Annotated in this window: 54 protein-coding genes, 4 tRNA genes, 1 other RNA gene and 1 other annotated feature (1 of these 60 running past the window's edge); of the genes, 50 read left to right on the top strand and 9 right to left on the bottom strand. The window is 58.1% G+C overall.

The genetic code is table 11. From position 1 onward, the window contains the following. Positions 1–591: the 3' portion of an NADP-dependent isocitrate dehydrogenase gene (locus ACTQY1_RS08455; protein ID WP_441374049.1), read on the top strand. Its footprint begins 609 nt before the window's first position; only the last 591 of its 1200 coding nucleotides appear in the window; the start codon falls outside the window, past its left edge; the stop codon is at positions 589–591. 32 nt (positions 592–623) lie between these two features. On the opposite strand, the gene ACTQY1_RS08450 is transcribed toward ACTQY1_RS08455, so the two are convergent. Further along, entirely contained in the window at positions 624–854 is a 231-nt protein-coding gene (locus ACTQY1_RS08450) for a hypothetical protein (RefSeq protein ID WP_022487728.1), read from the bottom strand. 187 nt (positions 855–1041) lie between these two features. Between ACTQY1_RS08450 and ACTQY1_RS08445 the strand changes: the two genes are divergently transcribed. The 5 genes from ACTQY1_RS08445 (at position 1042) to ACTQY1_RS08425 (ending at position 1912) form a co-directional block, all read left to right on the top strand. Beyond that, complete coding sequence (locus tag ACTQY1_RS08445; protein WP_022487727.1) at positions 1042–1470, top strand: HutP family protein; 429 nt, start codon at positions 1042–1044, stop codon at positions 1468–1470. Between the two features lie 92 nt (positions 1471–1562). Further along, positions 1563–1638 (top strand) — tRNA-His (locus ACTQY1_RS08440). A gap of 18 nt (positions 1639–1656) precedes the next feature. Beyond that, positions 1657–1732: transfer RNA gene (locus ACTQY1_RS08435), tRNA-Gln, on the top strand. A 3-nt stretch (positions 1733–1735) separates the two neighbouring features. After that, positions 1736–1811 (top strand) — tRNA-Lys (locus ACTQY1_RS08430). A gap of 17 nt (positions 1812–1828) precedes the next feature. Next, positions 1829–1912 (top strand) — tRNA-Leu (locus ACTQY1_RS08425). Positions 1913–1960: 48 nt separating this feature from the next. On the opposite strand, the gene ACTQY1_RS08420 is transcribed toward ACTQY1_RS08425, so the two are convergent. Next, positions 1961–2515 carry a hypothetical protein gene (locus ACTQY1_RS08420; protein WP_317424358.1) on the bottom strand — a complete coding sequence of 185 codons (555 nt, stop codon included), beginning with the start codon at positions 2513–2515 and terminating at the stop codon, positions 1961–1963. A gap of 198 nt (positions 2516–2713) precedes the next feature. On the opposite strand from ACTQY1_RS08420, the gene ACTQY1_RS08415 reads away from it, so the two are divergent. From ACTQY1_RS08415 to ftsY, 7 genes are all read left to right on the top strand, one after another. Beyond that, entirely contained in the window at positions 2714–3361 is a 648-nt protein-coding gene (locus ACTQY1_RS08415) for an HAD family hydrolase (protein ID WP_441374048.1), read from the top strand. Positions 3362–3411: 50 nt separating this feature from the next. Then, positions 3412–3594, top strand: a non-coding RNA gene (ssrS, locus tag ACTQY1_RS08410) — 6S RNA. Between the two features lie 38 nt (positions 3595–3632). Next, positions 3633–4112, top strand: coding sequence for a signal peptidase II (gene lspA / locus ACTQY1_RS08405; protein WP_279128048.1), 480 nt, complete (start codon positions 3633–3635; stop codon positions 4110–4112). Then, complete coding sequence (locus ACTQY1_RS08400) at positions 4034–5026, top strand: RluA family pseudouridine synthase (RefSeq protein WP_441374047.1); 993 nt, start codon at positions 4034–4036, stop codon at positions 5024–5026. The genes lspA and ACTQY1_RS08400 overlap by 79 nt, the downstream gene beginning before the upstream one ends. 15 nt (positions 5027–5041) lie before the next feature. After that, on the top strand, positions 5042–5593 hold the full coding sequence (gene pyrR / locus ACTQY1_RS08395) for a bifunctional pyr operon transcriptional regulator/uracil phosphoribosyltransferase PyrR (protein WP_022487722.1): 552 nt from the start codon (positions 5042–5044) through the stop codon (positions 5591–5593). Positions 5594–5605: 12 nt separating this feature from the next. Next, a complete protein-coding gene (smc, locus tag ACTQY1_RS08390; RefSeq protein ID WP_441374046.1) occupies positions 5606–9169 on the top strand; it encodes a chromosome segregation protein SMC in 3564 nt (1187 codons plus the stop codon). After that, positions 9166–10089, top strand: a complete 924-nt coding sequence (gene ftsY, locus ACTQY1_RS08385; RefSeq protein ID WP_022487720.1) for a signal recognition particle-docking protein FtsY — start codon at positions 9166–9168, stop codon at positions 10087–10089. Before smc ends, ftsY begins: the two co-directional genes overlap by 4 nt. Positions 10090–10095: 6 nt before the next feature. Here ftsY and ACTQY1_RS08380 read toward each other — a convergent pair whose 3' ends face one another. The 3 genes from ACTQY1_RS08380 to ACTQY1_RS08370 form a co-directional block, all read right to left on the bottom strand. Further along, on the bottom strand, positions 10096–10869 hold the full coding sequence (locus ACTQY1_RS08380; RefSeq protein ID WP_154487392.1) for an alpha/beta hydrolase family protein: 774 nt from the start codon (positions 10867–10869) through the stop codon (positions 10096–10098). A 456-nt stretch (positions 10870–11325) separates the two neighbouring features. After that, positions 11326–11553, bottom strand: a complete 228-nt coding sequence (locus ACTQY1_RS08375) for a type II toxin-antitoxin system MqsA family antitoxin (protein WP_022486611.1) — start codon at positions 11551–11553, stop codon at positions 11326–11328. Positions 11554–11559: 6 nt separating this feature from the next. Continuing rightward, complete coding sequence (locus tag ACTQY1_RS08370; protein WP_329777577.1) at positions 11560–11871, bottom strand: DUF4258 domain-containing protein; 312 nt, start codon at positions 11869–11871, stop codon at positions 11560–11562. Positions 11872–12774: 903 nt separating this feature from the next. Between ACTQY1_RS08370 and ACTQY1_RS08365 the strand changes: the two genes are divergently transcribed. The 7 genes from ACTQY1_RS08365 to ACTQY1_RS08335 are packed head-to-tail and all read left to right on the top strand — an operon-like array spanning position 12775 to position 18808. Next, complete coding sequence (locus ACTQY1_RS08365; RefSeq protein WP_308664265.1) at positions 12775–13902, top strand: glutathione S-transferase C-terminal domain-containing protein; 1128 nt, start codon at positions 12775–12777, stop codon at positions 13900–13902. A gap of 4 nt (positions 13903–13906) precedes the next feature. After that, positions 13907–15253, top strand: a complete 1347-nt coding sequence (locus ACTQY1_RS08360; protein ID WP_441374045.1) for an MmgE/PrpD family protein — start codon at positions 13907–13909, stop codon at positions 15251–15253. Next, positions 15240–16079: a transporter substrate-binding domain-containing protein gene (locus ACTQY1_RS08355; protein ID WP_374047535.1), complete on the top strand. Its 840-nt coding sequence runs from the start codon at positions 15240–15242 to the stop codon at positions 16077–16079. Before ACTQY1_RS08360 ends, ACTQY1_RS08355 begins: the two co-directional genes overlap by 14 nt. Positions 16080–16100: 21 nt before the next feature. Beyond that, the gene (locus ACTQY1_RS08350; RefSeq protein ID WP_441374044.1) at positions 16101–16826 is read left to right on the top strand and encodes an amino acid ABC transporter permease; all 726 of its coding nucleotides are present in this window, start codon (positions 16101–16103) and stop codon (positions 16824–16826) included. Continuing rightward, positions 16819–17538: an amino acid ABC transporter permease gene (locus ACTQY1_RS08345; protein ID WP_308664261.1), complete on the top strand. Its 720-nt coding sequence runs from the start codon at positions 16819–16821 to the stop codon at positions 17536–17538. The genes ACTQY1_RS08350 and ACTQY1_RS08345 overlap by 8 nt, the downstream gene beginning before the upstream one ends. Then, entirely contained in the window at positions 17535–18344 is an 810-nt protein-coding gene (locus ACTQY1_RS08340) for an amino acid ABC transporter ATP-binding protein (RefSeq protein ID WP_308664260.1), read from the top strand. Before ACTQY1_RS08345 ends, ACTQY1_RS08340 begins: the two co-directional genes overlap by 4 nt. Further along, complete coding sequence (locus ACTQY1_RS08335; RefSeq protein ID WP_308664259.1) at positions 18323–18808, top strand: GNAT family N-acetyltransferase; 486 nt, start codon at positions 18323–18325, stop codon at positions 18806–18808. The genes ACTQY1_RS08340 and ACTQY1_RS08335 overlap by 22 nt, the downstream gene beginning before the upstream one ends. A gap of 90 nt (positions 18809–18898) precedes the next feature. Here ACTQY1_RS08335 and ACTQY1_RS08330 read toward each other — a convergent pair whose 3' ends face one another. Both ACTQY1_RS08330 and ACTQY1_RS08325 read right to left on the bottom strand, forming a co-directional pair. Then, on the bottom strand, positions 18899–19021 hold the full coding sequence (locus ACTQY1_RS08330) for a hypothetical protein (protein WP_268234256.1): 123 nt from the start codon (positions 19019–19021) through the stop codon (positions 18899–18901). A gap of 13 nt (positions 19022–19034) precedes the next feature. Then, positions 19035–20186 carry a sodium ion-translocating decarboxylase subunit beta gene (locus tag ACTQY1_RS08325; RefSeq protein ID WP_308664258.1) on the bottom strand — a complete coding sequence of 384 codons (1152 nt, stop codon included), beginning with the start codon at positions 20184–20186 and terminating at the stop codon, positions 19035–19037. A 611-nt stretch (positions 20187–20797) separates the two neighbouring features. Here ACTQY1_RS08325 and ACTQY1_RS08320 point away from each other — a divergent pair. The 14 genes from ACTQY1_RS08320 to ACTQY1_RS08255 all read left to right on the top strand — a co-directional run bounded on the left by ACTQY1_RS08320 (position 20798) and on the right by ACTQY1_RS08255 (position 34475). Then, positions 20798–21811: an alpha-hydroxy-acid oxidizing protein gene (locus ACTQY1_RS08320; protein ID WP_154487388.1), complete on the top strand. Its 1014-nt coding sequence runs from the start codon at positions 20798–20800 to the stop codon at positions 21809–21811. Positions 21812–21823: 12 nt separating this feature from the next. Next, the gene (locus ACTQY1_RS08315; protein WP_022487263.1) at positions 21824–23152 is read left to right on the top strand and encodes a TrkH family potassium uptake protein; all 1329 of its coding nucleotides are present in this window, start codon (positions 21824–21826) and stop codon (positions 23150–23152) included. 16 nt (positions 23153–23168) lie between these two features. Next, on the top strand, positions 23169–23828 hold the full coding sequence (locus tag ACTQY1_RS08310; RefSeq protein WP_022487264.1) for a potassium channel family protein: 660 nt from the start codon (positions 23169–23171) through the stop codon (positions 23826–23828). Beyond that, positions 23825–24607, top strand: coding sequence for a TrmH family RNA methyltransferase (locus ACTQY1_RS08305; protein ID WP_302157993.1), 783 nt, complete (start codon positions 23825–23827; stop codon positions 24605–24607). Before ACTQY1_RS08310 ends, ACTQY1_RS08305 begins: the two co-directional genes overlap by 4 nt. Positions 24608–24649: 42 nt before the next feature. Next, positions 24650–24862 (top strand) — a binding site (T-box leader). Between the two features lie 97 nt (positions 24863–24959). Beyond that, complete coding sequence (gene ileS / locus ACTQY1_RS08300) at positions 24960–27704, top strand: isoleucine--tRNA ligase (RefSeq protein WP_441374054.1); 2745 nt, start codon at positions 24960–24962, stop codon at positions 27702–27704. A 458-nt stretch (positions 27705–28162) separates the two neighbouring features. Then, entirely contained in the window at positions 28163–28453 is a 291-nt protein-coding gene (locus tag ACTQY1_RS08295) for a metal-sensing transcriptional repressor (protein WP_022487267.1), read from the top strand. Between the two features lie 42 nt (positions 28454–28495). Then, positions 28496–28696, top strand: a complete 201-nt coding sequence (locus ACTQY1_RS08290; protein WP_022487268.1) for a heavy-metal-associated domain-containing protein — start codon at positions 28496–28498, stop codon at positions 28694–28696. A gap of 134 nt (positions 28697–28830) precedes the next feature. Then, positions 28831–29265: an OmpH family outer membrane protein gene (locus tag ACTQY1_RS08285; protein ID WP_288311706.1), complete on the top strand. Its 435-nt coding sequence runs from the start codon at positions 28831–28833 to the stop codon at positions 29263–29265. Between the two features lie 59 nt (positions 29266–29324). Then, complete coding sequence (locus ACTQY1_RS08280; RefSeq protein WP_441374043.1) at positions 29325–30635, top strand: Na+/H+ antiporter NhaC family protein; 1311 nt, start codon at positions 29325–29327, stop codon at positions 30633–30635. A 453-nt stretch (positions 30636–31088) separates the two neighbouring features. Next, positions 31089–31415, top strand: coding sequence for a thioredoxin family protein (locus ACTQY1_RS08275; RefSeq protein ID WP_279128172.1), 327 nt, complete (start codon positions 31089–31091; stop codon positions 31413–31415). Next, positions 31412–32329, top strand: a complete 918-nt coding sequence (gene trxB, locus ACTQY1_RS08270) for a thioredoxin-disulfide reductase (protein WP_279128170.1) — start codon at positions 31412–31414, stop codon at positions 32327–32329. The genes ACTQY1_RS08275 and trxB overlap by 4 nt, the downstream gene beginning before the upstream one ends. A gap of 57 nt (positions 32330–32386) precedes the next feature. Continuing rightward, positions 32387–32917 (top strand): RrF2 family transcriptional regulator, encoded by a 531-nt coding sequence (locus ACTQY1_RS08265; RefSeq protein WP_441374042.1) that lies wholly within the window; start codon positions 32387–32389, stop codon positions 32915–32917. 66 nt (positions 32918–32983) lie between these two features. Next, positions 32984–33706: an SIMPL domain-containing protein gene (locus ACTQY1_RS08260; RefSeq protein ID WP_441374041.1), complete on the top strand. Its 723-nt coding sequence runs from the start codon at positions 32984–32986 to the stop codon at positions 33704–33706. Between the two features lie 4 nt (positions 33707–33710). Next, complete coding sequence (locus tag ACTQY1_RS08255) at positions 33711–34475, top strand: 5'-methylthioadenosine/S-adenosylhomocysteine nucleosidase (protein ID WP_441374040.1); 765 nt, start codon at positions 33711–33713, stop codon at positions 34473–34475. A 351-nt stretch (positions 34476–34826) separates the two neighbouring features. Here the strand turns inward: ACTQY1_RS08255 and ACTQY1_RS08250 are convergent, their stop codons facing one another. Continuing rightward, complete coding sequence (locus ACTQY1_RS08250) at positions 34827–35702, bottom strand: phosphoribosylaminoimidazolesuccinocarboxamide synthase (protein WP_441374039.1); 876 nt, start codon at positions 35700–35702, stop codon at positions 34827–34829. Between the two features lie 631 nt (positions 35703–36333). On the opposite strand from ACTQY1_RS08250, the gene ACTQY1_RS08245 reads away from it, so the two are divergent. From ACTQY1_RS08245 to ACTQY1_RS08190, 12 genes are all read left to right on the top strand, one after another. After that, positions 36334–36603, top strand: a complete 270-nt coding sequence (locus ACTQY1_RS08245; RefSeq protein ID WP_022487212.1) for an ACT domain-containing protein — start codon at positions 36334–36336, stop codon at positions 36601–36603. Positions 36604–36615: 12 nt separating this feature from the next. Further along, positions 36616–37977, top strand: a complete 1362-nt coding sequence (locus ACTQY1_RS08240) for a PFL family protein (protein ID WP_022487213.1) — start codon at positions 36616–36618, stop codon at positions 37975–37977. Beyond that, positions 37977–38606: an endonuclease III gene (gene nth, locus ACTQY1_RS08235; protein ID WP_022487214.1), complete on the top strand. Its 630-nt coding sequence runs from the start codon at positions 37977–37979 to the stop codon at positions 38604–38606. Before ACTQY1_RS08240 ends, nth begins: the two co-directional genes overlap by 1 nt. A 57-nt stretch (positions 38607–38663) precedes the next feature. Beyond that, positions 38664–40190: a hypothetical protein gene (locus tag ACTQY1_RS08230; RefSeq protein ID WP_022487215.1), complete on the top strand. Its 1527-nt coding sequence runs from the start codon at positions 38664–38666 to the stop codon at positions 40188–40190. 9 nt (positions 40191–40199) lie between these two features. Beyond that, positions 40200–40601 carry a zinc ribbon domain-containing protein gene (locus ACTQY1_RS08225; protein ID WP_022487216.1) on the top strand — a complete coding sequence of 134 codons (402 nt, stop codon included), beginning with the start codon at positions 40200–40202 and terminating at the stop codon, positions 40599–40601. Between the two features lie 195 nt (positions 40602–40796). Then, on the top strand, positions 40797–41978 hold the full coding sequence (locus tag ACTQY1_RS08220; protein ID WP_022487217.1) for an acetyl-CoA C-acetyltransferase: 1182 nt from the start codon (positions 40797–40799) through the stop codon (positions 41976–41978). A 78-nt stretch (positions 41979–42056) separates the two neighbouring features. Beyond that, positions 42057–43208 (top strand): acyl-CoA dehydrogenase, encoded by a 1152-nt coding sequence (locus ACTQY1_RS08215; protein WP_022487218.1) that lies wholly within the window; start codon positions 42057–42059, stop codon positions 43206–43208. A 134-nt stretch (positions 43209–43342) separates the two neighbouring features. Then, a complete protein-coding gene (locus ACTQY1_RS08210) occupies positions 43343–44200 on the top strand; it encodes a 3-hydroxybutyryl-CoA dehydrogenase (RefSeq protein WP_022487219.1) in 858 nt (285 codons plus the stop codon). 21 nt (positions 44201–44221) lie between these two features. Next, entirely contained in the window at positions 44222–45010 is a 789-nt protein-coding gene (locus ACTQY1_RS08205) for an enoyl-CoA hydratase-related protein (protein WP_022487220.1), read from the top strand. 100 nt (positions 45011–45110) lie between these two features. Next, complete coding sequence (locus ACTQY1_RS08200) at positions 45111–46220, top strand: glycoside hydrolase family 3 protein (protein WP_154487376.1); 1110 nt, start codon at positions 45111–45113, stop codon at positions 46218–46220. Between the two features lie 57 nt (positions 46221–46277). Further along, complete coding sequence (locus tag ACTQY1_RS08195) at positions 46278–47651, top strand: aminopeptidase (RefSeq protein WP_441374038.1); 1374 nt, start codon at positions 46278–46280, stop codon at positions 47649–47651. 561 nt (positions 47652–48212) lie between these two features. Further along, positions 48213–48668: a cupin domain-containing protein gene (locus ACTQY1_RS08190; protein ID WP_154487454.1), complete on the top strand. Its 456-nt coding sequence runs from the start codon at positions 48213–48215 to the stop codon at positions 48666–48668. Positions 48669–49081: 413 nt separating this feature from the next. Here the strand turns inward: ACTQY1_RS08190 and ACTQY1_RS08185 are convergent, their stop codons facing one another. Next, entirely contained in the window at positions 49082–50425 is a 1344-nt protein-coding gene (locus ACTQY1_RS08185; RefSeq protein ID WP_441374037.1) for an MATE family efflux transporter, read from the bottom strand. 150 nt (positions 50426–50575) lie between these two features. On the opposite strand from ACTQY1_RS08185, the gene ACTQY1_RS08180 reads away from it, so the two are divergent. The 4 genes from ACTQY1_RS08180 to gltS are packed head-to-tail and all read left to right on the top strand — an operon-like array spanning position 50576 to position 55863. Continuing rightward, the gene (locus tag ACTQY1_RS08180; RefSeq protein WP_441374036.1) at positions 50576–51226 is read left to right on the top strand and encodes a helix-hairpin-helix domain-containing protein; all 651 of its coding nucleotides are present in this window, start codon (positions 50576–50578) and stop codon (positions 51224–51226) included. Further along, positions 51168–53564 carry a DNA internalization-related competence protein ComEC/Rec2 gene (locus ACTQY1_RS08175; RefSeq protein ID WP_441374035.1) on the top strand — a complete coding sequence of 799 codons (2397 nt, stop codon included), beginning with the start codon at positions 51168–51170 and terminating at the stop codon, positions 53562–53564. Before ACTQY1_RS08180 ends, ACTQY1_RS08175 begins: the two co-directional genes overlap by 59 nt. Positions 53565–53576: 12 nt before the next feature. Next, entirely contained in the window at positions 53577–54647 is a 1071-nt protein-coding gene (gene holA / locus ACTQY1_RS08170; RefSeq protein WP_022487229.1) for a DNA polymerase III subunit delta, read from the top strand. 16 nt (positions 54648–54663) lie between these two features. Beyond that, on the top strand, positions 54664–55863 hold the full coding sequence (gene gltS / locus ACTQY1_RS08165) for a sodium/glutamate symporter (protein ID WP_154487368.1): 1200 nt from the start codon (positions 54664–54666) through the stop codon (positions 55861–55863). Positions 55864–56270 lie beyond the last annotated feature (407 nt).

The raw sequence follows: 56270 nt of genomic DNA, 5'->3' as shown, positions 1-56270 counted from the left end.
GAAGACCTGTGGTTTGCCACCAAGGACACGGTGTCCAAGATCTATGACCACCGGTTCAAGGATATTTTCCAGGATATCTACGACCGGGAATACAAGGAAAAGTTCGAAGCCGCCGGTATCGAATATTTCTACACCCTCATCGACGACGTGGTGGCCCGGGTGGTCCGGTCCAAAGGGGGCATGATCTGGGCCTGCAAGAACTACGACGGGGACGTGATGAGCGACATGATGGCCACCGCCTTCGGGAGCCTGGCCATGATGACTTCCGTGCTGGTGTCCCCGGACGGCTGCTATGAATACGAAGCGGCCCACGGCACGGTACAGCGCCACTATTACCGGTACCTGAAAGGGGAAAAGACCTCCACCAACCCGGTGGCCACCCTGTTTGCCTGGACCGGGGCCCTGCGGAAACGGGGCCAGATGGACCAGCTGCCGGACCTGGTGGATTTTGCCGACCGGCTGGAAAAAGCCACCATCCAGACCCTTGAAGAAGGGATCATGACCGGGGATCTGGTAGCTGTATCCACCCTGCCGGATAAAAAGAAGGTCAACAGCGGAGAATTCCTGGAAGCCATCCGGGAGAGGATGTAAGGAAGGGGTGCTGCCTATGCAGCACCCCTTTTTCAATAGGCCCTTTTCCCGTACACCGGGTGTTCTGTAGGCTTCAGGGTCAGGCGCTTGGCCAGTTCCACGGCCTCTTCCAGGTGCAGGTCGGTTTTGTTCCCGTGCTCTTCGAAGATGCACATGGGGTTGTCGGCGCCGATTTCGCTGCCGGGCATATACAGGTACTGGTCGTTGTCCCGGTCGCCCAGGATGATGCCGGCACGGAGTTCTTCGGACATAATGACGGACATGATGATGTCCTCCTTTCAGGATAATCAAGGGAAGCGGGAAGGGGGGACCGGGCGGTGCATAAAGGCGGGCCGCCCGGCGTGGGGCCCCTACGGGTGTCGTTTCTCATTCTAACAGCCCTGCCATTCCCTGACAAGGGATTCTTTGGTATAATGGTGGGGTAGATTTGCAGGAAAGGGATGTGAGAGTATGAACAGACCTATTGCCAGTATCGATGTGGGACGGGCGGCTTTGCGGATGGCGCTGACGGCCACCCGGGAAGAAGAGGACCGGCTGAAGGAGCGGCTCCGGGAACAGGGGTTCCGGGCGGCGGCTGTAGATTTTGGAGGAGAGTTCCTGCCTTCCATCAAGAAAATCGTGGAACGGGCGGTGGTGGCCTCGGAACGGCAGAACATCGTCACCGACACCCATGTGGGAGCAGGCACGGTGGCCGGGGCAGCCCATGAAGCCCTGGAACAGATGATGGACAAGGCCATCGGCTTCAATGTAGGGGGCAAGATCGGAGTGGCCCGGTACGGGGAGCACCTTTGTGTGGCGGTGTACATGAGTGTGGGGGTCCTGAACCTGAATGAACTGGGCGTGGGGCTGGCTCACCGGAGCCTGGCAGGCATCGATTGAAAAAAGCCTGGGAAAGTGAAAAAAAGTTGTTGACATTTTTCGCTTTCCTATGCTAGAATAAGTGAGTCGTCGGATGGCGGCAAGGTAATATGGTGGATATGGTGAAGCGGTTAACACACCGGATTGTGGCTCCGGCACGCGTGGGTTCGATCCCCACTATCCACCCCACCTTTTTTTTTACCTTTTTGGGGCATAGCCAAGTCGGTAAGGCACGGGACTTTGACTCCCGCATGCGTTGGTTCGAGTCCAGCTGCCCCAGCCAAGTGATTCACTAGCTCAGTTGGTAGAGCACCTGACTTTTAATCAGGGTGTCCCGGGTTCGAGTCCCGGGTGGATCACCATTTTTTTATACCCAAATGCGGCTGTGGCGGAATTGGCAGACGCGCCAGATTTAGGATCTGGTGTCCAAGACGTGCAGGTTCAAGCCCTGTCAGCCGCACCAATATCATAAAAAAAGAAAGACTGTTGCGTTGGCAACAGCCTTTTTTTTTTATTCCAGCGATTCAAAATAGGAGAATCTCCATCCCTTCAGGGTCTTTACATAGGGGAAAATGGTCTTTCTGGTTTCCACTATGTTGGTTTTGCCGTGGGCCGGGTCTTCCATCATGGGAGTGGATACTTCCAGGTTGATCCGGGTGGGGGATTCCCGCAGGATGTTGATGGTGGAGGTCCCTTTCCGCAGGTCCCGGGCTTTGGCACTGGGAGCCACGTACAGTTTTCCGTCGAATTCCCGGTACATCCGGCTGTCACTGATGATGAAACCGGCCAGGGCTTCAGTGAAGCATTGGTTGACCTTGGCCTTTAGGGCCATCATGTTGGGGTAGTTCTTGTCAGCCACTGTGTAGTAGATCATGTACCCGGTGTCTTTTTCCCCTTTGCCGTCAGTTTTCAGGGGATGATGTTCGAACCATTCATAGACGGTGTTGGCTTCCTGGAAGGCCTGGATCACTTCCTGATCCGTAGGGGCTTCCGGGGAGGCAAAAGCGGTGAAGATTCCGCTGACCACCAGGATGGCAGTGAGGAACAAAGAACGCAGTATTTTCATGGAATGCACTCTCCTTCTGTTTGGTCCTTTTATTGTATCATAGTTTGGCAGGATGTGGTATCATCTTCCCTGTGGGGGACAATCGGTCAACGGTCAGCGGCGGTCGGAAGCCGGCGAGGCTGGCTTTGAACAACGACGGACGATGAGCGATGAACGATCCACGATAAACGATGAACGAAACCAAGGAGTGTGCATAACGTGAAATATCAGGCGGTGGTGTTTGATCTGGACGGGACCCTGCTGGATACCCTGACGGATCTGTGGAACAGCGTGAACGAGGCCTGCCGGGAATACGGCTGTGCCCCCAGGACCAGGCTCCAGGTGCGCCGGGCCCTGGGAAACGGCCTGGAGAACCTGCTGCGGAAATCCCTGCCCCAGGAGGACGAGAACAAATTCCAGCGGGTGTTCCAGGATTTCCGGGCCTATTATCTGAAGCACTGCAATGAGGCCACCCGGCCCTATGATGGGATCCCGGAACTGCTGAAAGACCTCCAGGCCCTGGGGGTGAAGCTGGCCATTGTGTCCAACAAGGCCCATCCGGCGGTGTTGGCCCTCCGGGACCGGTATTTTCCGGAAACCATGAAAGTGGCCATGGGAGAAAGCCAGGGAGTCCGCCGGAAGCCGGCTCCGGATACGGTGGTCCGGGCCCTGGAGGAACTGGGGATCCCCAAAGACCAGGCGGTGTATGTGGGGGATTCAGAAGTGGACAAAATGACGGCGGACAATGTGGGGATGGACTGCTTCCTGGTGACCTGGGGGTTCCGGGACCGGGACGAACTGGCGGCCCTCCGGCCCACTGCCCTCATCGACCGACCGGAACAAATCCTGGAGAAAATAAAGGGATAGGGAAAACACTGGACAATATAGGGTTCAGGCGGTATAATACAAATAAAAGAGCAACCCTCCGATGTGCGAGTCGAATTCCATATGTTTTGAGCCAACACTCTCTATAAGGGAGCCCGTGAACTCCGGCCGTTGATGATATGCCCTTTCGAGGGGACATCAGATATGACAGGGAGGGCACCCACCTGCTTAGGCAGGTTCAAAACTCGGAATTGGTACGGCATTGTAGGGCTCTTTCTTTTTTTATACCAAAATAAAGGAGCCGTGAACGCGGATGCTCATCCAGATTTTCCTGGTGGTCTTGCTGGACCGGATCACCAAATTTTTCATTACCCATACCATGACCGTCGGCATGAGCTTCCCGGTGATTCCCGGGGTGGTGAGCTGCACCTATGTGCTGAACCCGGGGGCGGCTTTTGGCCTGCTGGAATACCAGCGGGTTTTCTTTGTGGTGATCACCCTTCTGGCGGCAGGCGCCGTCTTCTATTTCCGGGACCACATCCACCGGGAGGGACCCAAGGCCCGGCTGGGGACGGGACTGTTCCTGGGAGGCGCCCTGGGGAACCTGATCGACCGGATCGCCACCGGGTATGTGATCGATTTTGTGGACTTTCATTTCTGGCCGGTGTTCAACGTGGCCGATATCTTTATCTGTGTGGGAGTGGGGCTGATCGTATGGAGTATGCTGGAGAACGAAACCGGGAAAACCCGGCACCCGGAACCCAAGGACAAACCGGGAACGGGAGCCGTCTGATCGTAACGGAACCGGCGGGGCCGGAAGAAAAGGGCCTCCGGACCGACGTGTTCCTGGCCGCCCGGCTGGACTGCACCCGGTCCGCCGTCCAGCATGACATCCAGAAAGGCCGGGTGACCCGGCAGGGGAAGCCGGCCAAGGCCAATACCAAAGTGAAAGAAGGGGACGTGTTCCAGGTGCTGGTGCCTCCGCCGGTGGATCTGGCGGCCAAACCGGAGAACATCCCCCTGGACATCCTCTACGAAGATGAGGATGTGATCGTGGTGAACAAGCCCCGGGGGATGGTGGTCCACCCGGCGGCGGGGAACCCGGACGGGACGCTGGTGAACGCACTGCTGTACCACTGCAGGGACCTTTCCGGGATCAACGGGGTGATCCGGCCGGGGATCGTCCACCGGCTGGACAAGGACACCAGCGGGGTGATGATCTGCGCCAAAAATGATTTGGCCCACCAGTCCCTGGCGGAGCAGATCCAGAAAAAGGAAGCCAAACGGACCTACCTGGCCATTGTCCGGGGGAACGTGAAAGAGGACCATGGGCACATCGAGACCCAGCTGGACCGGGATCCCCGGGACCGGAAAAAGATGGCGGTGGTGCCTGCAGGGGGACGCTGGGCGGCTACTGATTATGAGGTGCTGGAGCGGTACGGGAAATTCACCGTGGTCCGCTGCCGGCTCCTGACCGGCCGGACCCATCAGATCCGGGTCCACATGACTTATATCGGCCACCCTCTGGTGGGGGATCCCAAATACGCCCCCCAGAAGACCTGCTTTTCCATCAGCGGACAGGCCCTCCATTCGGAGCAGCTGACCTTCCGCCATCCCCGGACCGGAGAGTGGATGACCTTCACTGCCCCGGTGCCGGCTGATATGCAGACCATCCTGACCCGTCTCCGGAACGGGCAGTTCCATTGACAAGGAGGAAGTAACATGAGCGTTTCTGTGAAGAAAAAAACCATTATGGATGCCGATGCCATGCGCCGGGCCCTGGTCCGGATCTCCCACGAGATTGTGGAACGGAACAAAGGGGTGGACAATGTGGCCCTGGTGGGGATCCGCACCCGGGGAGTGCCTCTGGCCAACCGGCTGGGGCAGGAAATCGAAGCCATCGAGGGCGTGAAGCTGCCGGTGGGCTCCCTGGACATCACCCTGTATCGTGACGATCTGTCCACCCTGGGGTACAACCCGGTGATCAGTGAAACGGACATCGATTTCGACCTGAACGGAAAGACGGTGATCCTGGTGGACGATGTGCTGTTCACCGGCCGGACCATCCGCAGCGCCCTGGACGCCCTGATCGACATGGGCCGGCCCAAGGCCATCCAGCTGGCGGTGATGGTGGACCGGGGCCACAAGGAACTGCCCATCCGGGCGGACTATGTGGGGAAGAACGTGCCCACCAGCAACAGTGAGACCGTGGATGTGTCCCTGACGGAAATCGACGGCAGCGACGAAGTGGCCCTGTCCGACATCCAGGGATAAGAAGGGACTGCCGTGCGTTTAAAAAGTTTCTCAGCCCATGGGTTCAAATCCTTTGCAGACAAAGTAAATATCGAATTCGAGCCGGGGATCACCGCCATTGTGGGCCCCAACGGCAGCGGCAAAAGCAATATCTCCGACGCCATCCGGTGGGTCATGGGGGAACAGAGCGTAAAGTACCTCCGGGGCACCAAAATGGAGGACGTGATCTTCGCCGGCAGCAGCGGCCGCCGTCCCATGGGCATGGCGGAAGTGGACCTGGTGTTCGACAACACGGACCACACCCTGCCGGTGGATTTCGACGAGGTGAGCCTCCAGCGCCGGGTGTTCCGGAGCGGGGACAGCGAATATTCCATCAACGGGAAGAACTGCCGGCTGAAGGACGTGGTGTCCCTTCTGGCGGATACCGGGCTGGGACGGGGGTCCCTGTCCATCATCGGTCAGAACAAGATCGACGAGATCCTCAACAGCCGTCCGGAAGACCGGCGGGCCATTTTCGAGGAAGCGGCGGGGATCGCCAAGTACCGGATCCGGAAGAAGGAAGCCCTCCGGAAACTGGACGACACGGCGGCCAACCTGCTGCGGATCCACGATATCCAAAGCGAGATCGAAAACCAGCTGGTGCCCCTGGAAGCAGCAGCGGAAAAAGCCCGGCAGTATGAAGCCATCAGCGCCCGGCTCCGGCAGGTGAAGGTGACCCGGCTGCTGGGCCAGCTGGCTTCTCTGGAAAAAGAAAAGGCCCGGCTCACGGAAAAACTCACCCTGCTGGAAACCCAGCTGAAGGAACTGGCGGAACTGTCCGGGGCCCTGGGCAAACAGCAGGAAGCCCTGGAACAGCGGCTCCAGGAACGGGAAAACGCCTACAGCGCCTACCAGGAACAGATCCTGGCCCGGGAAAAGGAAGCCGCCGGGTACCGGAGCCAGAAGGCGGTCCAGGAGGAACGGATCCAGCAGAGCCGGAACCGGATGGACCAATTGGCCAAAAACCGGTCCGCCCTGGAAGAGGAACTGGCCCGGAACCAGGAGAACCTGGACCTGGTGACGGAGGAATACGACCGGCTGGAAGAAACCCAGTACCGGGCCAAAAAGCGCCTGGAAAGCGCCGCCGCTGAAAAGGAGACCCTGACGGAAACCGTCCGCCAGGGGGAAGAAAAACTGAAGGCCTGGCAGGAACAGGCCTTTGACAGCATGCGGACCCTGGTGATGACCCGGAACAAACTGGCAGGGGTCCGCCAGGAACAGGACCGGATCCACCGGCAGCAGGAAAGCCTGAAGGAAAAGGTCCGGGAGGCGGAAGAGGCTCTCCAGGAAGTGACCGCCGCCCTCCAGGGGGAAAAGGACAGCCTGGAAACCCTGGAAGACCGGAAACAGCAGCTGGAAGAAACCGCCCGGCAGCTGAACGGGGCCCTGGAACAGAGCATCCGGGCCTACCGGGAACAGGAAGGGGCCCTGGAACAGAACCGGCGGACCCTGAACCAGAAAAAGGCACGGCTCCAGGTGCTGGCCGCCATGGAGCGGGAGCATGAAGGGTTCAGCAAAGGGGTCCGGACGGTGCTGGAGGCCCGGGCACCCTTCCGGGAAAGAATCTGCGGTGTGGTGGCGGAGCTGTTCACTGTGGAGGATGCCTATGTGACGGCCCTGGAAACCGCCCTGGGGGGTGCCCTCCAAAACATCATTACCCAGGATGCCCCCACGGCCCAGGCAGCCATTGCCCATCTGAAAAAGGTCCAGGGGGGACGGGCCACCTTCCTGCCTCTGGATACCCTCCGGCCCCGGGCCCTGGGCGCCCGGGAAAAAGCGGCCCTGGGGTGTCCGGGGATCATCGGCATCGCCGGAGATCTGGTCCGGTGCGATCCTGCCCTCCAGCCGGCGGTCCGGTTCCTGCTGGGCCAGGTGCTGGTGGCGGACAATCTGGATCATGCCCTGGCAGCGGCCCGGAAGGCGGATATGCGGGTGCGGATCGTGACCCTGGAAGGGGATGTGGTCTACGCCGGAGGTTCCCTCAGCGGGGGCCAGAAACAGCAGGGGAAAAGCTTCCTGTCCCGGAAGCAGGAGATCCACCGTCTTACGGAAGAAACAGTCCAGCTGGAAACTGCCGGGAAGGAGTTCCAACAGGCTCTGGACGGCCTGGCAGACAAGGGACGCCGGGTAAAGGAGAAGCGTCAGGAGGCCCTGGATGCCCTCCAGAAAATCGCAGTGGAAAAGGCCGGGGCGGCCGCCCGGGTCCAGCAGGAAGAAGCCCAGAAAAAACGCCAGCAGGAGAACCTGGAACTGCTCCTGGCGGAAAAACGCCAGGGGGCGGAGGCTTTCCTGGAACTCCAGCAGCAGGTAAAGGAACTGGCGCCCCAGGTGGAACAGCTGGAAAATGCCGATGTGGAAGGGAAAAAAGCGGCCCAGGCCCTCAGCGACGGGCTGGTGGAACAGCGGACAAAGCTGGAAGGGGCCGCCCGCCGGCACCAGGATGCCCTGATTGCCGTAAATGCCGGGGAAAGCCAGCTCCAGGCCCTGAACGACCGGATCCAGTCCATGGACCGGATGGGCCAGAGGACCCAGGAAGAGATCACCTGGGGAGAAGAGGAATCCCGGCAGATGGAACAGACCATCGGCAGCTGTGAAAAGGCCCTGGAAAAACTGGGCGGGCAGATTTCTGCCCTGGAACAGGAACTGGCCGGCAGCGACGGGGCCCGGCAGAAATTCCTGGAAGAACGGGAAGCCCTGCTGCAGAAACGCCAGGAGCTGACCCAGCAGGGGGTGATCTTCCAGGGCCAGGAGGCCAGCCTCCGCCAGAAGATCCACAACAGCGAAATGGACCAGGTAAAGAAGGCGGCAGAAGGGGAACACTGCCGGCAGCAGCTCCAGGAAGCCTACGGGCTCACGGAGGAAACCGCCCGGCAGGAAGCCCTTCCCGATGACCTGCCCGAAGGGGAACTGAAGGAACGGGAAGCCCGGGCGGCCCGGGAACTGGCGGACCTGGGACCGGTGAACCAGGCGGCCCAGGAGGAATACCGGGCGGCCAAAGACCGGTACGACTTTTTGAAGAAGCAGTATGAGGACATGGTCCAGGCCCGGGAACGGCTGGAAACGGTGATCAGCGGCATCAACAGCGACATGACCCGCCGGTTCCGGGAGGCCTTCGCCAAGATCAACGGGTATTTCGCCGACTGTTACGAGAAACTGTTCGGCGGGGGACGGGCCCGGCTGCGGATCCTGGATGAGAAGAATCTCCTGGAATCGGGCATCGACATCGAGGCCCAACCCCCGGGGAAAAAGATGCGGAACCTGTCCCTGTTTTCCGGGGGAGAACGGGCGCTCACCGTGATCGCCCTGCTCTTTGCCCTGTTGACCTACCAGCCGGCGCCGTTTGTGATTTTGGACGAAATCGACGCCCCTCTGGATGAAACCAACATCGACCGTTTTGCCCAATTCCTGAAAGCATACGGACAGAAGACCCAGTTCATCGTGATCACCCACCGGAAGGGGACCATGGAAGCCGCGGACGTGCTCCACGGGGTCACCATGGAAGAATCCGGGGTGTCCCGGGTGCTGTCTGTGAAATTATCGGAGGTAGCCGAATCATGAGTTTTATGGAACAACTGAAAGACGGGCTCAGCAAGACCCGGAAAAACTTCACCGAACGGATGGAGGACCTGGTGGGGGCCAGTGTGGACCTGGACGAGGACTTCATGGATGAGATGGAGATGATCCTGGTGGCCGGGGACGTGGGGATCAAGACCACGGAAAAGATCATGGCCGCCCTCCGGAAGGCTGCTGCCACCCGGCAGATCAAATCCCCGGCAGAGGCTCTGCCCTTCCTGAAAAACTACATTGCGGACCTGCTGAAGACCAACGGGCCCCGGATGCGGTTCAAAGGCCATCCCTCCATTGTGCTGGTGGTGGGGGTGAACGGGGTGGGGAAGACCACCACCATCGGCAAGCTCAGCAACTATTACCGGCTGATGGGCTACAAGGTGATGATGTGCGCTGCGGACACCTTCCGGGCCGGGGCTACGGAACAGCTCCAGATCTGGGGGAAGAAGGCCCAGGTGGACGTGATCGCCCACGGGGACGGCGCGGACCCGGCGGCAGTGGTGTACGACGGGGTCCAGGCGGCCATTGCCCGGAAGGCGGATGTGCTGTTCGTGGATACCGCCGGACGGCTCCACAACAAAACCAATCTCATGAAGGAACTGGACAAGATCTACCGGGTAATCCGGAAAGAGATCCCCGACGGGCCTCATGAGACCCTGCTGGTGCTGGACGCCACCACCGGCCAGAACGCCATCAGCCAGGCCAAAATCTTCCTGGAAACCGCCCATGTGACCGGGGTGGTGCTCACCAAGCTGGACGGCACCGCCAAAGGGGGCGTGGTGATCGCCATCAAGGAAGAACTGGGGCTGGATGTAAAGTGGATCGGCGTGGGAGAAGGGATGATGGATTTCCGCCCCTTCGATCCCCAGCAGTTTGTGGAAGCCTTGTTTGAGACAAAAAAAGAGGACTGACGAAAGTCAGTCCTCTTTTTTTGTGTCCGGTCCGAAGAATTCTACTATGGTATGGGCGGCGAAATCGCTGGTCTTGGGATCCGAGAAGGTGTGGTTGGCATTTTCCACCGGGATGAAGGTAATTACGTTGTTTTCTGCAAATTCCCGGGAATCCTCGATGGGGGCCAGCTTGTCCTTGGTCCCGTGGAGAATCAGCATGTCATCGGCCCAGTCAAAGTACTCGTACTTCCGCACATCGGATTTTTCCAGGTCTTCCACGAACTGTTTGTCCATTTTCATCTTCCGTTCATAGCCCACCTGGACTTCCTTGCCCTTTTCCAGCTTTTCCATTTCTTCCGGGCTCAGGTAGTTCTTTACCAGCTGGGCCATGTGGATCCCCGGGCACCGGAGAGCCACCTTTTTAAAGGGATTCCCCACTTCCGCCATGTATTTCAAGGTCAGGTAGGCCCCGAAGCTGGTGGAGTAGTTGTACAGGGTGGTGGCGTGGAGTTCTTTATGGGCATAGTCCACCACCAGGGTCAGGTAGGTCATGAATTCTTCCAGGACCAGCTTCTTCCGGGCATCCGCCCCATGGCAGGGCCAGTCGAACACCAGGGCCCCGTACCCCTTGTACTTGGTAATCAGCTGCTGGGCGAACTTGGCGGCGGAATGGTTCTCCTTGTTGCCCCCGAACCCGTGGGTGCAGATGGCCAGGTTGGGGATGTTCCGGAAGTCCTTCTGGTAGAACAGCTTGCACCGGACGCTCAGGCCGTTTTCATTGATATCGATGTATTTTTCCATTGACAGGCATCCTTTCCTATTGGTCACGGGTATTAGTATAGAACAGATGGGGGACGGGGGCAAGGGGGAGGGGCTGTTGGTTGGCAGCAGCCCCGGTCAGATGACAGTCACTAGTCTCTGGTCTCTAGCGGCAGGAGGGAACCCGCCGGGCGGGCTCCTGGGAACGTATAAAAAGCGGAGGCCGGGACGGGCGGGCCTGCGGCTCGCCCCTACGGCGTTGCTGTCGGATGTTGAGTACAACGGTCACAGGAACGGATTTTTTGACAACCCCGTTTCTCTGATTTTCTGTTGCATCTCTGACCCCAACGTGGTAGGGGCTTCCCGAAGGGAAGCCCATCCCGGCCGGAGGGTTTCACGTTCAAAGGCAGATGCGGCAGCATCTGGCATCCGAAACGATGAACGACTCACGATGAAACAAAAGACCGCCGGATTTTCCGGCGGCCTTTTCCAACCTATTCACGCAGCAGATGGATAATTGATTACTGCAATTTCGGTCAGTGAATTTTTGACCTGGTCGACAAGTTGTTCCAGACGGGCGGCCACTTCATCAGAATAAGAAACTTCACCACATTGTGTACAAACTTGAGAGGGTACGTTCTTGACAATAACAATGCAGTTTCCCAAATCGACCATGAAGGTTGTCAGTTTATTTTCAAGGGTTCCTTTGCATAAAAAACATTTCATTTCAGACTACTCCTTTCTGTGAGAGAAAGTATCATCCCATTGCAACGGGTCAGGCCTATAGGCAGTGATAATCCAGAGAATACCATCTCCAACTCCGCAAACAATATGCAGAGGCCCACTTTTCAAGGCAAGACTTAAAATTAGACAGCTGGGATAGGGAAAGTCGTCAGGGTAATATTCAATCACTTTTCCTGAGGCAATGGCATTTTTAACATCTTCCCGAGATATGTTGCGTTTGATTAGACGCTGCATTACATGATTTGTCCATTGTATTTTACCTTGATGACATAATGACTGTATGAGTTCTATGGTCAGCATCTTTTTATTCCCTTCTGTTATTTTTAATATTATAACATGGATCGGAACAGAATGAGTTTGTAACCTGAAGAAGGGAACAGGGCCGCTTTTCCGTCTCACGTCTCACGCCGATGGAAATCATCTGCCGGGGGCAGGTGGTCATGAGCTGACAGTCACTAGTCTCTAGTCTCTAGCGGCAGGAGGGAACCCACGGGGCGGGTTCCTGGGAACGTATAAAAACGGCGGCCGGGACGGGCGTGCCTGGGGCTCGCCCCTACGCCGTTGGGGTCGGATGTTGGATACAACGGTCACAGGAACGGATTTTTTGACAACCCCGTTTCTCTGATTTTCTGTTGCATCTTTGACCCCAACGTGGTAGGGGCTTCCCGAAGGGAAGCCCATCCCGGCCGCCGGTTTTTCGTGTTCGAAGGCAGATGCTTGAGCATCTGGCATCCATCAGCCGCGGACCCGTTAATCACTTAACCACCTAACCACCTAATCACCTAACCACATTTTCTTTAATTCCTATTGACATACTATCAATTCAATGGTATCATCTTCCCATAATTTCAAAACAAACGCAATGACGAAAAAGAGTAGGACCCTGGAATGCAGGCAGCGAACCCGGACAGTGGAAGCGGGGATGACTACGGGATCTGAAGTGCCTTTCTGAGCGTGCAAAGTCCAACAGGGCCCGGCCCTCAGTAGACTTTCCGACTGACAGCCGTTACCCTGTCAGGCAGGAGGATTGTCCTGCCTCTGAGGCTGCACCTGGCAACAGGGCAGCGAAACTGGGTGGATCCACGGAGCCAAAGCTTTCGTCCCAATAGGGACGGGAGCTTTCTTTTTTTTACTCCTAATCCATATAAAAATACTATACATTAACCCCGCAATCCCGGGTTCTGTACAAAGGAGAGAATCATCATGACTGAAATCGACATCCACGCCGCCAAACTGGCCCGGATCAAGGATCCGGAAATCGCCGCCGCCTGGAAGGACATTACTGTAAAACGGGCCATGAATCCCTGCCCCATCGACTTTTCCGAATTCCATTCCAGCAACCCCCGGGCCCATACGGTCCAGAAGGAATATGAAGGCCAGGACGCCTCCAACTTCAACCGCCGGCAGAAATACGCCGACGATGAGGAACCCCAGTTCACCACTCCCTTCGGGGAAGGTCCGGACCAGCTGCCGGTGGAACCGGGCCGGTACCGTCTGGTCTGGTCCAAGCACTGCCCCTGGGCCAACCGGGTGGCCATTGCCATCGACCTTTTGGGCCTGGACAAGGTAATCTCCAAAGGGGTGGTGGATCCTCTCCGTCCCGCCGGGGTGGTGGGGGACTGGTTCTTCACCCTGGATCCGGACAATGTGGACCCGGTGCTGAAGATCCACTCCCTGGGAGAAGCCTACCGGAAAGGAAACCCCGCCTATGACCAGCGCTCCACGGTGCCTGCCATTGTGGACGTGACCACCGGTGCTGTAGTGAACAACGACTACCACGACCTGACTACAGAAATCGCCGTGGCCTGGACCAAGTACATCAGTCCCGACGCTCCCGACATCTATCCGGAAGACCGGCGGGACGACATCGATGCCCTCAACGACATCATCTACGCCGACGTGAACCTGGCGGTGAACCTGGCCGCCCTGGTCACCAGCCAGAAGGATTACGAATTCTACTATGAAAAGGTGTTCAACCGTCTGGACTGGCTGGAAAACCGTCTGGCCACCCGCCGGTATCTCATGGGAGACACCATCACCGACCCGGACATCCGGCTGTTCGTGACCCTGAGCCGGTTCGACCTGGTGTTCTACCAGAAGTACTACGTGAACAAGAAGCGCCTGGTGGATTACCCCAACCTGTGGAACTACGCCAAGGACCTGTACAGCAACCCGGCCTTCGGCGGGAACACCGACTTCGACTCCATGCGGAAGCGGTTCTACTATGTGGACCACACCCCCTACGAAGATTTCCCCCGGATCGTCCCCAAAGGCCCGGACATGAGCATCTGGGAAGAACCCAATGACCGGGCGGAGAAGTTTGGGAAGTAAGATGATGGATGAAGTAACGGCGACGCTGGTCCACCTGATCCGCCAGACGGATCTGGACCGGCGTCCGGATCTTTTCCGGCAAAGCAAGATAGCTTTCCTGGATTACCTGGCCTCCGCTCTTCAGGCGGCCCGGGAACCCCAGGTACAGAAAATGGCCCGGTGGGTAGAAACCTTTCCAGGCAGAGCCCATCTCCTGGGTCTGCCAGGCACCAGCCATCCTTTTATGGCGGCCTTTTTCAACGGGTTCCAGTCTCATTACCTGGATCTGGACGATGCCCAGTCCAGCATTGCCGGTCATTTCAGCACCGTACTGTTTTCTGTGCTGTTGGCGGAAAGTACTCCTGAAGTGCCCGTGAAAGCCTTCCTCACCGCCTACAATGTGGGGGCGGAACTGGAAGGGATCCTGGGAGGGTATTTGAATCCTCAGCACAAGCGCCAGGGCTGGCATTCCACCGGGACCCTGGGTTCCATCGGAGGGGCCGGGGCCCTGGCCAGCCTGAAGCAGCTGGGACCGGAAGCTGCCGCCAATCTCCTGTCCCTGGGGGCCACCCAGTCGGCGGGCCTGGGGCTGGAAGCCGGCAGCGATGGAAAGCCTCTCCACGCCGGGTTCGCCGCCCGGAACGCGGTGTTTGCCTGGGAGATGATCCGGTACACCCGGGTCACCGCCAGCCTGCGGCCTTTCAATAACGACAACGGCTGGCAGCAGGTGTTCGGCAGCCTGACCCTGGATCCGGAAGAACTGGAGCAAAAATGGCTGAACCCGGGGCAGATCCTTGCTCCGGGCCTGTGGATGAAGCTCCATCCCTACTGCAGTGCCGCCATTGGAGGAGCCGCCGCCTGCCGGGAACTGTTCCGGCGGGGGTACACCCTGGACAAACTCCGGGAAGTGACTTTCCATTTTCCTCCGGGAGCGGACAAAGCCCTCCACTATCCGGCCCCGGAAACCGGGAAGGAAGGGAAATTTTCCATAGAATACGTGGGATGGCAGATCCTGACCCGGGGCGGGGAAGAGGACAGCCTCTTCAATCTGCCCCAGGTGCCGGAAGCCTTCCGGCAGGCTCTCCCCAAATTCCATCGGGCCAACGACCTGCCTCCTGTGGAGAAAACCGTCCGCCGGACAGTGGTCACCGCGGTGACCCTGGAAGGAGAGCCGGTGGAAGCGGAAGTGCCGGATCCTCTGGGCAGCCCCCAGCATCCATTTTCCGAAGAGGATCTGGAAGAGAAGCTGATCCGGGCCAAAGGAGAAGCCTGGACCCGGAAACTGTTGGATAAAATGGCAGACTGGCCCCGGGGAAACCTGGGGGAGATCCTGCCTCTGTTGTATGATGAAAGGGGATATGAACATGACTAAGAAATTCCAAAAAGTACTGGCCCTGGCAGCTGCCGGGCTCCTGGCCCTTGGACTGGCCGGCTGCGGCGGTCAGCAGGCTGCCAAGGACAGCAGCAAGACCGGCGGGGACAAAAAGGCCATTGTGGTGGCCACCCGGGGTACGGCCAAGCCCTTCTCCTTTACGGACGATAAAGGGAACCTGACCGGCTTTGACGTGGAAGTGCTGAAAGAAGTGGAAAAGCGGGATCCCAGCCTCCATTTTGAATTCAAGCCCATGAGCCCGGATGCGGCCTTTGTGGCCATGAAATCCAAGCAGGTGGATATGATCGCCAACCAGATGCGCCGGAATCCCACCCGGGAGAAGAAATACATCTATACGAAAGAAAGCAACAACTATACCGCCCGGAAACTGGTGGTAAAGGAAGGCCGGACGGATATCCAGAGCTTCGACGACCTGGCCGGGAAAAAAGTGGCAGTCACCTCCAACTCGGAATTCAACGATCTGGTGAAGGAATTCAACAAGACCCACAATCCGGGAATCGATCCTATCTATTCTGACAAGGGAGCTGCAGAAAACCTGAACCTGGTGGCCACCGGCCGGGCCGATGCCGCCGGGGAATATGAATACGTGGTGAATGTGGCCCGGAAGGAACAGAACCTGCCGGTCCAGGCAGTGGGCGGCGTCATGCAGTCCGTGCCCACCTACTTCCTCCTGCGGAAGGATCCGGCCATGCAGACCGTAGCGGACAAAATCGACAAGGTACTGAAACAGATGAAGGAAGATGGAACCTTAAAGCAGATTTCCATCAAATACCTGGGCAAGGACTACACGGTCCAGCCTCAATAAGAAGAAAGGATGAAAGCAAGCATGGGAAGTTTTTTCAGTGTCCAGTACATGGCGGCCTCGTTCCCCACACTGGCCAGCTATCTGCCGGTGACCCTGTTCATTACCCTGGTGTCCGGGGTCCTGGGGATTTTCCTGGGGATGGGGCTGGCGGTGATCCGGGTGAAGAAGATCCCCGGGCTGAACCTGCTGACCCGGGTGTTCATTTCCTTTATCCGGAGCACCCCCTTCCTGGTCCAGCTGTTCGTGGTGTATTTCGGTGTGCCGGAACTGCTGCAGAAAATGGGGCTGGACGTGAATGAACTGCCTCCCATGCTGTTCATCCTGGTGATCTTCGTCCTCCATGTGGGGGCCTATGGGGCGGAAATCCTCCGGTCCAGCATCCTGGCAGTGGCCTCGGGAGAAAAGGAAGCCGCCGCCAGCCTGGGGATGACCAGCTGCCAGGTGTACCGGCGGGTGATCCTGCCCCAGGCCCTGGTGCTGTCCATTCCTCCCCTTTTGAACGAAATCATCAGTACCCTGAAAAGCACTGCCCTGATCTTTAACGTGGGGATCGTGGACATGATGCGCCAGGCGGACCTGATGGGGGGCAACAGCCAGCGGTATCTGGAACTGTATGTGGACGCCGCCATTTTGTACGGTATCCTGATCTTTGCCCTGGCGGTGGCGGGCCGGCAGGTGGAAAGTCATTTCAATGTGGCCCAAAGGGCCCGGAAGACCCAGCTGAAGGAGGTGGCTCTCAATGAATGAACCGTTTTTGGACGGAGAATATTTCTGGGCCGCCCTTCAGGCGGTGCTTCCCTATGTGAAGGTGACCCTGGGGCTGACTTTGGCCAGTGTGGTCCTGGGAGCCATCCTGGGCCTCATCTGCTGCCTGGTGGAGATCCGGAAGGTGCCGGTGCTGTCCCAATTGGCCCGGCTGTATGTGCTGGTGTGCCGGAGCCTGCCCAACATGGTGCTGCTGTACCTGGTGTATTACGGGGTGCCTCTCCTGCTGATGGCCCTGGCCCAGAAAGGCCATGTGGTGCTCCATGTGGAGAAGGTGACGGCTCTGCAGATTGCGGTGGTGGGGCTTACCCTCCACACCGGGGCCTATCTGACGGAAATCTTCCGGGCGGCTCTCCAGTCCATCCCGGAAGGCCAGCTGGAAGCAGCCCAGTCCATCGGGATGACCTGGCTCCAGGCCTACCGGCGGGTGATCCTGCCCCAGGCGGCGGTGTTCGCCCTGCCTCTTTTCGCCAACCAGTTCCTGTCCACCATGAAGAGCACCAGCATTGTGTTCGTGATCACGGTGATTGAACTGTTCGGAGCGGCGAAACTGTTTTGTGAAGACAACTCCCAGTATTTCGAAGCCTATATGGCAGTGGCCTGTATTTACTGGGCCATGGGGGTATTTTTTGAATTTGTGTTTGACCGGCTGGAATTTCGTCTGAGCCGGTTCAGAAGGGGGAATGCATTGTGATCCGGTTGGAACATGTGTTGAAAAAATTCGGGAACCGGACGGTGCTCCGGGATGTGAGCATGGAGGTGCCCACCGGCAGCGTGACGGTGATCCTGGGGCCCTCGGGCAGCGGGAAGACCACTTTCTTGCGGACTATCAACTTTCTGGGCCAGGCGGACGGGGGGACCCTCCAGCTGGATGAGGACAAGCCGGTGGATATGGCCCATGCCTCCAAAAAGGAGATCCTCCAGGTGCGCCGGAACACCGCCATGGTGTTCCAGCTGTACAACCTGTTTTCCCACATGACCGTGCTGGAAAACGTCATGGAGGGGCTGGTAACCGTCCAGAAAAAGAGCCGGCAGGAAGCCCGGGAACGGGCCCTGGCCTGCCTGAAAGAGGTAGATATGGACCAGTTCCGGGACTATTATCCCATCCAGCTGTCCGGGGGACAGCAGCAGCGGGTGGGGATTGCCCGGGCCCTGGCCATGAATCCCAAGGTAATCCTGTTCGACGAACCCACTTCCGCCCTGGATCCGGAGCTGGTGGGAGAAGTGCTTACGGTGATTAAAAAGATCGCCCGGGAATGGAAGGTGACCATGATCATCGTCACCCACGAAATCGCCTTTGCCCGGGAAATCGCCGACCAGGTGATCTTCATGGAAAACGGCCTGATCGTGGAACAGGGAACGGCGGACCAGGTGCTGAGCCACCCGAAAGAACAGCGGACCCGGCAGTTCCTGAACCGGTTTTTGAACAACAGCTGCCTGGCCTGCCAGGTGCTGGAACAGGAAGGAGGGGATGGGCTGTGGCATACGCGCGTCAGCTGACCGTGGAGGATGCGGAAATCTATTTTGATGTGCTCCACCGGAGCTACCAGACGGACCGGCAGTATCCCATCAGCTTTTCCGCCATGGACGCCACCCTGGAGGACGAAAAACAGTGGCTGGCCACCCAGCCCACCTACGGGTGGTTCGAGGGGGAGAAGCTGATCAGCGCCATTTCCCTGCGGATGCCCTGGGGAGGGCACCCGGGGCCCAAGGCACTGCCCCATATCGGCCAGTTCATTACGGACCCGGATTATGCCCACCAGGGGTACGCAAAAAAAATCCTCCACTGGGTGGAGGAAGAGGTGTTGAAAAAGCAGCTGAAGGCCCCGGCGGTAACCCTGGGCACGGCGGATACCCATCCCTGGCTGAAAGCCATGTACCTGCACCTGGGGTTCCAGGTGATCGGAGAAAAGCAGCTGCCCGGGAAGAAGCACAAGACGGTGTATTTGGAAAAGAAGATGTGAGAACCAAAAGGAGGCTGCTGCACAGAACGTACAGCAGCCTCCTTTTTGGGGCCGCGATCCGCGACCGGTGTGCTGCTCCTGCAGCACACATTATTCTTTCGCCGGAAACAGTTTCGTCAGACCCCAGGTCAGGCCGGCGAACAGGGCCATGACCACGAACAGGGTGGGGTAGGCGATGACGAGAAGCTGCAGGGCTGCGGTTACGGAATCCATGTTTCTGCCTCCTTTACATTAACACCGGGATCAGGGCCATGCCCAGGCCGCCGGCTACTACGCTGGCCACCTGTCCGGCCACGTTCACTCCGATGGCGGACTGGATGATGAAGTTGGTGGGGTCTTCCTTCAGGGCCATCCGGGCGATGACCCGGCCGGAGATGGGGAAGGCGGAAATGCCGCAGGCCCCGATCATGGGATTGATCTTCTTTTTCAGGAACAGGTTGGCTATTTTGGCGAACAGCAGGCCACCCACCGTATCGAAGATGAAGGCCACCGCACCCAGGGCCAGGATCTTCAGCACCTGGAGGGTCAGGATGTTTTCCGCGGTCATGGTGGCTCCTACGGTGATCCCCAGGAGCAGGGTCACCAGGTTGGTCAGTTCATTCTGGGCACAGTTGGACAGGCTGTCGCAGCAGCCGGACACTTTCAGCAGGTTCCCGAACATCAGGGCCCCGATGAGGGGTACGGAAATGGGAGCGATGATCCCGGCGATCAGGGTGACCATAAGCGGGAACAGGAACAGGGCTGTCTGGGATACGGGCTTTTCTTCGTGATAGGGCATCCGGATCCGCCGTTCTTCTTTGGTGGTCAGCAGCTTCACCACAGGAGGCTGGATAATGGGCACCAGGGACATGTAGCAGAAGGCGGTGACGGTAAGGGGAGCCAGCATCTCGGTGGCGAATTTCTGGGCCACGAAAATGGTGGTGGGGCCGTCAGCAGCGCCGATGATTCCGATGGAAGCGGCTTCGTTGAAGGGGAAGCCCACCAGGGTGGCACAGAGGGTGGCGGCGAAGATCCCCAGGTGGGCGGCGGCTGCGAACAGCATCATGTAGGGAGCCCGGATCAGGGGGGTAAAGTCGCACATGGCGCCGATGCCGATGAAGATCAGCACCGGGAACAGTTCGTTGGCGATGCCCATGTTGTACAGTACGGTAAGGAAGCCCGGTTCACCGCCCCCGGTGGGCATGACGGCAAAATGGCCGGGGATGTTGGCCAGGATGCAGCCCACCCCCATGGGGAAAAGGAGCACCGGCTCGTAGCCCTTCCGGACCCCCAGCCAGATCAGGATGGCCCCGATGGCCAGCATGACCCAGATGGTCCAGTCGCCCATGGCGAAGACCCCGGAAAACAGTTCCTGCAGTACTTGGCTTGCGTTTGACATACAATCACCTCATTGTAGAATGTGCCAGGTAGAACACCAAAAAAGAGGACCGGACATTTTTCAATGCCAGGTCCTCATGATCCCTCCTGCCCCTGTGCCATACGCAGGAAGGTTTTATCCATTTGTATGTGGGTATTATAGCGTATTTTGAGGGGGAGCGCAAGGGGAAAAGAGTGCAGAGTGCAGAGGGAAGAGTATCTGCCCCAGGCAGATGCTCCTGGATGGAAACGCAGCCCGGCGGGGCTGCTAACCCACCACCATTGCGCAGGCGCAATGGTCCCCTGGATTTTGAGAGAGGCGGCTTTGATGTCGTCCCCACCACCATTGCGCAGGCGCAATGGTCCCCCGCCCTTGAAAAGGGCGGATATAAAAAAGATAAAGGGGCAGAGAAAAGTCACCTGACCCCCTGATCACTTACCCACTTACCCCCTGGCCACACTGGCGGGCGGCCGGGCCTGCCGCCCCTACGGTTGAGGGAGCATTTCACTTCTTCCTGGATGGGTGTATGTTCTGCCTGCCGCCTACGGTTGGGGGGAGCATCCGGGCTCCAATGTGGTATAATAGGATTCGAATCTGGAGGCGGTGCCTCCTACTACAGGGGAGTGACAGATATGGATTTCAAGGAAGTTATGGAAAATGCCAGAAAATGTTTGGGTAAATGCAAGGGCTGCCCGGTGTGCAACGGGGTTGCCTGCCGGAATACCATTCCCGGCCCCGGGGCCAAAGGAGTGGGGGATACGGCCATCCGGAACTACGCCAAATGGCAGGACATCCGTGTGGTGATGGATACCCTTTGCGAAAAACGGCCGGTGGACACTTCCATCGAACTGTTCGGACGGACCTTCAAATATCCTATTTTCGCCGGTCCGGTAGGGGCTGTGGCCATGCACTACAGCGACAAATACAATGATGTGACCTACAATGCGGAACTGGTGCCCGGGTGCGCGGAAGCCGGCATCGCCGCCTTTACCGGGGACGGGATGGATCCCCAGGTGATGCAGGGAGCCACCGCTGCCATCAAGGCCTGCGGAGGCGTGGGGGTGCCTACGGTGAAACCCTGGAATGCCCAGATGATCGCTGAAAAAATGGACCTGGTGAAACAATCCGGGGCCTTTGCCGTGGCCATGGACGTGGATGCGGCCGGTCTGCCCTTCCTGAAGAACTTCGTTCCCCCTGCGGGCAGCAAATCCGTGGAAGAAATGCAAGCCATCATCAAAGACGCGGGTCTGCCCTTCATCATCAAGGGGATCATGAGCGTCAAAGGCGCCCTGAAGGCCCGGGAAGCCGGAGCCTCCGCCATCGTTGTCTCCAACCACGGGGGCCGGGTGCTGGATCAGAGCCCGGCAACGGCGGAAGTGCTGGAAGAAATCGCCGTGGCCGTAGGCGGCACCATGAAGATCTTTGTGGACGGGGGCATCCGCAGCGGTGTGGATGTGTTCAAGGCCCTGGCCCTGGGAGCTGACGCGGTGCTCATTGCCCGTCCCTTCGTAAACGCGGTCTATGGGGGCGGCAAGGAAGGCGCCAGACTCCTGGCGGACAAACTGGGGGCGGAACTGGCGGACACCATGGAAATGTGCGGCGCCGCTTCCCTGAAGGAAATCTCTTCGGAAATGGTCCGGAAATAAGGTGGAGGGGCTTTGAACCAGATTAGACATTTTTCCCCTTCCCAGCTGATCGCCCTGACTTTCGCCGGGCTGATCCTGGCCGGGGCCCTGCTGCTGATGCTGCCCTTTGCCGGCCGGGAAGGGGCAGGGCTGTCCTTTGTGGACGCTCTCTTCACCGCCACTTCCGCCTCCTGTGTCACCGGCCTTGTGGTGGTGGATACAGGGACGTATTTTTCTACTTTCGGCCAATTGGTGATCATCGCCCTGATCCAGCTGGGGGGCCTGGGACTGGTGCTGTTCGCCACGTTGTTTTCCGTATTGCTGCGGAAAAAGATCGACCTGCAATCCCGGCTGAACATCCAGGCTTCCCTGAACCAGGACGAACTGGATGGGGTGGTGCGGATGAGCCTGCGGATCGCCAAATACACGGCGGTGATCGAAGGGTTCTTCGGCACGGTGCTGGCCTTCCGGTTCTGGCCCCAGTACGGCCTCCGGGGGATCTACTACGGCTACTGGCACGCGGTGTCTGCCTTCTGCAACGCCGGGTTCGACCTGTTCGGCCACTACCAGAGCCTGACGGCTTTTGTGGGGGATCCGGTGGTGAACCTGTCCATCGGCCTGCTGATCATCCTGGGGGGCCTGGGGTTCGCGGTGATGCGGGACGTGCTCCAGAAACGGAACTTCCAGCGGCTGAAGCTCCACAGCAAAATGGTGCTGACAGTGACCGGGCTGCTGATCGCCATCGGGATGATCGGGTTCGCTCTGCTGGAAAGCCGGAATCCTGCCACCCTGGGCAGCCTCAGCACCGGGGATGCCTTCTGGGCCAGCTTCATGCAGTCGGTGAGCCCCCGGACCGCCGGGTTCAACTCCGTGGACCTGAACAGCCTCCGGGTGCCCACCATGATCCTCACCATTTTCCTCATGTTCATCGGGGCATCCCCGGCATCCACCGGGGGCGGCATCAAGACCACCACCTTTGCCCTGCTGTTGCTGAACATCTGGCAGGTGGTCCGGGGCAAAAGCGAATGTGAGATCTTCGGACGGCGGATCGGGGAGGAGACCCTGTTCCAGGCCTTCGCCATCACCAGCCTGTCCCTTCTGTGGGTGGCCTTTGCCACCCTGGCCCTCACCTGCCTGGAGGACACCAGCTTTCTGGCGGCGGCTTTCGAAGTGGTGTCCGCCTATGCCACGGTGGGGCTGTCCACCGGGCTCAGCCAGCATATCGGCACTGCCAGCAAGATCATCCTGATTTTGTCCATGTATGCAGGCCGGGTAGGGTTCATGACCTTCGCCCTGGCCCTGGCGGCCAACAAACCTTCGGGACACATCCATTATCCCAAGGAACATATCATCATCGGTTAGGAGTTATGGGGATATCATGAAAAACAAACAGCAATTTATCGTCTGGGGATTGGGCCGGTTCGGCAGCAGTGTGGCGGAAACCCTCACTGCCCTGGGTCACGAGGTCCTGGGCGTGGACAACAATGAAGATGTGGTGGAAAACATGGCGGACAAACTGACCCATGCGGTGGTCTGCGACGTAATCGACGAAAAGACGGTGAACAGCCTGGGGATCCGGAATTTCGACGTGGGGATCGTGGCCATCGGCACCCTGGAACCCAGCCTGCTGGCCACCATGCTGCTCCGGGAAGCGGGGCTGAAGACCATTGTGGCCAAGGCTTCCAATCCCATCCACGGGAAGATGCTGAAGAAGCTGGGAGCCACCAAGATCATCTATCCGGAACGGGACATGGGACGCCGGGTGGGCCACAACCTGGCCTACACCAATATCCTGGATTTTGTGGAACTGTCCGACAACATCTGCCTGATGGAAGTGAACCTGAGCCCCAAAATGGCTGGGAAAAGCCTGGCGGAAATGGACGTGCGCCGGAAGTACCAGGTGAACGTGGTGGCCATCAAACACCAGGACGGCTCCACGGAAATGACCCTGGAACCCACCAAGCCCCTTGCGGAAGGGGACCTTTTGGTGGTCATCGGCAGCCGGAAAAGTGTGGAAGCCCTGGAGGACGGCATATGATCAGTACCCTGACATCGTTGAAGAATGACCTGGTGAAGCGGGCGGCTTCCCTGAAAATGAAAAAATACCGCCAGAAGGAGGGCCTGTTCCTGCTGGAAGGGAAACGGGCAGTGGAAGAAGCCCTGGCTTCCCAATGGAATATCCGGGCCCTGTTCTTTACCCGGCTGCCGGAAGGCTGGGACGAAAAGGCGGAAGAAAGCAGCCTGCCCTGGTATGAAGTGCCCCTGCCGGTGCTCCAGAAGATCACCGCCACCGAAGACCCTCAGAGTGTGGCGGCCCTGGTGGAAATCCGGCCCCGAGACCTGGGGGATTTTGCCCCGGACCGGGGATTCGTGCTGGTGCTGGACCAGATCCGGGACCCGGGGAACCTGGGGACGTTGATCCGCACCGCCGATGCCCTGGGGGCCGCCGGGGTGGTGCTGCTGAAGGATACGGCGGACCTGTACAATCCCAAGGTGGTCCGGTCCACCATGGGGTCCCTGTTCCACCTGCCGGTGTTTACCGGGGTGGAGTCGGCGGACCTGGAAACCTGGTGCCGGAAAAACGGATATGCCCTGTGGGCCACGGCCCTGGAAGGGGCGGAAGACATGACGAAGCTCCAGTGGCCGGCAAAGACCGCCCTGGTGCTGGGCAGCGAGGCGGAAGGGGTGTCCCCGGAGCTCCTCAAAGCCGCGGATCAGAAGGTGAAGATTCCCATGGCCGGCCAGGCGGAAAGCCTGAACGTAGCCGTAGCCGGGGGCATCGTAATGTTCCAGGCGGCCCGCTCCTTTTCCAGTTGACCACCGGGTCTAAGAAGTGTATAATAAACACGAATTTCAAACCAACAGGCGATGACAGAGACAGTACGCTTCTGGCTGGTACAGCGATCCGGGGAGGGTGGGAGCCCGGACAGGAGGCTTTTTGCGGAAGATCACTCTGGAGCCGGTCTTTGAACCAGCAGTAGGGGACCCGGGTTATGACCGTTATCCCATACAAGAGTGGCAGCAAAGCTGTCATGAGGGTGGTACCACGGGCCCTTTTGTCCCGTCCCTTTCGGGGGACGGGATTTATTTTTTTTGGAGGTGTGCAAGAGTGAGCAAGAAAGACGACAAGTACGCAGCGACCCTGAATCTTCCGGAAACGGAATTCCCCATGCGGGCAGGGCTGCCCAAACGGGAACCGGATTTCCTGGATTTCTGGTATAAAAATGATATCTATGGAGAAAAACAGAAGCTCCATGCAGGCCACAAGAAGTTCGTCCTCCACGACGGACCTCCCTACGCCAACGGCAAGATCCACATGGGCCATGCCCTGAACAAGGTCCTGAAGGACATCATCATCAAATACAAATACGCCCAGGGCTATGACACCCCCTACGTCCCCGGCTGGGATACCCACGGCATGCCCATCGAACATGCCTGCCTGAAGGCCACCGGGGTGGACCGTCACAAGCTGTCCCCGGTGGAACTGCGGAAAATGTGCCGGGAATATGCCCTCCAGTGGATCGACACCCAGCGGAAGGACTTCAAACGGCTGGGTGTGCTGGGCGACTGGGACCATCCCTATGTAACCCTGGATCCTCATTTCGAAGCGGAACAGATCCGGGTGTTCGGCACCATGGCCAACAAGGGATACATCTATAAAGGGAAGAAGACCGTATACTGGTGCCCTCACTGCGAAACTGCCCTGGCCGAGGCGGAAATCGAATACGCCGACCAGAAGACGCCTACCATTTTCGTGAAGATGCCGCTGGTAAAAGACAACGGGCTGACTCCGGAAGCCGCCAAGGGCAAAAAAGCTTATATGGTGATTTGGACCACCACCCCCTGGACCATTCCTGCCAACGTGGCTGTGGCCCTGAACCCGGACTTTGACTATGCCTGGGTGGAATACAACGGGGAAGTGCTGATCATGGCCGCCGACATGGTGGACAAAGTGGCCCAGGAATGCGGGGTGGAATTCGGCCCTGTGCTGGGGACCACCAAAGGCCGTGCCTTTGAATATGCGGAATGCGAACATCCCTTCCCGGAATACAACCACCGGAAATCCCTGGTGGTGCTGGCTGACTATGTGGACAAGGAAGCCGGTTCCGGCTGCGTCCATACGGCTCCCGGCCATGGGGACGTGGACTATCTCACCGGTCTGAAATACAAGCTGCCCATCCTGTGCCCGGTGGACCAGAAGGGCTGCTTCACCGAAGAAGCCGGGGAACTGTTCCAAGGCAAGTTCGTCTTTGACAGCAACGGCCTGGTGATCAAACATCTGGCGGAACAGAACGCCATCCTGGGCAAAAAGACCATCCATCACCAGTACGCCCACTGCTGGCGCTGCAAGAACCCCATTATCTTCCGGGCTTCCGAGCAGTGGTTCGCTTCCGTGGACGGGTTCCGGGATGAAGCCCTGAAGGCCATTTCCGAAGACGTCCAGTGGATCCCCAGCTGGGGGGAATCCCGGATCCACAACATGGTGGCCGACCGGCATGACTGGTGCATTTCCCGGCAGAGAGTCTGGGGCGTGCCCATTCCCATCTTCTACTGCGAAGACTGCGGGGAACCTCTGATCAACGAAGACACGGTGGAAAAGATCGCCACCATTTTCGATAAAGAAGGCAGCGACGCCTGGTGGAACCACACCGCCGAAGAACTGCTGCCGGAAGGGACCAAATGCCCCAAATGCGGGGGCACCCACTTCCGGAAGGAAAAGGACATCATGGACGTGTGGTTCGACAGCGGCTCCTCCCACATGGGGGTATGCAAGCGCCGTCCGGAACTGAGCTGGCCCGCGGACATGTACCTGGAAGGCAGTGACCAGCACAGAGGCTGGTTCCAGAGCTCCCTTCTGACCAGTGTGGCCGTCACCGGCAAGGCTCCCTACCGGAGCGTGCTGACCCACGGCTATGTGCTGGACGGGGAAGGCCGGAAAATGTCCAAATCCCTGGGGAACGTGGTGGTGCCCCAGGAAGTCATCGATCAGTACGGAGCGGATATCGTCCGGCTGTGGGCGGCTTCTTCCGACTACAAGCAGGATGTGCGGATCTCCCCGGTGATCCTGAAGCAGCTGGCGGAAGCCTACCGGAAAGTCCGGAACACCATCCGGTACATCCTGGGGAACACCCATGATTTCGATTGCGAAACCCAGAAGGTGGCCTTTGCCGACATGGAAGAACTGGACCAGTGGGCCCTCATGCGCTTCGAAGCCCTGAAAAAGGACGTGACCGAAGCCTATGAAACCTACGATTTCCACGTGCTGTTCCATGCCATCCACGATTTCTGCACCGTGGACATGAGCTCCTTCTATCTGGATATCATCAAAGACCGTCTGTACACCAGTCGGAAGGACAGCAAGGCCCGCCGGTCTGCCCAGACCGCCATGACCCAGATCCTCCGGGAACTGATGGTGATGCTGATGCCTGTGCTGAGCTTCACCATGGAAGAAGTGTACCAGTATATGAACAAACCGGCTGATGCTCCCCAGAGCGTGCAGATGCTGCCCTGGCCCCAGGCCCATCCGGAATATGTGAAGGAAGACCTAAAGGCCAAATGGGATGCCTTCATCGCCATCCGGGGTGAAATCACCAAGGTGCTGGAAGGGGCCCGCCGGGCCAAGACCATCGGCCATTCCCTGGATGCCAAGGTGGAACTGTTCGCCACCGGGGATGCCCTGGCGGAACTGAAGGCCGTGGAAAAGGATCTGCCGGCGCTCTTGATCGTGTCCCAGGCGGAAGTCCATGAAGGGCTCACCGACGCCGGGGAAGCCACCGGCCGGGACGACCTGAAGGTGCTGGTGGAAGCTGCCGAAGGGGAGAAATGTGAACGGTGCTGGTGCTACAGCAAGACCGTAGGCCAGGATCCCAAGCATCCCACCCTGTGTGCCAAGTGCTGTGAGGCGGTGGAGTGACACTGGCTGTCAATGGTCAATGGTCAATGGCCGAATGAGGCCAAACGCGGCAGGCGTTTGGCGTTGAAGGGAAACGCAGCCGGGAGCTGCTAACCCACCACCAGCCTTGCGGCTGGTCCCCCGCCCTTGAAAAGGGCGGATATACGATCGGGCCTCCGGCCCATTGCTTGGGGCACCAGGGCAGCAAGTCTGCATACCCTGAAACGAAGGATTGCGCGTACCTCAAAACGAGGGACTTTATGTCCCGAGTTTTTATCCGCCCTTTACAAGGGCGGGGGACCGTTGCGCTGGCGCAATGGTGGTGGGTTAGCCGCCTTGGCGGCGTTTCTGATCGTGGCCAAACGCATTTGCGTTTGGCTTCCATCGGCCGCTGACCGTTGACCGCTGACCGAAAAGGGATTGTCACTTGACAATCCCTTTTTCCATGGCTACAATATACGTAACGGAGGTATAGTACCATGGAACACCTGAAGACAATGCGGGACAAGAATGGGAAGGATTATCAGGACCTGATCACCCGTCTGAACCGGATCGAAGGCCAGGTGCGGGGAGTGAAAAAAATGCTGGAAGAAGACCGGTACTGTGTGGACATCCTGACCCAGGTCAGTGCCATCACCTGCGGCCTCAATGCCTTCAATAAAAAGCTCCTGGCCAACCACATCAAAAGCTGTGTGGTCAACGACATCCGGGCCGGGGACGATTCTGTAGTGGACGAACTGTGCGAAACCCTGCAGAAACTGATGAAATGAAAAAACGGCATACTGCCTGTGGAAATTGAAGGAGGAACTGTAATGGAAAAAGAACTGAAAGTCAATGGAATGATGTGCGTCAACTGCCAGAAACACGTCCATGATGCCCTGGCCGCCATGGCCGGCGTATCCAGTGTGGACGTCAACCTGGAAAAAGGCACTGCCAAAGTGACCGCTGACCGGGACATCCCCCAGGATGAATTCAAGAAGGTCATCGAAGAAGCAGGGTATGAATTGGCGTGAGAGCCGGGGCCGGGGGTGTGGAAAATCCACACCCCCTTTTTCGCTTGCGTCCGAAAACCACTCATGATATAATGACTCCTGTTAGATTCGCTGTTGCTTTAGAAGGATTCTTACAGAAGAAAGGATGATTTTCAGTGAAAAAACAATTGATGGCCCTGGTTATGGCCCTGCTGGTGTGCGTTGGTTACTCTGGCGCCCTGGTTCCGGCTACGGCCTATGCCGCCGAAACCATCGGCTATGTGGATTTAAATACCGTATTCTCCCACCATCCTGATTTCGCCTCTGCCCGGGCTGCCATGAGCCTGGAACAGCAGAACGCCCAGAAGGAATTCCAGGAAAAGGCCCCCAGCCTGGACGACAACGGCAAACGGGCCCTGGACAACACCCTGACCGAACGGATCGCCAAGAGAGAGCAGGATCTGTTTGATCCCATCCGGAAGAAGATCCTGACCGCAGTCCACAAAGTGGCCAAGGAAAAGGGCATCAACACGGTTCTCAGCGCCGGTGCCGTAGTTGACGGCGGCGTGGACATCACCAACGATGTGATGAAGGCCGTAGGAGCAAAATAAATCGGACACGGAAAGGTGCTGCCTGGCAGCACCTTTTTTGCATTTGGAAAGGAAAAAATATGGATCAAAACGAAAACAGCCGCAATCTGGGGGGCGTGGCCTTCCTGCCCCTCATTGTCTTCCTGGCTTTGTACATCGGCTGCGGGCTGGTCTTTACCCTGCTGGGGATTCCCAAGCCCTTCAGCTTTTTGCCCCGGCACGTGGCCCTTCTGGCCGGGACCCTGGTGGCCTTTATGCTGTGGAAAAAGGGCCCCATCGATGAAAAACTGAAAGTCTTCTGCACCGGCATGGGAGATTCCGGGGTGATGATGATCGTACTGATCTATCTCCTGGCCGGGGGGTTCCAGGGGGCAGCGGCCGCCATCGGGGGGAAGACTTCCGTGGTGAATTTCTGTCTCCAGTTCGTGCCGCCGTCCTTCCTGATCCCCGGGGTGTTCCTGATGTGCTGTTTCATTTCCACTGCTATCGGCACCAGCATGGGCACCATTGCCGCCATGGCTCCGGTGGCCATCGGGGTGGCCCAGGGGGCGGGACTCAACGCGGCCGCCGTGTGCGCTGCGGTGATCTGCGGCTCTTATTTCGGGGACAACCTGTCCATGATCTCTGACACCACCATTGCGGCGGCGGAAGGGTGCGGATCCAAAATGAAGGACAAGTTCCGGATGAACTTTGCCATTGCCCTGCCGGCAGCCCTGGTGAGCCTGGTGCTGTTCTATATGGTCAGCGGCCAGGTCCAGGGAGGCATCCAGGTGGGGGATTACAACCTGCTCCAGGTGCTGCCCTATGTGGTGGTGCTGGTATTGGCCCTGATGGGGATCAACGTGGCCCTGGTACTCTTCGGGGGGATCCTCCTTACCGGGTGCATCGGGCTCCTCCAGGGCACCGTGGACATCTTCGGCTGGGCCAAAGGGCTGGGAGATGGCATGGCGGATATGTTCTCCATCAGCATGGTGGCCATCCTGGTGTCCGGGATCATCGGCCTGGTCCGGTACTACGGGGGCGTGGAATGGCTGGTGGGGAAGATTACCGGCTGGATCCACGGCCGGAAAGGGGCGGAATACGGCATCGGGCTTTTGAGCGGGCTCCTGTCCGCTGCCATGGTGAACAACACCATTGCCATTATCGTCACCTGTCCCATTGCCAAGGTGATCGGGAAAAAGTATGACATCGCGCCCAAACGGCTGGCCAGCCTGGTGGATATTTTCGCCTGCAGCTTTCTGTGCGTCATGCCCCACGACGGAGGCATGCTCATCGTCACCCAGCTGGCAGGCACTTCGCCTCTGGACGTGATGAAGTACTGCTACTACGTGTACGCCCTGCTGATCGCCGCCTGCGTGACCATCCAGCTGGGGACCCATGAGGAGAAATAAAAGGATGCCGAGGGCTGCAGCCTGTCAGCGGTCAGCGGACGAAGGAAGGAACCCGGGAACGGGTTCCTGGAAGGGAAACGCAGCCTAACGCTGCTAACCCACCACCAGCCTGGCGGCTGGTCCCCCGCCCTTGAAAAGGGCGGATATACGCTCGGGCTGACGCCCATTGCTTTTTCAGTACAAGTGCATAATCCCGAGTACTCATTATCCGCCCTTTACAAGGGCGGGGGACCGTTGCGCTTGCGCAATGGTGGTGGGTTAGCCGCCGGAGGCGGCGTTTCCATTCACAGGAACCTGCAGTTGCAGATTCCTTCCTTCGTCCGATGACTGTTGACTTCCGACCAGGGGGATGTTGCACGTTATGTGCAACATCCCCCTCTTGACTTTCTTAACTGTATTTGCTAAAATTACAGTATCACAGATCCCAACGGGTCCTTCAAGGAGGTTATTTTTATGGATTTCTTACATATTACCAAAGACAATTTTGACAAAGAGGTGCTCCACAGCAGCAAACCCATGGTGGTGGGCTTTTCCGCTCCCTGGTGCGGCTACTGCAAACGGCTGAAACCGGCCCTGGGCCAGCTGGCGGCGGAAATTGCTGACAAGGTTTCCTTTGGAGGCGTCAACATCGACGAAGAACGGGAACTGGCGGAACAGTACAAGATCGAAACCATCCCCAGCCTGATGCTGGTGAAGGACGGCCAGTGCAGTGAACTGCTGGTGAACCCACCTTCCAAGGCGGCGGTGAAGACCTGGCTCCAGGAGAAAGGGGTATTATGAGCAAAGTCTATGACATCCTGATCATCGGCGGGGGCCCTGCAGGCTATACGGCGGCTCTTTACGGGGCCCGGAGCGGCTTTTCCACCGCCGTGCTGGAAAAACTCTCTCCCGGAGGCCAGATGGCCACCACCAGCGATGTGGAAAACTATCCCGGATTCCCGGGAGTGGTGGACGGCTTCGAACTGGGAGAACGGATGCAGGAAGGGGCGGAAAAGGCCGGTGCGGAAACGGTGTATGCGGAAGTGACCAAGCTGGACCTTTCCGCCAACCCCAAAGTGGCGGAAACTTCCGAAGGCACTTTCCTGGGCCGGACGGTGATCCTGGCTACCGGGGCCCATCCCCGGAAACTGGGGATCCCCCAGGAGGACGGCCTGGTGAACCGGGGGGTGGCCTACTGCGCCACCTGTGACGGCAGCTTCTACAAGGACAAGGTGGTGGCGGTGAACGGCGGGGGCAATACGGCCGTAGGGGACGCCCTGTACCTGGCCAAACTGGCCAGCAAGGTGTACCTGATCCACCGCCGGGATACCCTCCGGGCCACTCCCGTCTATCTCCAGCGGCTGAAGGATGCTGGGGTGGAGATCATCTGGAACAGTGTGGTTGCCGGGCTCCAGGCGGACAAGAAGCTTACCGGGCTGGAACTGAAGAACGTGAAGACCGGAGAAACCTCCGTACTGCCGGTGGACGGGCTCTTTGTGGCCATCGGCCAGCTGCCGGAAAACGACCTGGTGAAGGGCCAGGTGGAAACGGACAGAAACGGCTACATTGTGGCGGGGGAAGACACCAAAACCTCCGTCCCCGGGGTGTTCGCCGTAGGGGATGTGCGGACCAAGGCTGTGCGCCAGATCATCACCGCAGCAGCGGATGGGGCCGTGGCCGTTCATTTCGCCGAGGAATATCTCAACGAAAAATAAAGGAATACAAGAGGAGGGAAGCAGGCTGGCACAGTCCGGCCTGCTTTGCGAGCAATTATGAAAAGTGATTTTATTGTGGCCGTCCATGCGCTGGTCTACCTGTCCCACCGGGGGTGCCTGGCGTCCAGCGAGGAACTGGCCGAAAACATCTGCACCAATCCGGCCCGGGTCCGGAAGATCATGGGCAAACTGAAGAAAATGGGGATCATCACCACCCGGGAAGGCCATGTAGGGGGCTACTGCCCCTGCGAAGGACTGGAAAAGTTCTCCCTGTATGAAATCGCCCAGGGCATGGGCACGGTGTTCGTGGATACCAAATGGCGCAGCGGCAACGAGGAGAACAACTGCTTCATCTCCAGCGGCATGTCTTCCGTGTTCGATTCCCTGTACCGGGAACTGGACCGGCTGTGCATGGATCATCTGAAGGGGATCACCCTGGGGGATGTAACGGAAGAAATCGTGGAAACCCAGCGCCACAGCCAGAAGGAATGCCACGGGGCCATCAGCGGGGACTGCCCGGCCTGGCAGAAGGCTCTGGAGGAGGAGTCCGCCGGAGAAAAACAAAAACAACAGGAAACTTGTGACTGACCGGTCATTTTTCTGCAAAAGTGTGGTATAATATCGATGTTCACAATTTTCTTATGAGGTGATCCTATGAAAAAAATCGGAGCATTCCTGGCAGCAGCTGTCCTGGCTTTCAGTCTCCATGCAGCACCGGCCTTTGCGGACCAGCCTCTGGACACCATCCAGATCACTGGCACCGCCAGCAAAACCGTGGATCCGGACATGGCCACGGTGAACTTCGCCTTTGAAAAACAGGGCGCCACCCTGGAAGAAGTCCGGCAGGCAGGGGCAGAAGCCAGCCGGAAATTCATCAACAGCATGCTGGCCCAGGGGGTGGCCCGGGACGATATTGCCACCATCAGCTACAATGTGTCTCCTCGGTATGAATATCCGAAAAACGGCGGCCAGAAACTGGCCGGCTACCAGGTGTACGGGGCCTGGGAAGTGAAGGAAAAGAACCTGGACCAGCTGGGTACCCTGATCGACAAGGGGCTGGAAAGCGCCAACCGGCTGAACGGAGTCCGGTTCGGCCTCCAACATGAGGACCTGATCAAACGGCAGCTGTTCGGCCAGGCCGTGGAAAACGCCCGGTATACCGCCCAGGCTGTGGCCAATGCCGGGGGCAGAGGTCTCGGCGTGCTCCGGCAGGCCAGCATTCCCTCCAGTTCCGTAGTGGCAGCCCAGCCGGTGCTCCTGGCCCGGATGAACAAAATGGAAATGGCGGACAGTGCCGCCGCTTCCACCCAGCTGGCGCCCAAAGCCCTGACGGTGACCGTGCAGGTGGACACCCTGTTCGCCCTGACCCTGGAGTAACAGGATGGCAGGGAGCAACAAAAAACCGGCTTTTCTCCAACAGGAAAAGCCGGTTTTATTGCAGGGGGCCATGGAGCTGGAAGTGGCAGTGCTCCGGGAGGCCCTGGAAAACGTCCAGGAAGTCCGTCAGGGGGATTTCCTTTTTTGGACCGGGAAACTGGGGAAGCAGCAGGCAGTGGTGAGCCGGACCGGGATCGGCACCGCCGCCGCAGCTGCCGCCACGGCCCTTGGCTGCACCCTGTTCCAGCCTGCCCTGGTGCTGAACCAGGGGACTGCCGGGGGATATCCGGTGGACCTGGAGCCTTTTGACTTGGTGGTGGGGGAACGGTGGTTCAACGGGAACGCCCTGTTCCAGTCCCGGTACGGGAAGGATTCTTACCTGGACCTGGCGGCCCTGGAAGGGGAAAGCAAGGAAAGTGAGTTCACCGGGGACCGGCCCTTTTTCCATCCCTGTGACCGGGAGGCAGTCCGGTGGCTGGACAGATGGGGGACGGCCTACACCCGGGGCCGGGTGGTGCTGGGGACCATTGCTTCTGCAGACCGGTGGAACGACTGCCCGGACACCATCCGGGACCTGGAGGCGAACACCGGGGCCCTGTGCGAAGAGATGGAAACTGCCGGAGCTGGGGATATCGCCGGAAGGATGGGAATTCCCTTTGCCGCCCTGCGGGTGATCTCCAACAACAACCGCACCAGGCGCCCCTTCGACCCGGAAACCGCCCGGGCGGTGCAGGAGTGGGTGGTAAGGGTAGTGAAGAGTGCAGAGTGAAGAGGGAAGAGCAGGGGCCGAAGGAAAAAATTTGCAGGCAAATTTTTTGAATGGAAACGCAGCCTTCGGCTGCTAACCCACCACCATTGCGCAGGCGCAACGGTCCCCCGCCCTTGTAAAGGGCGGATAATAAATACTCGGGATTATGCCTTTGAACTGAAAAAGCAATGGGTGTCAACCCGAGCGTATATCCGCCCTTTTCAAGGGCGGGGGACCAGCCATCAGGCTGGTGGTAGGTTAGCAGCGCCAGCTGCGTTTCCATTCAGCAGCATCTGCCTTTAGCAGATGGTTTCCTTCGGCCATTGACCGCTGACAAAAAAAGACGCTGCTTCTGCAGCGCCTTTTTTCCAATTACTCTCCGAACTTCTTTCCGGTGAGCATTTCGTAGGCTTCTTTGTATTTGGCGATGGTCCTGTCGATTACATCCTGGGGCAGCAGGTAGTCGCTGTTGGGATGGGCCTTCAGCCAGTCACGGACGAACTGTTTGTCGTAGGAAGGCTGGCTCTTGCCGGCTTCGTAGCCTGCCAGGGGCCAGAACCGGGAGCTGTCGGGAGTGAGCATTTCGTCACCCAGGACCACTTCGCCTTTTTCGTTCAGGCCGAATTCGAATTTGGTGTCGGCGATGATGATGCCTCTTTCATGGGCATAGTCGGCGCATTTCTTGTACAGGGCGATGGTGGCGTCCTTGATGGCCTTGGTGTATTCGGCGCCTTTCCCCGGGAAGATCTTTTCCAGGTAGGTGACGCACTGTTCTTCGGTGATGTTTTCGTCATGGTCGCCCAGTTCTGCTTTGGTGCTGGGGGTGAAGAGAGGTTCAGGGAGCTTCTGGCATTCCTTCAGCCCTTCGGGCATTTTGATGCCGCAGACGGTGCCGTTTTCCTTGTAGGATTCCCAGCCGCTGCCGGTGATGTAGCCCCGGACGATGCATTCCACAGGGATCATGTTCAGTTTCCGGCATTTCATGCTCTTGCCGGCAAATTCCGGTGTCCGGAAGAATTCAGGCATATCCGCCGGGTCCACACTGATCATGTGGTTGGGGATGATGTCTTTGGTATAGTCGAACCAGAATTTGGACATCTGGGTCAGGACGGCCCCTTTGTCGGTAATGGTGTTTTTCAGAATGTGGTCGAACGCGGAGATCCGGTCAGAAGCCACCATGATCAGGCTGTCGCCCAGATCGTAGATTTCACGAACTTTCCCAGATTTAACGGGTTTGTATTCCTGCATGATCCATCCTCCTTGAATATAGACAGTAAAATCCTGTATCCCTATCATATCACAGCCAGGGGATTTCGTCGAATAATTTTCTCATTATGGGTGGGAATGTTTGTTTCATATGGTACGGAATGGGGAGGTGGGTAAGTGGAATGGAATGGAGAAACGCAGCTGGCGCTGCTAACCCACCACCAGCCTGACGGCTGGTCCCCCGCCCTTGAAAAGGGCGGATATATGCTCGGGCCAGCGGCCCATTGCTTAGGGCACCAGGGCAGTAAGTCTGCATACCCTTAAACGAAGGATTGCGCGTACCTCAAAACGAGGGACTTTATGTCCCGAGGTTTTTATCCGCCCTTTACAAGGGCGGGGGACCGTTGCGCCTGCGCAATGGTGGTGGGTTAGCAGCGAGGGCTGCGTTTCTGTTCAAGACCATTTGCCTCCGGCAAATGGTCTCCTTTGCCGTGGGACGGAAGCCGACCGTCCCCCCTCTTCCCCTCTTTACTCCACCCTCCGCGGAAAATCGTGAAATCCTTGTGGATTCCTTCAGTAACATTGAAGCCGGTGAAAATTTATCGTATAATAAATTGTAAACTCCAGCTGATCAAGCAATTCCGGAGTCTCTAAGAGAGGAAGGTTGTTATTTATGCGTATTGTTATGACTATCGTCGGTGTGGACAAAGTGGGGATCATCGCCAAGGCAAGCACCCTGCTGGCTGACAACAATGTGAACATCCTGAACATCAACCAGAACATTGATGACGGATTCTTCAATATGGTTCTGATCGGTGACCTGGACAACGCGCAGGTTTCTGTGGAAGACCTGAAGGAAAAGGCCACCGCCCTGGGCAAAGAACTGGGTCTGGAAATCCGGGTCCAGAGCGAACAGATCTTTACGGCCATGCACCGGATCTAAGGAGGCCCATCCATGTTCTACGAAATCAAAGACGTACTGGAAACCACCCGGATGATCACCCAGAACAACCTGGACGTGCGGACCATCACCATGGGGATCAGCCTCCGGGACTGCGCGGATCCGGATGTGAAGGTCTGCGCCCAAAAGATCTATGACAAGATCACCACCAAGGCTAAAGACTTGGTGAAGGTGGGGGAACAGCTGGAAGGGGAACTGGGGGTGCCCATTATCCACAAGCGGATCTCCGTCACTCCCATTTCCCTGGTGGGGGAAGCCTGCCAAACCGACAGCTACGTGCCTCTGGCCAAGGCCCTGGATGACGCGGCCAAAGCCGTAGGGGTCAACTTCATCGGCGGCTTCAGCGCCCTGGTGGAAAAAGGCTATACCCACGGGGACCGGACTCTGATCAAATCCATCCCGGAAGCCCTGTCCACCACGGACATCGTGTGCTCTTCCGTGGCCATCGGCTCTACCAAGGCCGGCATCAACATGGACGCGGTCCGGGAAATGGGTCAGGTGGTGAAGGAAACTGCCCGTCTCACCGCGGACCAGGATGCCCTGGGCTGCGCCAAACTGGTGATCTTCTGCAACCCGGTCCAGGACAACCCCTTTATGGCCGGGGCCTTCCACGGGGTCACCGAACCGGAAACCGTCATTAACGTAGGGGTATCCGGCCCCGGGGTAGTGAAGCACGCCCTGGAAGCGGTCCGGGGAGAAGACATCGGGGTGGTGGCGGAAACCATCAAGAAGACTGCCTTCAAGATCACTCGGGTGGGCCAGCTGGTGGCCCAGGAAGCGGCCAAACGGCTGAACACCCAGTTCGGGATCATCGACCTGTCCCTGGCCCCCACCCCGGCGGTAGGGGATTCCGTAGCCCACATCCTGGAAGAGATCGGCCTGGAATCCTGCGGCTGCCCGGGCACTACGGCGGCCCTGGCCATGCTCAACGACGCGGTGAAAAAAGGCGGCCTGATGGCCTCCAGCTACGTGGGCGGCCTCAGCGGCGCCTTCATCCCTGTGTCTGAAGATGCGGGCATGATCGCGGCAGTGGAAAAAGGGTCTCTCACCATCGAAAAACTGGAAGCCATGACCTGCGTGTGCTCCGTGGGCCTGGATATGATCGCCGTCCCCGGTGACACCACCGCGGAAACCATCTCCGCCGTCATTGCCGACGAAGCAGCTGTGGGCATGATCAACAACAAGACCACCGCCGTCCGGCTGATCCCTGTGCCCGGCAAGAAGGTAGGGGACAAGGTGGAATTCGGCGGTCTCCTGGGCTATGCTCCCATCATTGCCGTGAATTCCTTCAAGCCTGATGTGTTTATCCATCGGGGCGGCCGGATCCCGGCACCGGTACGGAGCCTGACCAACTGATGAGAAAGAAAGAACGGGTCCGGGCCATCCTCCAGAAACTGGAGGAGACCTACCGGGGCCAGGGCACGGCCCTCCATTACCGGACCCCCTTTGAACTGCTGGTGGCGGTGGTACTCTCCGCCCAGTGCACCGATGAACGGGTGAACAAGGTCACCGCCCGGCTGTTCCCGGAACTGGACACCCCGGAAAAACTGGGGGCCCTGACCCAGGAACAGCTGGAAGACAGGATCCGGGACTGCGGCCTGTTCCGGTCCAAGGCCCGGAATATCCTGGGTCTGTGCCGGAAGCTGGTGGAAGACTTCCATTCGGAAGTGCCCCAGGATATGAAAAGTCTCCTGAGCCTGCCGGGTGTGGGCCGGAAGACCGCCGACGTGATGCTCAGCGTGGCTTTCGGCCAGCCGGCCATCGCCGTGGATACCCATGTGTTCCGGGTGGCCCACCGGCTGGGACTGTCAGAGGGCAAGGAACCCCTGGCAGTGGAACAGGACCTGATGGAACTGATCCCCCGGGCCCAATGGGGGGAAGCCCACCACTGGTTCATCTGGCACGGCCGGAAGGTGTGCAAAGCCCGGAAGCCCCAGTGCACCCAGTGCCCTGTAGTGGACCTGTGTCCTTCCCGTGTCCTCTGACCGGGGGAACGCGGACGGAAAAGCGACGGAAATCTTGATGGAGTAAGGTGAGAAGCAATGGCAAATGTCTACGACGCAATAGCAGCCTTTTACAACAACGACCCTGGCTGGGACCAGGTGCTGGCCCGGACCGATGCGGAAGCCTATTTCCGCCATCTGGCCTGGCAGGGCAGCACCGATGCCGCCATGCAGCATCAGTGGAACCAGCTGCTGATGCTGTGCATCTACGCAGAGAACGGAGAAATCAATCTGTATGAAATGACAGAAGATGACATTGTGGATCTGGTGGCCTGGTGCGGCCGGAACGTGGTGGATTTCCAGGTGTCCTGTGAATCCGTCCGGGACTTTCTGGATACCCTGGGGTCCTTCTACCTGTTCCTGAAACAGGAGGGACGGATCGCCAGCGCCCTGGCCCCCCGTCTGGCGGCCCAGCTGCTGCTCCGGGACGACGGCACCCTGGGGATCATCGACCAGTACGGGGACTACCTGCCGGGAGAAGAGGACCGGGAGGCCAGAAGCGCCCCGCCTCCGGAAGGCCAGGTGTTCCTGAACGCCTGGGAAGCGGTCCGGGGGATCATGGAAGAGCTCCGCCGGTTCTACCAGAAGGAGGAATTCGACGGGGATTTCCAGCGGGCCCTGACCCTGTATGAACAGGCCCTGGGCATGCTGGACCTGGAAAACGACCCGGGCGAGGACTTCTGGCAGGGGTTCTGGGATTATTTCCTGATGGATTACCACCTGACAGGCAACGACCTGACTCCCCTGGAAATGTTCCGCCAGTGGGGAGACACGGACCATCCCCAGATGGTCAACGAACTGAGCACCGGCTTTTTGGCCCTGTTCACCGTGGAGGACATGATGGACAACAGCCGGTTCCTGTGCCGGGATTTCCTTACCGGGGATATGTACAACCTGAATTTCCATCTCACCGGGGATGATCCGGTGGGGGACCGGGTGATCCTGGGCCATGTGTTCTACAACCGGAGCATGGGCATGAATTGCCTCCAGAGCCGCACCCTGCGTCCCCTGGCCCGGAAACGGCTCCGGGAACTCCTGGAGGAATGTCTCCGGTGGTACGATGTCCAGTGCCCGGGGGCGGACTGGCCCCAGTTCATGGCCCGCCACGGACTGGTGTGCCGGAGCCTGCTGCTGAAAATGGCCCGGAACCCGGCAGCCTGCCGGTTCCCCTATGAAACCAGGCAGCAGGGCTATATCCCCGGCCCTCTGGCGGAAGACATGGACATGGTGGAGTGCCTGGCCCAGGAGATCCTCCTGGTGGGAGACCGGGGCCAGAACGACGTAAGGCTGGTCCGGCACATGTGGGAGGATTTCCGGGAAGGGTATCCTGCCCTGTACCAGTACGAGCCCCAGGTGTGGGCGGCGGCCCTGGTGGAGAATTTCCTGGAGATCAACGAGAAGCGGGCGGCCCGGAAACTGCCTTTCCTGGCGGAAATCGGGGGAGTGCCCCACCGGGATCTGACCCGTGCCTATACGGAAATCCGGGACCGGCTGCAGCTGGAGCCTTCGGATCCCCGGTATCTCAACGAGATGGGGTTCCTGATGATGTTTTCAAGATATGCGTAGGAGTAGACCATGATCTGTAAACACTGCGGATTGGAATATCCTGATGACCTGGAAGCCTGTCCAGGCTGCGGCACCCCCAACGAGGATGTGGAAGCCCAGGTGATGAGTGCGGAAGAACGGGATGCCTTCGACGGGATGACCATTGAAACGGGCACCGAAGAAGAACCCCGGGGGGACTGGAAGGTGTACGACCAGGAGGATATCCGGCGGCAGCAGGAAAAAGCCGCCAAAAAGGAAAAATGGCGGTCCCTCTGGGAACTGGTGAAGCTGAACGGCCGGCTGGTACTGGCGGCAGCGGCGGTGATCCTGGCCGTGGTGCTGCTTCTGCCCACCCTGGTGGGCTTCCTGCTGGTGGGGCTGGGGGCTTTGCTGGTATGGACATTTTTTCGAAATTTTTTCATCCGATGGTAAAAAGCCAATTTTCAGAAAACCGGGGGCTTCCCTTTGCGCTATAATTAGTGTATAATCAAGTCCATAAGTAAACCCTGAATGCATTTTTCCTGATCCAACCAGTCCGGCAGGGTCCTGGAACCCTTACCTCATGGTCCTGCCGGGCTGATTGACACTGTTTGCTTCAATTTCAAAACTAGAAGGGATGGTTTGAAAATGCGTGAAGTTGTCATTGTAAGTGCTGTAAGAACGGCTATCGGTAAGTTCGGCGGAAGCCTGACCCCGCTGTCCGCTCCTCAGATGGGCGCCATTGTCATCAAGGAAGCCCTGCAGAGAGCCGGCGTGAAACCGGAAATGGTGGATGAAGTGATTATGGGGAACGTGCTCCAGGCCGGCCTGGGCCAGAACCCTGCCCGTCAGGCCGCCATCTTCGCCGGCATGCCGGTGGAAGTCCCTGCCTTCACCGTGAACAAAGTCTGCGGTTCCGGTCTGAAATGCGTGGAACTGGGTGCCCAGTCCATCCTGGCCGGGGACAACGACATTGTAGTGGCCGGCGGTATGGAAAGCATGTCCAACGCTCCCTTTACTATTCCCGGGAAATCCCGCTGGGGCCTGAAAATGGGCGACCAGAAAATGATCGACGTGATGATCCGGGACGGCCTGTGGGATGCGTTCAACGACTACCACATGGGCATCACCTCTGAAAACGTGGCTGAAAAATTCGGCGTTACCCGGGAAGACCAGGATGAAGTGGCCGCCCGCAGCCAGGCAAGAGCCATCGAAGCCATCAAGAGCGGCGCTTTCAAGGAAGAAATCGTCCCTGTGACCATTAAAACCAAAAAAGGCGAAAAAGTCTTCGATACCGATGAATTCCCCAGAGAAGGAACCACCATGGAAGTCCTGGCCAAACTGCGCCCGGCCTTCAAGAAGGGCGGCACTGTTACCGCCGGCAACGCTTCCGGCCTGAACGACGGGGCTGCCGCTCTGGTACTGATGACCGCTGACAAAGCCAAGGAACTGGGTCTGAAGCCCATGGCCAAGATCGTTTCCTACGCTTCTGCCGGTGTGGATCCTGCCATCATGGGCATCGGGCCCATTCCTGCCAGCCGGAAGGCCCTGGCCAAAGCCGGTCTGGAAGTGAAAGACATGGATCTGGTGGAAGCCAACGAAGCTTTCGCAGCCCAGACGGTGGAAGTAGGCCGTGAACTCCAGCTGGATTGGGACAAGACCAACGTAAACGGCGGCGCCATCGCCCTGGGTCACCCCATCGGTGCATCCGGTGCCCGTATCCTGGTCACCCTGCTGTATGCCCTGAAACACAGAAACAAGAAACTGGGCCTGGCCACCCTGTGCATCGGCGGCGGCATGGGCACTGCCACGGTTGTGGAAATGCTCTAAGAAGTTCAGGGAGCGCTGCTTCCTGAGCAGGGTTCCCTTTCATCATCTATCATTCAAAAGGAAAGAGGTACAAATACTATGGATTTCAACCTGACTGAAGACCAACAGATGATTAAGGACATGGCTGCGGAATTTGCTCAAAAATTCCTGGCTCCTACCGTTGAAGAAAGAGACAAGAACCATATCTGGGATCGGAAGCTTATCGACAAGATGGGCGAAGCCGGTTTCTGCGGCATCTGCTTCCCGGAAGAATACGGCGGCATGGGCCTGGACGTACTGAGCTACATCCTGGCTGTGGAAGAACTGTCCAAGGTGGATGACGGCACCGGCATCACCCTGAGTGCCAACGTTTCCCTGTGCGCTACCCCGATCTACATGTTCGGTACCGAAGAACAGAAACAAAAATACCTGGCTCCCATTGCAGAAGGCACCCATGTAGGGGCTTTCGGCCTGACCGAACCTTCCGCCGGGACCGATGCTTCCGCTCAGCAGACCACGGCTGTGCTGAAAGGCGACAAATACATCCTGAACGGCTCCAAGATCTTCATCACCAACGGCAAAGAAGCTGATACCTATGTGGTATTCGCCATGACCGACAAGAGCCAGGGTGTACACGGCATTTCCGCCTTCATCCTGGAAAAGGGCATGCCCGGCTTCCGCTTCGGCAAGATCGAAGACAAAATGGGCGGCCACACCTCCATCACTGCAGAACTGATCTTTGAAGACTGCGAAGTCCCCAAAGAAAACCTGCTGGGCAAAGAAGGGGAAGGCTTCAAGATCGCCATGGAAACCCTGGACGGCGGCCGTATCGGCGTAGCTGCTCAGGCCCTGGGTATTGCTGAAGGCGCCCTGGCTGCTGCCGTGAAATATTCCAAGGAACGGGAACAGTTCGGTCGGCCCATTTCCAAATTCCAGGCTCTCCAGTTCATGATGGCTGACATGGCCACCAAGATCGAAGCTGCCCGGTATCTGGTATACCATGCCGCCATGCTGAAGAACGAAGGCAAACCTTATTCCGAAGCTGCCGCCATGGCCAAGTGCTTCGCCTCCGACGTGGCCATGGAAGTGACCACCGACGCTGTACAGATCTTCGGCGGCTACGGCTACACCGTGGACTACCCTGCAGAACGGTACATGCGGAACGCCAAGATTACCCAGATCTACGAAGGCACCAACCAGGTTATGCGGATCGTAACCTCCCGTGCCCTGCTGAAAGACAAGAAAAAATAATCCCTTCTGAAAAGAAGGACCATGAGGAGGGCTGGTTTTTTGCCAGCCCTTCCTTTGCACAGAAGGAATTTCCGAGAAGTCCTTCTGTGGATGCAGGATTTCTCACTATACCAACGTAAAGGAGATTTTTTGTTATGGAACTGCAGAAAGTTATGGTTATCGGCGCTGGCCAGATGGGCAGCGGCATTGCACAGGTCATGGCTGCACATGGTGTGGAAGTGACCCTCCGGGACATCAAACAGGAATTCGTTGACCGGGGCATTGCCAAGATCGAAAAGAGCCTGGACCACAGCGTGGCCAAAGGCCGGATCACCGAAGATGACAAAAAAGCCACCATGGCCCGGATCCACGGGGTTGTGGATCTGACTCCCGAAGCCTGCGATGTGCATCTGGCCATCGAAGCCGCTACGGAAAACATCAAGATCAAACAAAGCATCTTCAAGGAACTGGACGAAAAGATGCCCAAAGACGCCATCATCGCCAGCAACACCTCTTCCGTTTCCATTACCATGCTGGCTGCCGGCACTTCCCGTCCGGACAAATTCATCGGCATGCACTTCTTCAACCCGGCTCCTGTGATGAAGCTGGTGGAAGTGACCAAGGGCCTGGGCACCTCTGAAGAAACCTTCCAGAAGGTGTACGAACTGGCCAAAGCCCTGGACAAGACCCCTGTAAAGGTCAACGATGCTCCCGGGTTCGTGGGCAACCGGATCATGATCCCCATGATCAACGAAGCCATCTTCACCCTCAGCGAAGGGGTTGCCAGCGCTGAAGATATCGATGCTGTGGCCAAACTGGGCTTCAACCATCCCATGGGGCCTCTGGCTCTGTCCGACCTGATCGGCAACGATACGGTCCTGGCCATTATGGAAGTGCTGTACAAGGGCTTTGGGGATCCCAAATACCGTCCGGCTCCTCTCCTGAGAAAGATGGTGGAAGCCGGCTATCTGGGCCGGAAGACCGGCAAGGGCTTCTACGACTACAACAAATAAGCTGAATGGTGGTGTCAAACCATGTATGACTACAAAAATCTGCTGGTGGAAATTGCGGACGACGGGGTGACCACGGTTACCGTGAACCGTCCCAAATACCTGAACGCCCTGGATACCCCCACCCTGGTGGAAATGAAGGACTGCTTCGGGAAACTGGCCACGGATCCGGCGGTGAAGGCTGTCATCATCCGGGGCGCCGGAGAAAAGGCCTTTGTGGCCGGGGCTGACCTGAAGGCCATGAGCACCATGACTGCCGTGGAAGGGAGAGATTTCTCCAACCTGGGCCATGATGTGTTCGATGCCATTGAAAAACTGCCGGTGGTGGCTGTGGCCGCCGTCAACGGCTATGCCCTGGGCGGGGGCTGCGAACTGGCCCTGGCCTGCGATTTCCGTTTCGCTTCCACTACCGCCAAGTTCGGCCAGCCGGAAGTGAACTACGGGATCATCCCCGGGTTCGGGGGTTCCCAGCGCCTGGCCCGGCTCATCGGCAAAGGCTATGCCAAGGAAATGATCTACACCGGGGCTATGGTGGATGCGGAAGAAGCCCATCGGATCGGCCTGGTGAACCGGGTGGTGGAACCGGATCAGTTGATCCCCACCTGCGAAGAAGTGTGCCGGAAGATCATGAAAAAGGCTCCCATTGCCATTGCCAGTGCCAAGGATGCCATCAACCGGGGCCTTTCCATGGACCTGGATTCCGGTCTCAGCTACGAAGCCCAGGTCTTCGGGACCTGCTTCGCCACCTTGGACCAGAAGGAAGGCATGAAGGCGTTCCTGGAAAAACGGAAACCGGTGTTTATGAACAAATAAGGCTGCTGCGCAGCCTGTCAACGGTCAGCTGTCCACAGTCAGCGGCCGAAGGAAAGAACCCGCCTTTGCAGACGGGTTCTTTTTGTTGTGAGGGAAGAAAATGAAAAAACTCTGGTTTTGTATACTCTGTATTTTCCTGGTGGCTTTTGGGGGGATGATGCGGCGGCCCCGTCTTCCTGAAGGGCCGGGGAGCGGCCAACTGGCGAAGCCGGACCCCATCACCGAAAAAATCGCCGCCATGACTCCGGAAGAAAAGGCCGGGCAATTGATGCTGGTGGGTCTGGAGGGCCGGACCCCTTCGGAAGCCTTCCAGCAGGAAATGAAGGACCATCCCTACGGTGGGGTGATCCTGTTTGACCGGAACATGGAAAATCCGGCCCAGGTAAAGGCCCTGACCGGCCGGCTCCAGGACCTGTCCGGGGATATACCCCTGTTCATCGGCCTGGACGAAGAGGGGGGACAGGTGGCCCGGATGAAGGATACCCTGCCGGCACCTCCTTCCCAGGCTGCCATCGGGGCCACCGGGAACCCGGATATGGCACAGAAATGGGCAGCGGAAACCGGCCGTCAGCTGAAGCAGCTGGGGATCAACCTGAACCTGGCCCCGGTGGCGGACGTGGGCAGCGGGGCCGGCCGCAGCTACAGCAAGCATCCTGCCACCGCCGCCAAATTTGTGGAAAGGGCCCTGGCCGGATACCAACAGGTCCATCTCATGGCCTGTGTGAAGCACTTCCCCGGATTGGGGAAAGGACAGGAAGACACCCACAAAGGCCGGGTCACCGTCTCCGCCAGCCGGGAAACCCTGGAGCGGGAAGACCTGCTGCCTTTCCGGGAGGCCCTGGAAAAGTTCCCGGAACCCCGGTTCGCCATGATGGTGACCCATGTGGACTATCCGGCCCTGGATCCGGACTGGCCCGCCTCCCTGTCCCAGAAGGTCATGGGGGATCTGCTCCGGAACCGGCTCCATTTCGACGGGATCATTATGACCGATGATTTGACCATGGGGGCCATAGCAGGGTCCTGGCCCCTGGAAGAAGCGGCGGTGCGTGCCCTGGGGGCCGGGGCGGACCAGGTGATGGTGTGCCACGACCCGGAATCCATCCGGAAGGTCCATAAGGCCATTGCTGCGGCCATCCGGGAAGGAAAGCTGCCAAAGGACCAGGTGGACCGGTCTTTGTACCGGATCCTGAAAACAAAGGAAAGCCTGTAACCGGGGAAAATATGGTATACTGGGCACAGTACAGTGAATGAATGGAGGTTTTTCAATATGAAGGAACCCTACAGCAGAAAAGAATCCGCCTGGGCGCGGATGGATGAAAAAGAACGGAAAGAGACTCTGGCCTACGGGGAACGGTACAAAGCCTTCCTGGACAAGGCCCGGTCCGAACGGCTGGCTGTAAAGGAGATCCTGGCACAGGCGGAAGCCGCCGGGTTCAAGCCCCTGTATGAAGCGGAAACCCTGAAACCCGGGGACAAGGTGTACTGGAACCAGAAGGGCAAGGCCTGCATCCTGGCGGTGATCGGGAAGGAACCGGTCCATGAGGGGCTGAAGATCGTAGGCTCCCACATCGATTCTCCCCGGCTGGACCTGAAAGGGAACCCGGTCCACGAACAGGATGGGGTGGTGTACTTCCGGACCCATTACTACGGGGGCATCAAAAAGTATCAGTGGCCCTGTATCCCTCTGGCCCTGGTGGGGGTGATCCACACCAAAGAAGGGAAGAAAATCGAAGTGAACATCGGCATGGACGAAAAGGATCCGGTGTTCTACATTACGGACCTTTTGATCCACATGGCCCAGGACCAGATGAAGAAGACCCTGGCGGAAGGGGTCACCGGGGAACAGCTCCAGGCGGTGATCGGCACTCATACGGACAAGGATAAAAAAGTGAAGGACGCCCTGATGGACCTGTTGAAGGAAACCTACGGGGTGGAGGAAGAGGACTTCACCACAGCGGAACTGGAACTGGTGCCCGCCCTGAAAAGCCGGGATGTGGGCTTTGACCGGTCCCTCATCGCCGGGTACGGCCAGGACGACCGGGTGTGCTCCTACGCCAACCTGGAAGCCATCCTGGACGCCCGGGCCGGGGAAAAGACCCAGGCGGCCCTGTTTGCGGACAAGGAAGAAATCGGGTCCTACGGGAACACCGGCATGCAGTCCTCCTATTTCGCCAAGTTTGTCATGAAGCTGCTGGCCCTGCAGAACCGGGGCACCCTGCTGGACTTCTACGAAACCATGGAAAACAGCGAAATGCTCTCCGGGGACGTGAACAGTTGCCTGGATCCCATGTTCCCGGAAGTGACGGAAAAGGACAACTCGGCCCTGTTGGGCTACGGGGTGGCCCTTACCAAATACACAGGGGCCCGGGGCAAGGGCGGCAGCAACGACGCCAACAGCGAGTTCATCCAGAAAATCCGGACCATTTTCAACGACGCCGAGGTGGCCTGGCAGATTGGGGAACTGGGGAAAGTGGACCAGGGCGGGGGCGGCACCATCGCCTACATGCTGGCGGACTGGGGCTGCGAAGTGGTGGACTGCGGCACCGCCATGCTCAGCATGCATTCCCCCTACGACCTGCTGAGCAAAGCCGATGCCTACGAAACCTACCGAGCGTACAAGGCGTTTTTTGAGAGCAAGTGAGGTGCGGCTGCTCTGGCAGCAGCACCGTCAGCGGTCAGCAGACGAAGGAAAGGACCTGGATTTTTGTCCAGGTCCTTTTTGCATGGAGAAAACCGGCGGCCGGGATGGGCGTGCCTGGGGCCCGCCCCTACGGCGTCAGGGTCGGAGGGTGGGGGAACAACGGTTTTCATCGAAGGGTCACCTGGCTGGGATCCCCGGATCGCCGTGATGATCCCCTGACCCCAAACGCTGTAGGGGCTTGCCGCAGGCGAGCCCGTCCCGGCCGCCCAGAGGGCAAAAACGTTCAAAGCCGGATGCCGGGCATCCGGCTTCCGCCGGCCGCTGACCACGGATTCCCCGACAACCCTGTTTTCCGGATTTTCCGTGATGATCCCCTGACCCCAACGCTGTAGGGGCTTGCCGCAGGCGAGCCCGTCCCGGCCGCTGCCCCTTTACCGTTAACCGTTGCCGCTGACCGAACAAAGTGCTACAATAAATATGCAATTATTTTGAATTTTATGAGGAGGGGTTTTCATGAAACTGAAAAAACTGGCTTTGCTGCTGACTCTGGGTGCCACCCTTATGGGCGGTACGGTGTTTGCCGCCGGATCCCCGGATTCTCCTTTCAAACCCGATGAACAGGTGTACCACAAAGGCGATCTGTTCACCTTTGACAAACAGGATGTAGCCAAAGGGAAGGGCACTGCCTACGGGAAATTCGCCTTTGCCCGGGACAAGGCCGCCCCGGATTCTGCCATCAAGGAAATCTGCTACCTGACCCTGAAAAAAGGTTCCTCCATCGGCTGCCACAAACACGGTTTCAATGAAGACGCCTATATCATCGTATCCGGCGAAGGGATCTTCACCGACGGCACCGGCAAGGAAACGGTGGTGAAGGCAGGGGATGTGACCATCGCCCGTCCCGGTCAGTCCCACGGCCTGCGGAACGAAAAGAAAGAACCCCTGGTGTTCCTGGACGTAATCGCCCAGAACGACACCTATTTAAAGAACCATCCCGAAGCCGCACCGAAGAAATAAAGACCTGCCGGAGGCAGGCTGGTCGCGGGCCAAGGGTCAATGGCCAAAGGAAAGGACCTGGATTTTTGTCCAGGTCCTTTTTGAATGGAGAAAACCGGCGGCCGGGATGGGCGTGCCTGCGGCGCGCCCCTACGGCGTCAGGGTCGGAGGATGGGGGAACAACGGTTTTCATCGAAGGGTCGCCTGGCTGGGATCGGAGTGGATAACAACGGTCCCGGAAACGGATTCCCCGACAATCCCGTTTCCCGGATTTTCCGTGGTGATCCGCTGACCCCAACGGCGTAGGGGCTTGCCGCAGGCACGCCCGTCCCGGCCGCCCAGAGGGCAAAAACGTTCAAAGCCGGATGCCAGGCATCCGGCTTCCACCGGCCGCTGACCGTTGACAAAAAAGCCACCCTCAGGGGCGGCTTTTTTCACACCTTCACCTTCCCTTCCCACTTTCCCGTCCGGTACTCGTAATAGGAAATGGCCCAGTTGGCGGCCCAGCCTGCCGGTTCTGCCATCCATACCATCTGGATGCCGAACAGGGGGGCCAGGGTTACGGAAATCACCACCCGAAGGGCCAGGTTGGTCAGGTTGGCCAGGGTGAACAGCTTCATGTCCCCGGCTCCCCGGAGCACTCCGTCCACTGCCATTTTGAACCCGATGAGGCTGATGAAGAACCCAACGAACTGCAAAAAGGAGGTGCCGGTGGCCAGGGCGGTGGGGGAGGCTTTGTCCCCCAGGAAGAACCGGATAATGGGTTCGTTCCACCCTTCCAGCACCACCAGGATCACCAGGGCATAGAGGACCACCAGCTTGTTGGCGCTGTGGTACCCTTCGATCACCCGTTCTTTCCGTCCTGCTCCCAGGTTCTGGCCGGTGTAGGGACTCATGGCGTTGCCGATGGCGCTCATGGGCACGGTGCAGCAGTACTGGATCCGCATGGCCGCGGAGAATCCCGCCAGGGCCGCCGCCCCGAAACTGTTCACCACGCTCTGGACCAGCATCATGCCGATGGATACGATGGACTGCTGGAGGATGGAGGGGAGGGCAATGGAGCCCATTTTCCGGAACAGGTCCAGGCTGAAATACCGGGGGGCCTGTCCCAGGGGCCGGATCAGCCGGAGGAACACGCCATAGGACAGCACCGCCGAGATCCCCTGGGAAATCAGGGTGGCCCAGGCAGCCCCCGCCACCCCCCAGCCCAGGTTCCGGACCATGTAGATGTCCAGGCCCACGTTGAGCAGGGAGGAAAAGATCAGGAACACCAGGGGGTACCGGGATTTCCCCAGGGCGTTGAAGGTGGCGGAGATGATATTGTACATAAAGAGGAAGGGCAGCCCCAGAAAATAGATCTGCAGGTACACATCCGCCATGGCAAGGGATTCTGCCGGGGTCTTCAGCCAGGCCATGATCTGCCGGCTGGAAACATACCCGAAAGCCCCCAGCACGGTGCTGAGCACCAGAAAGGCCACAAATGCCGTATAAATGGATTCTTTCATCCGGTCATAGGCATGGGCTCCGAAAAACCGGCTCACCAGCACTGAGGCTCCCAGGCCCCCGCCGATGGCGATGCTGATGAACACGGTGGTCAGGGCATAGGATGCCCCCACTGCCGCCAGGGCCTGTTCGCCCACATACCGCCCCACAATGGCGGAATCCACGGTGTTGTACAGCTGTTGGAAGAAGTTCCCCAGAATCATGGGGAGGGAAAAAACAAAAAAGGCCTTCATGGGCCGGTCCGTAACCAGATAATCCCGTTCCAAAATTGTCACCTCGATTGTTTATGGTACCAGTGTAACGAAGATGGGGGAGGAATGCAAGACGAGAAATGTCCATTCACCACCCGATTTTTCCACTCAGGAAGGAATTTTCCTTTTCGCGGAGAAGGGTCCCTACAGAATCTTTTTGAGGAGGAGAAGCAAATGATGGATCCATGGGAGAAAAAGAAATGGGCGGTGGTGGTGCTGGTGGCCCTTTGTGTGGGCGGCAGCTTTTGGGCCACCCGGGAAACGGTTCCGGAAGCAGCGGAAATACCGTCTGAAAGGCCAAGCGTTACAGTTCCTGCTGATAAACCAAAAACCATTACCATCTACATCAGCGGGGCGGTTAGGGAACCGGGACTGTATCAGGTAAAACCTGGCATCCGGTATCAGGAAGCGTTGGCTGAGGCAGGCGGAGCTACGGAAGAAGCTGACCTGACGAGAGTAAATCTGGCCAAAAAGTGCAAAGATGGAAGTCATGTGAACGTCCCGCTCCTGAAAAAAAGTGCCAGGAAACCGGTACAGACCAGAACCGTTGACCCAACTGGGGGTGAAACCCCAGGTACAGGGACTGTCAATCCTGCAGCAGAAGCCGATTCAGGGCTTCCGCCACCGGCTGCTGCAGGCAGAGTGAACTTGAACCAGGCAGGTGTGGAAGAACTGACCGGACTGCCGGGGATAGGGCCGGCGCTGGCCAGAAGGATTGTGGAATATCGGCGGCAGCAGCCTTTCCGCAGCCCGGAAGATCTTCAGAATGTTTCCGGCATTGGGCCATCCAAATTCCAGCGGCTGCGGGCCCTGGTGGAGGTGTAAGATGGATCCGGTACTGGCAGGCAGCATGGCCTACGCTGCCGGAGTCCGGGTAGGTCTGGACAAATGGCTTCCCGTTTTGGTGTGGGTTACAGGACTGGCCTTTTTGGGAGTTTTCATTGTATTTATCCGCAAAAAAGAACTCCCTAGGGAAGTCTGGATAGGGGTGTGCATGGGCTGTATGTTCTGCGCAGGAGCGTGGCGAAGTGGTATGGAAGAGACCGCAGCAGCCCGGATGACATCTGCCCTGTCCAAGAGAGATACATTTACAGGCAGAATCGTCCCAGGGACAGTCAAAAAAAGCCGACAGGGAAGCATGACTTTTTTAATGGAAGAAAAACGGGGCCGTATCCGGGTCTTTGTCCGAAAGGCTGGTTCCTTCCAACCAGAGTATGGGGTTGTCCAGGCAACAGGTCCTCTCCAACCGATTGATGGATTCTATAATCCGGGAGTTCAGATGCCGGAAGTAGGGGCAGCCATACGGGGAGAAGGGGGCAGACTCCAGGTGAACGGAAGGGACTGCCGGATCCTGTCCCAGAATCTGACATGGACGGACCGGATCTACAAATTGGGCAAAGCCTTGAGGCAGCAGCTGCGCCATTCCATGGCTCCGGAAGACAGTGCCCTGCTGGAAGGAATGATGCTGGGAGGCAGCCAGCAGATTTCGTCTGAGACACTCCGGATGTTCCAACGCTGTGGGCTGAGCCATCTGCTGTCCGTATCCGGCAGTCACGTGGCATTGCTGATGGGGATTCTTGCAGGAGGCGCCCGTTTGTTCCATATTCCCCGGAAGGCCGCCATTCCCTTGATTATGGTGCTGCTATTGGGCTATGGAGTACTTTGCGGGCTGCGGGCATCGGTGTGTCGGGCGGTGCTTCTGGGAATGGGAGTCCTCTTGGGCAGAGCAGGCCGCCGTCGGGCCAGAGGCACGGCCTTCCTGGGACTGGCTGCCATCCTGCTTCTTACCTGGAAGCCCTGGTGGTGCCGGGATCCAGGATTCCAGCTGTCTTTTACGGCAGCCCTTGGCTTAATGACTCTTCGCAGGTCTGTTGCTGAAAAATTGGGTGTTTTTCTGCCCTGCCCCTTGGCACAGGGACTGGCTGTACCCATCAGTGCTCAATTGCTGAGTCTGCCATTTCTGGTGGAACATTTCCATTCGTTGTCTCCGGTTTCTCTGTGGGCCAATTTACTTCTGGTCCCCTTGCTGTCTCTGTGTCTTACAGGAAGTGCTGTTGGCGCGGTCTTGGGATGTATGGGACTGATTGTTCCCGCAAGGCCTATCCTGGCCGGCGTTTCTCAGTTGCTGGGAACGGCTCTTTGGATGGGGAACAGCCTGGCCAGACTGCCGGGTACCCAGCTGGTTACGGGTCAAGTATCCTGGTGGCTGTGGCCACTGTATATTTTGCTGGTTCTGTCTGTATTGGAAATAGGGTGGTTCCAGCCATTCCGGTCCCGTCTGAGAACAGGAACCATAGCCGCTGCTTCTTTGGGACTGGTGACTGTACTGGCTCTGCCCAGGTTCCAATCCCAGCCATTTACGGTATATTTTCTGGATGTAGGGCAGGGGGACTGTGCTGTGGCTGTTACGCCGGAACGGGAAATCATCGTGGTGGATACAGGGGGATTGCCTGGACAGTATGATACGGGAGAACGGATCCTGGTTCCTTTTCTCCGGTGGTTGGGAGCTGATAAAGTGGATCTTCTGATTCTTAGTCACGGGCATCTGGATCATGCCGGGGGAGCAGCAGGCCTTTCTCACTGGTTCCCCATCTCCGCATTGGCCCTCCCTGCCCCCGATCTGACAGGAACTGATGGATTTCCCACCAAAACAGTAGCAAAACTGATATCTTTGGAACAATTTAGACAAAACAGAAAAATTGTATACAAAATGCAAACAAACCAGAAAATATGCAAAAAAAAGAGTATAATACAAATTGTAGAAGCACCCACAGAATATAAGGAAGGAGGGGAGAATGAGAACTCTGGGATTGTCCGGCTGGTTTCCGGTCCTTACAGTGTCCTTTTTACCGGCGATGCTGCCGGGGAAGAGGAGCTGAGGGCGGCGGCCCGGGCTGTCCGCAGTGATGTGCTGAAGGTCTCTCACCATGGTTCCCGGTCTTCTTCCTGTCCGGAGTTCCTGGCCGGGGTTTCGCCCCGGCTGGGGGTGATCTCGGCGGGCCGGGGGAACCGGTTCGGCCACCCGCACCGGGAGGTGCTGGAGCGGCTGGACGGGCTTGGCATCCCGGTGGCCCGGACGGACACGGGAGGCGCCATCAAGGTGGTTTTTGACGGCAGGGGTCCTGTATGGTATAGTTATCGCTGGCAACAAGATTTTTTCTAGGAGTGGATCGATGTGAATACAACGGCTGATGTATTTCTGGAAAGTCTGCGGAAAAATCCAGCGTGTCCCCATGTTGTCATCGCCTGGGGAGAGGAGGAGTTCTTTAAGAAAGCCGTGGGCCAGGCGTTCCGCCAGCGGGCTTTTGCCCCGGATGCGGAACCGGCGGTCTGGAATTTCCAAAAGGACTTTGAACTGGAAGCACTGCGGGAAGCCATTAACAGCGTCCCTTTTTTCGGGGGCGGCAACTGGGTGGTCATTGAGGACCCCCGGATGCTGGGCGAAAAGGAAAAGAAGGAACGGAAGCCGGCAGGGAAGGGCAGGAAGAAAACGGCCACGCCTTTGGAGCAGTTCACGGAACTGCTGAAGGATGTGCCGGAGTATTCTTACGTCTATTGCCTGTGCACCAAGCTGGACAAAAGGCAGTCTTTTTACAAGACCATGAGCCGGGAGGCGGCGGTGGTGGAATGTGCCCCTGTCCGTGCCTACCAGCTCCAGCCCTGGCTGCGGAGCCAGGCGGAGGCCTATGGAGCCCGGTTCGCTCCGGATGCCATGAATCTGATCCAGGAATACGTATCGGCGGCGGAAACGGTGCCCCTGCTGTTTTTGCAGCAGGAAATCGCCAAGATCGCCCTGTACGCAGGGGACCGGAAGATCTGGCAGAAGGAGGATGTGGCCCGGATGTTCTCGCAATTGCCGGAAATCTCCGGCTTTGCTCTGGGGAATGCGGTGGAAGAAAGGAAGCTGGATAAGGTGCTGACTCTCTTGAAAGAGGAACGGACCACCAGCGGCAGCGAAGGGATCACGGGGATCGTATCCCGGCTCTTTGCTTCTTTGCGGCGGCTTCTCCAGGTGAAGGAACTGATGGCAAAAGGTGCTCGACAGGACGCGATTGCATCCACTCTGAAGATACACCCTTATGCGGTGAAGCTGGCCATGCAGCACAGCAATTATTTTACGAATGAATCCTTACAGACTTGCATGGTCGGACTGGCACAGCTGATGGGGGAGTCCCGGCAGGGGGGACGCAGCTGGTCGCGGCTTGAGGAAGTGTTGGTTACCCTTGTAGGAAAAAACAGAACTTAAAGGAGGAACGTAATAAATGTTTGCCTTGAATTCTTACCAAACTTTGGCTGTAGGTATCTTACTTTATTATTTGGGTAAATTTCTCAAACAGAAAATCAAATTTCTCCAAACCTATTGTATCCCCAACCCGGTTATCGGCGGTGTGCTGTTCGCTCTGATCAACCTGGCTCTGTTCGAAGCGGGCACCGGTGCCATCAAACTGGATACGGTGCAGCAGAGCTTCTTCATGAACATGTTCTTCACCAGCGTAGGGTTCAGCGCCAGCTATGCCCTGCTGAAAAAAGGCGGCCGTGATGTACTGATCCTGACCATCATCTGCGCCGTACTGATCACCTTCCAGGATATCATCGGGGTATCCCTGGCCAAGGCTACCGGCCTGCATCCCCTGCTGGGCCTGTGCGCCGGCTCCATTCCTCTGGTAGGCGGCCATGGTACTTCCGGGGCTTTCGGTCCCATGCTGGAAGGGATTGGCGTTGACCGTGCCACCACCGTGGCCATCGCCATGGCTACTTTCGGTCTGATCTCCGGGTCCCTGATGGGCGGCCCTGTGGCTCACCGTCTGCTGGAAAAATTCCATCTGCACAGCACCAAGGAAGACCAGGAAGGGGCCAATGAAAAGGCCCAGAGCATGGAAGAAAATGCCACCCTGGCCATGACTCCGGAAAACTTCATGCTGGCTACCGGCGAAATCCTGGTTGCCATGGGTATCGGGACCATCGTCAGCAAGTTCTTCACCAGCGTTGGCCTGACGTTCCCTGGATACATCGGATCCATGATCGTGGCTGCCATCATCCGGAACATCTCCGATAACTGCAAGGGGCTGCCTGTTCCCATGCAGGAAATCGGCACCGTTGGGGATGTGGGTCTGAACATCTTCCTGTCCCTGGCCATGATGAGCCTGCGGATCTGGGAACTGTTCGACATCGCCGGCCCTCTGGCCATCATCGCTGCTGTACAGGTTGTGTTCATGGCTCTGTACACCACCTTCGTGGTATTCAACGCCATGGGCAAGGACTACGATGCGGCTGTTGAAGTTTCCGCCGTGTGCGGCTTTGGTATGGGCGCAACCCCCAACGCCATGGCCAACATGAGCGCCATCACCGCCAACTATGGTCCGGCTCCCCGGGCATTCTTCGCGGTACCGCTGGTAGGGGCCATGTTCGTGGACTTCTGCAACTCCGGTATCCTGATGGTGTTCATCAATATGTTTAAATAAGATACGGAAAAAAAGGGACTGTTGCATGTGCAACAGTCCCTTTTTTAGTCGGAAGTCGGAAGCTTCAGGATAGGACCTGGCCGGATGAGCCAGGTCCTTTTGATTGTATAAAACCGGAGGCCAGGGAAGGGCGTGCCTGCGGCGCGCCCCTACGGCGTCAGGGTCGGAGGGTGGGATGGACAACGAGGTCTTCCGTCAGATCGGCGAACGTGGGCCGGCCATACGGGCGGCCCGCCTGCATCGGTCCTTCGGGGATCTGGTCCTGTCGACCGGATAGAATCCCCTGACCCCAACGGCGTAGACCAACTATATAAAGTCAAGCCAATTTTAAAATAAATTTCAGTTGCTATGGATCTTTGCAAAAGGGTGCACTTACCCAAGCCCCCTTTTGTGGGCTTAAAAAAATC

The sequence above is a fragment of the Acidaminococcus sp. HCP3S3_G9_1 genome (assembly GCF_052122455.1).
Lineage (GTDB): Bacteria > Bacillota > Negativicutes > Acidaminococcales > Acidaminococcaceae > Acidaminococcus.
Note: the sequence above shows the minus strand (reverse complement) of the source record. Positions and strands in the feature narration are given on the sequence as shown.

Bases quoted from the DNA above. Each gene is read 5' to 3' on its own strand.
- ACTQY1_RS08375 (WP_022486611.1), bottom strand. From the start codon at position 11,553: ATGAAATGTTTTTTATGCAAAGGAACCCTTGAAAATAAACTGACAACC.
- ACTQY1_RS08450 (WP_022487728.1), bottom strand. From the start codon at position 854: ATGTCCGTCATTATGTCCGAAGAACTCCGTGCCGGCATCATCCTGGGC.
- ACTQY1_RS08230 (WP_022487215.1), top strand. From the start codon at position 38,664: ATGGCAAATGTCTACGACGCAATAGCAGCCTTTTACAACAACGACCCT.
- ACTQY1_RS08245 (WP_022487212.1), top strand. From the start codon at position 36,334: ATGCGTATTGTTATGACTATCGTCGGTGTGGACAAAGTGGGGATCATC.
- ACTQY1_RS08370 (WP_329777577.1), bottom strand. From the start codon at position 11,871: ATGCTGACCATAGAACTCATACAGTCATTATGTCATCAAGGTAAAATA.
- ACTQY1_RS08380 (WP_154487392.1), bottom strand. From the start codon at position 10,869: ATGGAAAAATACATCGATATCAATGAAAACGGCCTGAGCGTCCGGTGC.
- ACTQY1_RS08290 (WP_022487268.1), top strand. From the start codon at position 28,496: ATGGAAAAAGAACTGAAAGTCAATGGAATGATGTGCGTCAACTGCCAG.
- ACTQY1_RS08220 (WP_022487217.1), top strand. From the start codon at position 40,797: ATGCGTGAAGTTGTCATTGTAAGTGCTGTAAGAACGGCTATCGGTAAG.
- ACTQY1_RS08240 (WP_022487213.1), top strand. From the start codon at position 36,616: ATGTTCTACGAAATCAAAGACGTACTGGAAACCACCCGGATGATCACC.
- trxB (WP_279128170.1), top strand. From the start codon at position 31,412: ATGAGCAAAGTCTATGACATCCTGATCATCGGCGGGGGCCCTGCAGGC.
- ACTQY1_RS08280 (WP_441374043.1), top strand. From the start codon at position 29,325: ATGGATCAAAACGAAAACAGCCGCAATCTGGGGGGCGTGGCCTTCCTG.
- ACTQY1_RS08190 (WP_154487454.1), top strand. From the start codon at position 48,213: ATGGGCGGTACGGTGTTTGCCGCCGGATCCCCGGATTCTCCTTTCAAA.
- ACTQY1_RS08250 (WP_441374039.1), bottom strand. From the start codon at position 35,702: ATGCAGGAATACAAACCCGTTAAATCTGGGAAAGTTCGTGAAATCTAC.
- nth (WP_022487214.1), top strand. From the start codon at position 37,977: ATGAGAAAGAAAGAACGGGTCCGGGCCATCCTCCAGAAACTGGAGGAG.
- ACTQY1_RS08215 (WP_022487218.1), top strand. From the start codon at position 42,057: ATGGATTTCAACCTGACTGAAGACCAACAGATGATTAAGGACATGGCT.
- ftsY (WP_022487720.1), top strand. From the start codon at position 9,166: ATGAGTTTTATGGAACAACTGAAAGACGGGCTCAGCAAGACCCGGAAA.
- ileS (WP_441374054.1), top strand. From the start codon at position 24,960: ATGCGGGCAGGGCTGCCCAAACGGGAACCGGATTTCCTGGATTTCTGG.
- ACTQY1_RS08355 (WP_374047535.1), top strand. From the start codon at position 15,240: ATGAACATGACTAAGAAATTCCAAAAAGTACTGGCCCTGGCAGCTGCC.
- ACTQY1_RS08445 (WP_022487727.1), top strand. From the start codon at position 1,042: ATGAACAGACCTATTGCCAGTATCGATGTGGGACGGGCGGCTTTGCGG.
- ACTQY1_RS08305 (WP_302157993.1), top strand. From the start codon at position 23,825: ATGATCAGTACCCTGACATCGTTGAAGAATGACCTGGTGAAGCGGGCG.
- ACTQY1_RS08420 (WP_317424358.1), bottom strand. From the start codon at position 2,515: ATGAAAATACTGCGTTCTTTGTTCCTCACTGCCATCCTGGTGGTCAGC.
- ACTQY1_RS08200 (WP_154487376.1), top strand. From the start codon at position 45,111: ATGAAAAAACTCTGGTTTTGTATACTCTGTATTTTCCTGGTGGCTTTT.
- ACTQY1_RS08345 (WP_308664261.1), top strand. From the start codon at position 16,819: ATGAATGAACCGTTTTTGGACGGAGAATATTTCTGGGCCGCCCTTCAG.
- ACTQY1_RS08325 (WP_308664258.1), bottom strand. From the start codon at position 20,186: ATGTCAAACGCAAGCCAAGTACTGCAGGAACTGTTTTCCGGGGTCTTC.
- ACTQY1_RS08310 (WP_022487264.1), top strand. From the start codon at position 23,169: ATGAAAAACAAACAGCAATTTATCGTCTGGGGATTGGGCCGGTTCGGC.
- ACTQY1_RS08175 (WP_441374035.1), top strand. From the start codon at position 51,168: ATGTTTCCGGCATTGGGCCATCCAAATTCCAGCGGCTGCGGGCCCTGG.
- ACTQY1_RS08180 (WP_441374036.1), top strand. From the start codon at position 50,576: ATGATGGATCCATGGGAGAAAAAGAAATGGGCGGTGGTGGTGCTGGTG.
- ACTQY1_RS08195 (WP_441374038.1), top strand. From the start codon at position 46,278: ATGAAGGAACCCTACAGCAGAAAAGAATCCGCCTGGGCGCGGATGGAT.
- ACTQY1_RS08210 (WP_022487219.1), top strand. From the start codon at position 43,343: ATGGAACTGCAGAAAGTTATGGTTATCGGCGCTGGCCAGATGGGCAGC.
- ACTQY1_RS08265 (WP_441374042.1), top strand. From the start codon at position 32,387: ATGAAAAGTGATTTTATTGTGGCCGTCCATGCGCTGGTCTACCTGTCC.
- ACTQY1_RS08320 (WP_154487388.1), top strand. From the start codon at position 20,798: ATGGATTTCAAGGAAGTTATGGAAAATGCCAGAAAATGTTTGGGTAAA.
- ACTQY1_RS08225 (WP_022487216.1), top strand. From the start codon at position 40,200: ATGATCTGTAAACACTGCGGATTGGAATATCCTGATGACCTGGAAGCC.
- ACTQY1_RS08350 (WP_441374044.1), top strand. From the start codon at position 16,101: ATGGGAAGTTTTTTCAGTGTCCAGTACATGGCGGCCTCGTTCCCCACA.
- ACTQY1_RS08205 (WP_022487220.1), top strand. From the start codon at position 44,222: ATGTATGACTACAAAAATCTGCTGGTGGAAATTGCGGACGACGGGGTG.
- ACTQY1_RS08260 (WP_441374041.1), top strand. From the start codon at position 32,984: ATGAAAAAAATCGGAGCATTCCTGGCAGCAGCTGTCCTGGCTTTCAGT.
- ACTQY1_RS08400 (WP_441374047.1), top strand. From the start codon at position 4,034: ATGGAGTATGCTGGAGAACGAAACCGGGAAAACCCGGCACCCGGAACC.
- lspA (WP_279128048.1), top strand. From the start codon at position 3,633: ATGCTCATCCAGATTTTCCTGGTGGTCTTGCTGGACCGGATCACCAAA.
- ACTQY1_RS08330 (WP_268234256.1), bottom strand. From the start codon at position 19,021: ATGGATTCCGTAACCGCAGCCCTGCAGCTTCTCGTCATCGCCTACCCC.
- pyrR (WP_022487722.1), top strand. From the start codon at position 5,042: ATGAGCGTTTCTGTGAAGAAAAAAACCATTATGGATGCCGATGCCATG.
- ACTQY1_RS08295 (WP_022487267.1), top strand. From the start codon at position 28,163: ATGGAACACCTGAAGACAATGCGGGACAAGAATGGGAAGGATTATCAG.
- ACTQY1_RS08255 (WP_441374040.1), top strand. From the start codon at position 33,711: ATGGCAGGGAGCAACAAAAAACCGGCTTTTCTCCAACAGGAAAAGCCG.
- ACTQY1_RS08365 (WP_308664265.1), top strand. From the start codon at position 12,775: ATGACTGAAATCGACATCCACGCCGCCAAACTGGCCCGGATCAAGGAT.
- ACTQY1_RS08360 (WP_441374045.1), top strand. From the start codon at position 13,907: ATGGATGAAGTAACGGCGACGCTGGTCCACCTGATCCGCCAGACGGAT.
- gltS (WP_154487368.1), top strand. From the start codon at position 54,664: ATGTTTGCCTTGAATTCTTACCAAACTTTGGCTGTAGGTATCTTACTT.
- ACTQY1_RS08275 (WP_279128172.1), top strand. From the start codon at position 31,089: ATGGATTTCTTACATATTACCAAAGACAATTTTGACAAAGAGGTGCTC.